This window comes from Xylanibacter brevis ATCC 19188 (assembly GCF_000621725.1).
GTDB classification, from domain to species: Bacteria; Bacteroidota; Bacteroidia; order Bacteroidales; family Bacteroidaceae; genus Prevotella; species Prevotella brevis.
Genome location: NZ_JHXM01000017.1, coordinates 57,672 through 104,046 on the forward strand (window position 1 = coordinate 57,672; position 46,375 = coordinate 104,046).

The following is a 46,375-nucleotide window of genomic DNA, read 5'->3' on the forward strand; positions in this document are numbered from 1 at the left end:
AGATGACCGAAGAGGCCAACCAGATCGTGGAACGACTGGAGAGTCAGGAGCACCAATCTGCCATCGTACTCTACGACGAGGGATGGAAGAAGGGCGTAGTAGGCATCGTAGCTTCGCGCCTCACTGAAATATACTACCGTCCCACGGTGGTTCTGTCGTGCAACGACGGAATGGCTACGGGCTCAGCACGCAGTGTGGCTGGCTATGACATCTATGATGCGATCAAGGAATGCCGTGACTTGCTGGAGAACTTCGGAGGTCATACCTATGCCGTAGGTCTCTCGCTGAAGGTGGAAAACATCCCTGAGTTCCGTCGCCGTTTCCAGTTGTACGTGAGCCAGCACATTCTGCCTGAACAAACCGAGGCTATGCTCGATGTAGAGGCTGAGATTGACTTCAAGGACATCACAAAGAAACTGCACAACGACCTAAAGAAGTTTGCACCTCACGGCCCCGAGAACCCCAAGCCCATCTTCTGCACACGCAACGTCTATGACTACGGCACATCAAAGGTGGTGGGCAAACAGCAGGAACACATCAAACTGGAACTGGTTGATTCGCGTTCAAGTAATGTGATGAACGGCATTGCCTTCGGACAGAGCGCAGCTGCACGCTATATCAAGTCTAAACGCTCGTTCGACATTGCATATACTATCGAGGAGAACATCTATAAGCGCAACGAGGTTCAGCTACAGATTGAGGATATCAAACCATCGGAAGAGTATTGATAGTTCTAGGCTATGGACTATGAACAGATTCTAAAGAAATACTGGGGCTACGATGATTTCCGTGGCATTCAGAAAGAAATCATTGAGTCAATAGGTAGCCAGAAAGACACACTGGGTCTGATGCCTACTGGTGGCGGTAAGTCTATCACGTTCCAGGTGCCTGCTTTGGCTCAGGAAGGCACGTGTATTGTCATTACGCCCCTCATTGCCCTGATGAAGGATCAGGTGCAGAATCTGCGCAAACGTGGCATACGTGCAGCTGCTATCCATTCTGACTTGTCGCACGATGACGTTATCAAGACTTTAGAAAATGCTGTTTTCGGCGCCATAAAACTACTCTACGTCTCTCCTGAGCGACTTTCCTCTGAACTCTTTTTACAGAAACTCAACCACATGAAGGTGAGTTTCATATGCATCGACGAGGCTCATTGCATTTGCCAATGGGGCTACGATTTCCGACCTTCTTATCTAGCTATCGGCAACATCCGTAAGATGTTACCTGATACACCTATACTGGCGCTCACTGCTACAGCTACGCCCGCTGTAGTGGATGATATCCAGGAGAAGTTGCTGTTCAAGCAGAAAAACGTGTTCCGCATGAGCTTTGAGCGCAAGAACCTGGCTTATGTAGTAAGAGAGACTGCCGACAAGGAAGCTCAACTCATTCATATCCTGAAACGCATCTCTGGTTCTGCTATCGTATATGCTCGCAGCCGTCAGCGTACCAAGGAGACAGCAGAACTGCTGTGCAAAAACGGCCTAGATGCGACTTTCTTTCATGCTGGATTGGATTATAACGAGAAAGATCAGCGACAGAAGGAATGGCAAGAAGGAAAGGTGCGTATCATCGTAGCTACAAACGCCTTTGGTATGGGTATCGACAAACCCGATGTGCGCGTTGTCATCCATATCGACTGTCCGGATAGTTTGGAGGCTTACTTCCAAGAGGCTGGACGTGCAGGACGCGACGGCAAGAAAGCCTACGCCGTACTGTTGTATAACGACAGCGATGCCATGAAACTTCACAAGCGCATCGTTGACACCTTCCCAGAGAAAGACTACATTCGCAAGGTGTACGACCACTTGGCTTATTTCTATCAGATAGGTATAGGATCTGGCTATAACGCGATGTTCGAATTCCCCATCGATAAGTTCTGCCACAACTTCAAGCACTTCCCCATCCGTGTGGATGCCGCCTTGAAGATATTGGATCGCGCTGGCTACATAGAATATCACGAGGAAGAGGAATGTAAGGCACGCGTGAGATTCGTGTTGGAACGCGACGATTTGTATCGCCTTCGCGGAAACAGCAAAGAGGAGGATGCACTCATCATCACGCTGCTGCGCAACTACAGCGGACTTTTCAATGGCTTTCAGTACATTGACGAGACCTTTCTGGCTCAGCAAACCGACTCAACGACACCCATGGTTTACCTTTTGCTGAAAGGACTGGCACAAAAGAATATCATTCAGTTTATACCACAGAAGAAGACGCCACTCATACGCTATCGTCAGCGTCGCGAGGAGTCGCAGTATCTTTCGTTCCCTCCAGCAGTCTATGAGACGCTGAAAGAACGCTTCAGCGAGCGCATAGAGCACATGATAAACTACGCTACGAGAGGTAATCAGTGCCGCAGTCAGCAACTGCTACGCTACTTTGGCGAAACCAAAAGTAAGCCTTGCGGACAATGCGACGTATGTCTTTCACACGGAAACAAAGCCGGATTCAAGGTTGAGACAAAAACTGCTACCGAGGCTATCAAAAACATCTTGGCCGACAAGAAGCCACACGAAGTAAAGGAACTGATGCAACTTCCATTTGATAGCGAAACCATCCAGAATGCGCTACGCAAGATGGCACTCGACGAAGCAATCACTATCGAAGGCACTACAGTCCGACTAGACTGTTAACGCTTATCGTCAAACTCCCAATCCTTATACTTTTCACGAGGGAATATAAACATATTATCATCTATCCCACCCGATTTAAAATTGCTTATCTTTATCTTTGCCCATATGAAAGCGACCTTAATTTTTAGACTAATAGGATGATAAGTGCCCTGAGTCACAGTTGCCTTCACCTCCTTAATTGTACCCTTTGCGCCTTTCTTTTGTTTCAGAGTCAGCAAAAGATTATTACCATGTTTCTCAACGCGATACGAAAAATCATCTAAGGAGAACTTAAACTTTCCAGAGTACTTATCCTTCTTATCAGACATTGCATCATGCACCTCCACCACACGACGCTTTCGATAGGCCATGAAAGCCGTCACACCATCATTCCAGGTATCCACACGCTCATCACTAAAGCGTTGTTTTTTGCCTTTGTACCAGATGGTGCCATGCGTCTTATAAATGCCAATGATATCTACATCGTAATGCAATGTGGCCCCTTGTGGACCAAACACTTGATTATAAGCCTTGTCGAATATCTGTCGCGCCTGTTGCTCGTTGGTAATCTTCTGTTTTCCCCACGCCCCAACTGCCAACAGCAGGAATAAGCACAGTATCAGTTTATGTTTCATCGTCACTGAATTATGGTAATATGCGTTGATAAGCCAACCGCTCATCGCCCGACAGCAGGTAGATTATACCACAATAGTCAAAGCCATACTTGAGCAGGTTGTGCTGCATAATATGATTGTCCCGATGGGTATCCACACGGATATTCTTGTCACGCTTCAGACAGAAGTCCATCACGCTGGCAAAGATGCCGTGAACTTCGGGTCTGCTGGCGATGCGGTGGATCACATGATAGGGCTGCACATCGTCGAGCCATGCGCCATTATATATTTTTAGATAGGTAGGATCGGGCGATGACAAGAAGGCAAAATAGCCCACCACTTGCCCCTCGTCCTCAACAACAAAAGCGCCATGCAGCTGCATATCCTGAGAGATTACGGCCTCAGAAGGATATCCATCACTCCACTGATGCATATTGCCCGACTGCCTCATGATACCCTTTGCGGCAGCCATCACTTGCATAATCTCTGGTATATCGGTCGGTTTAGCTTCTCTGATTATCCTTTCCATATCTTGGGTGCATACGCGAATCGCGTCGTCGTACGGTTTGCAAAGGTACTAATAATCTGCGACATTGACACATCTGCTTCTGCCAATTAACTTTTATTAGAGGCACACAGCGCCAATAAAAAGAAGAAAAGCAGTAACTTTGCAGCCGAAAACATCATCTGGGAATAAAAGAAACAACAAATGAAAAAAATTATTGCATGTTTGCTGGCTATGCTGGGACTTAACACTGCATGGGGACAGCAATTATTCGATGACACTGACGCAGAGGGGTTTGCCCAACTGATAGCCGACTCAACCGTAGTGGTTCTTGACGTAAGAACTGACAACGAATACGCAGAAGGACACATAAAAGGGGCCATCAACATAGACTTTAAGAAAAAAGACTTCATCGCGAAAGCAAAAGCGGCCCTACCCACCGACAAGACTATTGCCATCTATTGTCGCAGTGGCAGACGCTCTGCAGGTGCAGCAAACTTGCTGGCAAACGAGGGTTACAAGCTGGTAAACCTAAAGGGCGGCATCATCGCATGGACTGAAGCCCATAAGCCTATCGTCATCCCGACCGACGAGAAGTAAGCCTCATCCACAGAAATCGCTCAGAACAATCATTACCACAAACGAGCGGTAAAAAGACAGAAAAAGAACGCAACGCATTCCTGCAATTGCCGAAGTCCCCGAGGTGGAAAGCGTCAAAAACGACGAACACCACCACGGAGACATCCTATCTGGTCTGATTTAATTTTATATAACTACGGCAGTTCCACTGGTGGCAACCATCAGCATAGAACCATTGGCACCCACTGTCTCATAGTCAATATCAACACCAACGATGGCATTGGCACCAAGAACCTCGGCACGTTGCATCATCTCACGAATTGAGGTATCCTTGGCCTCGGCCAACACCTTCTCGTAGCTACCGGCTCGACCGCCTACTATATCACGGATGCCAGCAAAGAAGTCCTTGAACATATTGGCGCCAATAATTGTTTCACCTGTCACAATGCCTTTGTACTCACGAATGGTGTGACCTTCGATTTGCGGAGTGGTTGATAGTATCATAATCGTATGTTTTTAGATTGTTTACATCTATTAGACGTATAATTAATCCAAATTATTGCATTCAATTGCCAAATATTAACTATCTTTGCGTAAAAATTGGAGAAGTAGTATAATTTTATGGGATACATGAACCGCTTCAAGCAGTCGGACGAAGGACGTCGCGACGAGCTTATTCGCATCATTGAGCACTCTGTAGAGCAACTGACTTTGGCAGAGCTGGAAGCTCTATACTATGACATGACCACCAAATCGTTTATCAACGATAAGTAATGGTGGATAGGGTGCTAATATGAAACCATCTATCTTTCAGCGCCCAGTATGGGCAGCCTTTCTGGCTTTCATCGCTGCTTTCCTGTGGGGATGGGCTTATCCACTCATCAAGTTGGGCTTTGAGGAACTGCAGATCACGCCCGATATGACAGGCAGCAAGATGCTGTTTGCCGGCATTCGTTTTTCTATTTCTGGAGCCATCATCCTGTTGGTAGCCAAGATGACTAACAGGTCGTTTCGCCTGAAAGAGATCACCATGGGACATCGGGCCAGCACACACCTATTCCTACTGGTATTCGCGCTACTCAACACTACCCTCCACTATGCTGCTTTCTATATCGGTTTGTCCCACAGTCAAGGCAGTCGTGCAGCCATTCTCAATTCGCTAAGTGTCTTCACCCTCGTGCTGTTGGCGTGCGCATTTTTCAAAAGCGACAAACTGAACCTACAGAAGGTGATGGGCTGCACTATTGGTTTCAGCGGTATCCTTTCACTGAACCTTGGAGGCGAAGCCAGTGGGTCGTTCACACTGCTGGGCGACGGTATGATTATCCTCAATGCCCTTTGCAGTGCCTTTGCTGCCCTGATGACCAGAGGCGTGGCCAAGCGCATCGATGTGTTTGTAGGCACTGGCTTGAGTCTGGGCATTGGCGGAGCCTTGTTGGTGATACCAGGACTGCTGATGGGTGGCACACTGCCCCACACTACCCTGCTGGGACTGCTCTACTTACTGATGCTCATTGGCATATCTACCATTGGATTCACACTCTACAACAAGCTGCTGACGTGCAATCCCGTGGGCAAGATTGCCATTTGGAACTCGCTGATACCCGTGGTTGGCGCCGTCACATCGTGCCTTTGCCTCAACGAGGAATTCAAATGGAAATATGCGGTTGCAGCTACCCTGACCACAATAGGAATCTATTTGATAAACAAAGGAAAGAAATGAGTGTTTTCTTGGCATTTTCGTTTTTTATGCTTACCTTTGCACTCCACATAACCAAACTTCAAAATTAAACCTATGGCAACAGTTAAACCATTTCGTGGCATCCGTCCACCTAAAGAACTTGTAGAGCAAGTAGAAAGCCGCCCCTACGACGTACTGGATTCTGAAGAAGCACGCGCCGAGGCTGGCGACAACGAGAAGAGCCTCTACCATATCATCAAACCCGAGATTGACTTCCCCGCAGGTACCAGCGAGTACGATCCAAAAGTCTATGAAAAGGCTGCCGAGAACTTCCAAAAGTTCCAGGACAAAGGATGGCTGGTACAAGATGAACAGGAACATTATTATATTTATGCGCAAACCATGAATCCTGATTCTGCTAACAGCAAGACGCAGTACGGACTGGTGGTGTGCGCTCATACCGACGACTACATGGCTGGTCGCATCAAGAAGCACGAGCTGACTAGACGCGACAAAGAGGAAGACCGCATGAAGCACGTTCGCGTGAACAATGCCAACATCGAGCCTGTGTTCTTTGCATATCCCGACAATGCTGTGCTCAACGAGCTGATCATGCGCTATGCTGCCACCAAACCAGAATACGACTTCGTGGCTCCTATCGATGGTTTCCGCCATCAGTTCTGGGTGATTAGCGACAAGAAGGATATGCAGACCATCACCGACGAGTTTGCCAAGATGCCTTCTATGTATATTGCCGACGGTCACCATCGTTCAGCTGCAGCTGCCCTGGTTGGACAGGAGAAGCAGAAGCAGAACCCCAACCATCGTGGCGACGAGGAGTACAACTTCTTTATGGCTGTATGCTTCCAGGCTTCGCAGCTCACCATCCTTGACTACAACCGTGTGGTAAAGGATCTCAATGGTCTCACCAGCGAGCAGTTCCTCGCTGCGCTCCAGAAGAACTTTATCGTAGAAGACAAAGGCACAGACATCTACAAGCCCGCAGAAATCCATGAGTTCTCTCTCTATCTGGACGAACATTGGTACAGCCTGAAAGCTAAGGAGGGTACCTACGACAACAACGACCCCATCGGCGTGCTCGACGTAGATATCTCGAGCCGACTGATTCTCGACGAGATTTTGAACATTGGCGACCTACGCTCTTCACAGCGTATCGACTTTGTAGGTGGTCTGCGCGGACTGGGCGAACTGAAACGTCGCGTGGACTCTGGCGAGATGCGTGCAGCATTGGCCCTCTACCCCGTTTCTATGAAACAGATCATGGACATCGCCGACTCTGGCAAGATTATGCCTCCCAAGGCTACATGGTTCGAACCTAAGTTGCGCTCGGGTCTGGTCATCCACAAACTTTCTTAAGTTACTCTTAGATTGTCCTGTATTTCTATGACAGACGAATTCAAGACAATAAAAAATACGAGCGAGGGATTTTACTCTGAAAAGCGGAGCAAATTCCTCGCTTTTGCACATCACGTAGAATCTGTCGATGATGTCAAGGAACTAGTTGCACAATATCGCAAGAAATACTACGATGCTCGCCACGTCTGCTACGCCTACATGTTGGGCGCTGCCAGAGAGGTGTTTCGCGCCAACGACGACGGAGAGCCATCAAGCACTGCCGGAAAGCCTATCCTAGGACAGATAAACTCCAACGACTTGACCGACATCCTGATTGTGGTGGTCCGCTACTACGGTGGCGTCAATCTAGGCACCAGCGGACTCATTATTGCCTATCGCGAGGCTGCTGCCGATGCGCTTGCCCATGCCGAAGTGGAGACGAAACAGGTGGAAGAAATCATCACCTACGACTTCCCCTACGTCATGATGAACGATGTGATGCGCATCGTCAAAGACATGCAGCCGCGCATCATCTCGCAGACCTACGAGAACACCTGCCAGATTAAATTGTCCATCCGACAATCTGAGGCCAAACAGTTGCGACAGCGTCTTGCAAAACTTAGCTTCTCATAAACAACAAGAATTTATGGATAACAGTAAAGAACTGTTCCCGCTGGTCGACGAGAACGGAACAGTAATAGGAAAAGCCACCCGTGGCGAGTGCCATAGTGGGACAAAAATGTTGCACCCCGTGGTGCATCTGCATGTGTTCAACTCCAAAGGTGAACTTTACCTGCAGAAAAGACCTGCCTGGAAAGATATTCAACCCAACAAATGGGATACTGCCGTCGGAGGACATATAGACTACGGTGAGACACCAGAGCAGGCATTGAAGCGTGAAGTCAGCGAAGAACTGGGCATCAACGACTTTATTCCTAAGCGCATCGGACAGTATGTGTTCGAGAGCAGCCGAGAGCGCGAATTAGTATATGTGAACAGCACCACATACGATGGTCCCATCACCCCATCGGCATCCGAGCTAGATGGAGGACGTTTTTGGAGCATCGAAGAAATCGAGAAATCCATAGGAAAAGGCGTCTTAACCCCCAATTTCGAGAGCGAATTTACCCGTTTTCTAAAAAAAATAGCACTTTTTTGAAAAAAGTTCGGCAAAACATTTGGTAATGCCAAAAAAAGTGCTTACCTTTGCACCCGCAAATAAGGAACAGGGTTCCGTAGCTCAACTGAATAGAGCATCTGACTACGGATCAGAAGGTTGTGGGTTTGAATCCCGCCGGAATCACTTCTTTAGTTTTGCAGTAGTTCAATGGAACGTTGGTTCCGTAGCTCAACTGAATAGAGCATCTGACTACGGATCAGAAGGTTGTGGGTTTGAATCCCGCCGGAATCACAAAGAGAGGTATTTTAATACCTCTCTTTTTTTATTATTAAAAAATTATCATAAAAAGTTGTAGGATACGACAACTTTTTGTATCTTTGCACCCATGAAGCGTAAGATACTTACATATGGTGGCTATTTTGAGGCGTTCATGGCCACTCTGAAAGAGAAGGAGCAAGAGAAGGTCCAATATGGATTACTTCTCTTGAAAACTCAAGATAGGCTGTCGAAGAAGTTCGTTAAGCACATCAAAGACGGCGTCTATGAACTTCGCACGGAATATGGCGGTAATATCTACCGTGTATTTTTTATCTTCGATGATGGTCAGATAGTAGTACTGTTCAATGGCTTTCAAAAGAAAACCCAGAAAACGCCAGCAAATGAAATAGAAAAAGCAATAAAAATTAAGGAGGCATATTATGCAGACAAACAATCACAAAATCGTTGACTACGATCTCGTACTTGACGCCAAGTTTGGCAAGGAGGGTACACCTGAGCGTATTCAGGCAGAAGAAGCTGCTTATTCTTTCTATTCTGGTCAGATACTTCAGGATGCCAGAAAAGAGGCAAAGGTAACTCAGGAGGAGTTGGCGCGTCGTACTAACACTACAAAGTCGTACATCTCTAAGATTGAGAACGGAGTCATCGTTCCTAGTGTCGGAGTATTTTATCGAATTATCAATGCTCTTGGATTGAGGGTGGAAGTAGTGAAGCCCCTCTATTAATTCCCGCAATATCTCTCATGCCTATGTCACGTCTATCAAACATTATTGTAATCCTTTTCTTTGTCGCATTATCGGCGCATGCCCAGCTGACGGACTGGCGGAACATTTCGAGCAAGAACTTCGTGATGAAAATCATCCACGACCAGAACTTCCTTTATGTGGGCACAAAGGGTGGCATTGTGAAGATAGACAAGCAGAGTGGCGAGCAGACGGTGCTCAAACGTGCCGACGGAAGCATGACGGGTAATTCTATCACCGACATGGTGCTGCATGATGGCGAGTTGTGGGTTGGCACGGAGTACAACGGCTTGGCTAAGGTGACTGGCAACGACATAGAGAAATTCGATATGAAGAATGCCGGATTTCTGAGCAACCAACACTTATCTGGCTTCTATTTCAATACTGACGGAACTATGCTCGTTGGTGGCATAGCATATTTGTACGCCTTCGATGGAAAGAAGTGTACAGCCAGATATGATATCAACCCGCTTAGTCCTTACGCCTACGTCAAGAAGATTAGGACCGACAGGGACGGGCGTATATGGGTGGCGTGCTACGATGCATTGAACAGGTACAACCTCTGTGTATTCACGTCTAGTGATTTGGTGCCATACAGCATTCCATACGGGAAGGTAAATAACATTGAAACCGACAAAGACGGATACTTGTGGATAGCGACCAACAACGGGCTTGTCAAGTTCGATGGCAGCGATTTTACACACTTCATGCCCGACAATTCTGGTCTGTCTGAGACGAACATCACAGACTTGACGGCCGATGAGAATGGAAATCTGTGGATGTTTGGCGACCGCTTTATTACTAAGTATGATGGCACGAACTTTACGGCCTATCCCTATCAGCTGAATATTACAAACGATTACCTGTTGACCATCGACGCCGCCGACGGCAACAACGTCTATGTGGGCTCACGCTTCGAGGGCTTACTAAAACTCACAGACAATAGATTAACTGCTGTAGACCTCATTGACAATTTGTTATATGATAATTCGATGTCTTTGAGAAGCGGTTGTATTGACGCAGGCGGCAATTTCTACGTTGGCTCACTCTATGGCCTTCAGAAATACAATATAGATACGGACGATTATAGGTTTGAACCTATGTCGCAGACCGCACAGACCGAAACAGACCGTAATGGTAACGTATGGATACTCTGGCCTTGGTTCACTACCGACACCTGCCTCGTTGAACTAACCGAGACAGGAAATAAGGTCTACATGAGAACCGACTATCCCTTTAGCGAAGCCGATGCCGACCTCATCAAGTTCGACCGCAAAAATCGCCTCTGGATAGGCACAAACAAGGGCCTCTATATGCGTGACGGAGAGACGTGGACGGTCTACAACAAAAACAATTCCATCCTATCTAAGTCCGTTCTGAGCATGGCCTTCGATAGTAGCAATCGCCTATGGTGTGGCACTAGCGGCGGCGGACTGTTCTGCTTCGACGGCACTCAATGGAGCAACTACTCCACCTCCAACTCTTCTCTCCCGTCCGATTATGTGGGCTTGGTGACAATTGATAACAACAACGTCCTTTGGCTGAATTGTCGCGACCCTCGCTATCCCGACAAAATGATGTCAGAATATGGATTGGGACTGACCTGTTTCGACGGAAACACATGGACGACCTACAACCACAACAACTCGCCGCTGCCCAGCGACTGCTTTTGGGACGTGCAGGTGGATGCCGATAACCGCCTCTGGATAGCCACCGCTGGTGACGCCGGCCTCGTCTGCTACGACGAAACTTCATGGGTGACCTACGACACCGACAACTCTGGCATCGCCCTCAATGAGGTGACGAAAATCACCCTCGACCCAAAGCGTGACCTCATCTGGTTCACCCATTATCCAGGCCTAGGCCTCTCCGTCGCCCGTATGAACTGTAAGACATCGGGCATCCGTTCTATCTATTCCGCTAAACCCTCTGATATATTTTATGATCTATTAGGTCGGAGTCATAAGCAACCTACACATGGAGTGTTTGTTAGAAATGGGAAGAAAATTTTTAAGTGAATGTATTTAGCTCCAGATACAATTTTTTAGGTTCATAATTTGATGGTTTCAAAAATATTTTCTACCTTTGCATCGTTCAGTCCTGGTAGTCCCTGAAGCCATTCAAACTATCGGGTGTTTTTTTTGCCCATTTCCAAACTTCCCAAGTACATTTTTTTAGGTTCATAATTTGGTGGTAACAAAAATAATGCCTACCTTTGCAATGCAATCTAATCAATCAATCATTGAGAGGATTGGAGACAAAGAGATGTTTCGCTTCAACGTTAATATGAGTTAATTTTTGGTTTCATCAAGTGGTTGGCCTAAAAACCTGAAAATAGGGTTTTGATACACAGTCCAATTTGTATCAAAAATGCGACGTAACTTGCTGAAAATCAATATAGGGTCTAATTCCGCCGGAATCACAAAAAGCAAGGAATAGCGAGCAAAGTTTTACTTTAGCTCGTTATTTTTTTGCTTTTTGTAACTCTTGATAGCTCTAACGAGCTCCAACTCTTCATTAACAGTCATCTTGTTGTTCATAATTTATTCTTTAGTTTATTATTCCTGATTCTAAAACTGCTGGCAATTTATTCTCCTGGCAGTTTCTTCTTGACAAGTCATTTGAAGCCTTTCTGCTGGCTCATGATGAGCGTGATTCTGAGGAAACGGTGGCGAGGCAGAGTGGCCAGCACCTTCTGGCCGTTCAACTTCATGAGGCAGAGCGTCTTGGCCTCTGCTGCAGACAAGCCACGTGCAAATAGTCCATAGACCATGAGCAGCAGCATGTCCGATAGTTCAGCCCAACTGGTTGGTAATGTGATGTTGAATGTTTCTATGACGCAAAGGTATGGAAACAGTTCGTATGAGAAAAAGACAGCGAATAGCAAAATAAGTAAGAATTCGTCAAGGAATGCGAAAAAGTAATGCCAAAAGTGAAAATTTCCTTCCAAAAGTTTGGAAAAACAGAATCCTTTATTTACCTTTGCAAGGTTAGGTAAATAACTAATTATCAAATAATTATATAATAGTTTATGCAAAATATTAGTAATAATTTTATCGGATTATTGAATAAGATTCAAGAAAAGAAAAAGGGTGATAATATCCAGCAATATTTTGCTGAGGTGGCCGACTACCTCTTTAAGCATGTAGCTATTCAAGCAGGAGAAACGAAGTTTACTTTTGCTGAAATAGAATTCTATTATTATAAAGAGGGAGAATTTGAAGGCCCGTTATATAATTGTACCTATCCACGCACGCGAAAAGCGGGCAAGTTTTTCTGGCATTATAGCGGTATGGATATCTGCTTTGAAAGCAGTGAGAAAATGAAATACTTTGGTGGAATCCTAATTAGAAGCGTCAAAAGAGGAAGTGAAATCATCGCCGGGCCGATGCGCTGTTCAGATGAAATCATGAATAGCTGTGACGGAGAACTACCATATCTGGTGGATTGCGAAACAGCATGCGAGACTCCCGTTTCAACTATCCGATATGGGATTGAAGCAGATAAGAATCAAGACATGAAGTTTTGTTTCTATATTGAGCCCGAGACATGGAACAGGAAACGAGAAGGCGTATTAGTAGCTGATAAAGCAACTGGTCGATATAAGAACGTATCAAAAACAGACTACTATACAGCAGAACCCAAGAAAAGATAATAAAATGATGACAACCGATTTTCAGACCACCAAGGTGTATTTTTCATCTTGGCTTCCTACGACTTGCCCTAAACTTTGGGCGTCAATGCGTGGTGTGTTGCAGAAAGAAGGCATCAGCTATGCCCTTCTAAGAGATACTGCAGACATCTGGTGCAGAGATTATATGCCCATACAGACAAGTTCTAAGGAAATGGTGGTTTACAAGTATTCTCCTGACTACCTATCTTCTCCTAAGATGCAAAAGTATATCACAGATACGGAATTGATGAAGCTGCAGATTAAGGAAGAGTTTGGTGATGTAGATTTTAAGGAACTGGATTTGGTCATAGATGGTGGAAACGTCGTAAAATGTGACGATATGATTGTGATGACAGAGAAGGTCTTTAAAGAAAATCCCGATTGGCCAGAGTTTATGATCATCGACAAACTGGAGAATACCTTTGGCTGCGAAGTTCTTTTCCTTCCCTGGGACAGAACGGAAGAATATGGTCATAGTGATGGAATCATTCACTATGTGGGTAATAATCGCGTATTGTTAACCAATTATGACGACTTCTCTCCTGAATATTACAGAAATTTCAGAGAGAAACTGGAAAGAAAGTTTGAAGTAATACCGCTCTCTTATCCCATCAAGAATAAGAGTGAGCATAGTTGGGCGTATATTAACTACCTTCACGTAAGTAATCTGATTATGGTACCACATTTGGGAATCCCCGAAGATCAGTTGGCCATAGAGCAGATTCAGCGTGCTGTGCCAGAATCAATGCGAGTAGTCAGCATACCCGCGATGGAAGCTGTCAGTAATGGCGGTGCGCTGAACTGCGTTTCATGGAATATCGACGATAATATTTCTAAGCATCAAGCTCCAATTATTGAGATGATATCACCATTACAAAGAGGCGCATTTTGTGCTACTGTTATTTTCAAAGTACTGCAGCAGCGCCTTGATTTCCCTCTTTCAGAAGATATGTGGGAAGACATCAACGAGGCATTCAGTATCTATTGGGATGTAGAGATTGGCATGGGCAATTTGTTTGATATTGATAGTATGTTCATATCTATCAAACATCAGCTCATGAGAAGAGGCAGGCTGTTTCCAGATGAAAGACTATGGCGTGTTGTAAACGAGATTTATGACTTTATTAGTCAAATACCCGGTGTTGTTTTGCCGGCTGACTAATATGAATAGAGCGACAGCCCTCACAGACTGTCGCTCGCATCAACATTAATGTTATTCGGTGTATCTAGAAACCTAGCAAACTCAATGATGTCGTTCCAAACGATAAGTCACCAAAGCCTGCGCGTTTTCTAGCAAATAGATGCGTTTCTCAACGCTTTTTCATTGTACTTTCCCATTCTTGATGGAGTCTGTTCCATTTCTCGCTGTGGGCACCCAGAGCACCTATTTGGCGCGGGTGTGCCAATGGTAAAACATTGATGGCATGACCATCGATGGTGGCAGTAGTTGCTTTGCCATAACCATACAGTTCAACGTATTCCTGGAGTGATTTATATGGAACGTCTACCACAGAGTTTAAGAACTGCGCGATAGGTATATCACCAAGCAGTACCAGAAGTTTTGCTTGTGACTCTTTCAGTTCTTGAAGAATCTCTTCGCATCGCTTTGCATCACAGAATACAGTTGGGCGCTCAGGGATGGTCACTTCATTCAATCCATACTTTTCAATCAGCGGATTATAACGTTCGGTGATAACCTTGACTTGACCAGAGTTCAGTCGTGTTTCTGGAAGAAGGTCGCAAAGCCATGCATCTTTCCTTGTGTACCCTAGAGTACCAAGGATATGCTCGTCGAGGACTTTTGCGGATGGGCCATTGAGATGACTGCCTGCAGGTTCCAATGTGCCAACCTCCTTGGGAATGGAAATCTTACTGATGATTTCCTTTGCTTCCTCGATGTTGCCATCCCAGAAAATGCGTGGCTCACTTGCTACGGCAAGAGCTGTACAAACAGTTTTTCCGTCTTTCTTCCAGCGAGCATGAACGGCACTAGCGTAAACACCAAGAACGAAAACTTTTTTAGGGGACTTGTCCAACTGTACAAGTTGATTAACTTCTTGACCAAAGGGATATTTATATCTCATAAGCACAATATTTTGTTGCAAATATACAAAAAAATGAGTAAGAAAAGAAAAAATCAAATAATTTTGTAGAATCAAATATTATATATATCTTTGCAGAAGAAATTTTTAATCTAATAAGGAAAATGAATATGAAAAAATATCTATTAGCATTTATTTTAGTATTAGCGGGACTGTCAAGTAATGCTCAAATATATAAAAGCATCCAATACTATGATAAGTTTGATGATGAAATAAAGTTAGAACATCGTAAGACTTTAATATCGAAAACAGATTCTTCAACTTTCGTCATTGAAGAGAAAGGAAAGAAACCTGTTGAATACTACATTCTTAACTCTGTGGCCGATGGAACACGAGGTTCAAAAGATGAACCTGTCAATTTGGTCGCCAGTGTTTATGGCTATGAAGAGTCATGGTGTGTTGTACGAAGTGATATGTTAAACGATTATCTTGAGGCAGCTCGAGCTTATAGTCTTGATTCCTCAAAAGAGAAAATGGACAAGCTCATGCATTTTTGGCTTTATATCGTTCATAGGACTATTACAACTCAATATACCGGAACTTATCTTGATGAACTATTTTGGATTCAAGATGATCTGAGTGATGGAAAACTTGGAAAAGATATAAATAGGATAATTTATTTGAAACAATAATGAAAAGTCTTCTGCCTAAAACCAATAAGCAGAAGATTTTTTTGTGTTCTCGAAGATTTTTGGGGTAAAGAGTTCGGCGACTGGGGACGAATGCCAGGCGGGGAATACGTCTTTGTGCTCACGGATGATGGTGACCAAGTCGTAGTAGCATTGATTGTTTACTTGGATGTCAGAGAGTAGCAGGAGTTCGTAGGACTGCAGGGAGTGGATGATTTCAGTAATCTCTCTCATGCCTCGCCTCCTTCCTCTTTAGCGTCGATTTCAGATTTGAATTCTGCGAACTTGGTGTGGATGTAAATACTCACACCGAAAATGGAGCCAGCATAAATCAGACACTGCGCGAAGAACAGCAGCACAAAGTCAGATATTTCGCCTGTGGGCGGTACGACGAAGCCTGCGGTGGCCAGTGCAACACCAGCTAAGAGCATGGCGATGGCTGAATAGATTTGGACGTCGGTCCTTGTTTCTTTGGTCATGTTGTGTTGGTTTAAAAGTTGATGGTGCAAAGGTATTGTTGCTTTTGTATTTACTAAAAGACAATTATCTGCGATACAAAAAAAGCCGGCACGATGTGCCAGCTTTGGAATTTATATGTTGTGTCGGACTAATTGATGTAGAGAACAGAGCCTATTTCCAGAACAGAAAGTTTGCTCCCTGTTTTTTGAGCAGCTTTCTTTTCATTCTGTAGTGGTTCATCCCACGGGTGATTTGAAAGACAGAACTTCCCATGATGTACGGTGACGTACTGAAGAGCACCAAGGTCATCCATGACATTTGGAAGTTGTTCTGGTAATGTGTGGATCTGCGCCCAGGTTTTATCATATTGTCCGTTTTCCAATATCGCAAGATTCATCTTTGGGAAACGTTGTCCAATCTTTTTAAAATGAGGCGCATAGCCACTGTCTCCCCCCACAAAGATATGTTTACCATCAGGAGACTCTATAACGAATGACCCCCAAAGAGCCTGATTGCCTTTTAGCGCACGGCCAGAAAAATGGCGTGCTGGCATCTGGTGAAAGGTGAATCCGTCAGTGAAAGACTTGTGTTCATACCAGTCCAAGTCTGTGATATGTTCCTTTGGAAATCCCCAATACTCAAAGTGTTCTCCCACACCTAGGGGAACAACGACTTCTGCCACACGACTGCGGAGAGCCATTTGGGTATCATAGTCAAGATGGTCCCAATGATCATGTGATATCAGCATGTAGTCGATATCGGGCATATCCTCTGGCTTGTAGATATCGCTACCTTCGTATGGTTTATTAAACCAAGGTAACGGTGAAGCCGAAACGAGAACAGGATCAACGAGGATGCGTTTACCGCTCAGTTGCAGCAAATAAGAAGAATGGCCGAACCATATCATCCAGTCAACGTCCTTGGGCAGACTATTGATGTCGGTCTTAACAGATTTCACGGGCTTTTCCGGCCTCGTTCGAGGATGGCTGCCAAAGAGGTAGTCAAGGATGACGGCAACACCGTTTCCTGTCATCATCTTAGTTGGTACTTCGTTTTGCCATTCACCATTCTTATAGTGAGCAGACTTTTTGATGCGTTCTAAACGTTCGCCAGTTGGCAGTTTACCAAACTGTGGGCGGTTGAGAAACACCACGGCAAAAAAACTGATTGTAACTATTATGCCTAATACAATGTATAATACACTCATTTTCTTAATTTTCATTTTTTCTTTTTTATCGCTCAAATGTCTAATACGGCTGCAAAGATACGAAGAAATTAGCGGCAAGTGATGTTTAATATCACCTTTTTTGATTCACATTTTTCCGTATAGCGACATTTTGGACACAAAAACAGGATTGAAAGACATTAAGATATGAAAATTTTGTATAATTTTGCATGCAAAAGAGGAATTATGAGACATCAAGAGGAACTGACGATTCAGTCGCTGACCCAAAACGAAGACCTGAAGGTAGGCTATTCTGATAATGACATCGTGATTGTAGATAGCATTCAGACTTATACAGAAGAATGCCGTGCCCATATGACCATGAACTCTATTCTGCTCTGTACCAATGGCAGAATGAACGCAAAGATGAACGGTATGGAACTAGAGCTCAGCAGACATCAGTTGGCTGTCATTCCAGAGAATGTCATGATGACCGAAGTGATGGTGAGTCCAGATTTCAATATGAAGGCGATTTTTCTCACCAATGATATTCTCCAGTCATTCCTGCATGAGAAAATGAAAGTGTGGAATGATATGCTATATGTTCATAAGTCGCATATTATCACTATCGACGAAGAACGAGAAAAGATGTTCGGTCATTTTTACGATCTCTTACTTCATCATCTGAAGCATTATCAAGAGAATCCATACATGTTAGATGTCGTTCATTCGCTTATACGCTCGGAAATTCTCGCTCTTTGCGGCATGATGAAGCAGACGCTGCCAGCTGGCACAAAGAGTCATATCATCAAATCAGCGAATGGACATTTCCAGCAGTTCCTTGACCTGATACATTCAAGTAATGTGAAATATCGGTCTGTTGAAGACTATGCAGCAGAACTGTGTATCACACCCAAATACCTGTCAGCTATCTGTAAACGACAGTCAGGTAAAACAGCCAGTGAATGGATACGTGAGCAAGTGATAGCTGATATAAGATACCGTCTTCTACAGACAGATATGAGTATCAAGGAAATAAGTAACGTGATGAATTTCCCTAATCCATCTTTCTTTGGAAGATATGTGAAACTATATTTGGGTGTGACTCCTCAACAATACAGGAATAACAAAATTCTAAAGATGGATTAATCCCAAATCTTCATCATCTCGGCAACGACTGTAAATGATAACGTTAAACTATACCAAAAAATAATTCAAAAGTTAGTGCTGCAAAGATACAAAAAGTTTGTTATACATCACTTATTGCTGATATATTTTTTGTTTCGTTAGGATCAGACGGTACCTGTGCCTCCTACTCTGTGATGTAGCGCTAACAAATTTGCTATTATGAGTCACCTTAATTATTACGTAAAACTCTGCTCTACGTGATAATCCTTTCGATTTATATAGCGGTATCCTTTTCAGTTATTATCTACATGTTTGAGTCGCCTTGATATTGCATGATTGCTCCTATAAGTAGAAGGAGAATTTCGAGCCCTTACTGCCAATGCCTTCATGGTCAGCGAAGAGGGGGAACTGGCAACAGAGGTCGCTGGCCTGTTCGTCATCCAGTGCAATGGAAAGCTCTAGCTCGATGGCCATGCGTTGGTCGTTATATCTGAGGTCCCAGATACACACTCCGAGAACGGCGTTCACTACCGTCCTTATCTCGTCCTGCGTGCGCCAGATGGAGTCGAAGTCAGTCATGACTGTTTGATATCCTTTTTGAATACGGCAGGGTTGCCTGCCACCAATGTTCGTGCCGCTACATCCTTAGTTACCACAGAACCTGCAGCTATAACGGCACCATCGCCAATTGTTACTCCTGGTAAGATGGTGGAATGACCACCAATCCAAACATCGTTTCCTATGGTAATAGGGCTACCATAAACATCAAGAACGCGACCTTCCGGCTCCAGTCGGTGTCCTGCGGTAAAGATACCAACATCTGGGCCTATCAGACAGTTGTCTCCAATACGTATTTCCGCCAGGTCAAGCATTGTACAATTATAGTCGGCATGGAAGTTATCACCCACATGAATATTCTGTCCGAAATCACAATGGAAATTATCGCCCACAAAGGGAGCGCTTCCTACAGATCCAAATAGCTCACGAATGAGTGTTTCTTTATCTTTGAAGTCCGCCAGTGTCATGCTGTTCATCTGTTTGACTGTTGCCGAAGCCTTTGCCATTATCATCTGCACCTCCGGGCTTATGTCTGTGCGACTATACCATTTCTTTTCCATACTTTATCTGATAATTTTTGCTTTCTGAAGGTTATCGAAGTCGTCCCAGAAGTTCTCCTGTTCGGGAGTGGTGAAACCATCGTTCTCTATTTCCTTCAAGATGGCATCCAGCAACTGTGCTTTGGAGATGTTCAGGCTTGGGGCTACGTCGATGGGGTAAGTGAGGATGTCACCCAACGAGCCTACGTGGCAGTTCGTAACGGCAATGTCACCGTTTGCAACGTTTACCTGAATATGGCGGGTTGTGCCATATTCGGGTATCGTGTTACAGAGCTTCTGGTATAGTGGATTGTCGCTATACTGTTCAGAATCTACAGAGTTGATGAGTTCGCGGAGTGTCATAGCAGCCCTGATACGATATCACCATGACGATGCTCGTCATTCTTTACGCTTTCAACCTCGGGGAAGTCGGCAATCAGATGCTCATAGGCTACGGCTGCGTCGTATTCCCCTTTAGCGATGATTTTGTATAGTTGCTTCTTGCCCAACAGATAATAGAGTATGGGCATGATGCGGGCCATCGTCTTCTTTGGTTTCAATACCTGCTTTGTATAGGCATGGAACACGCTTGCGTGCCTGCCTTCTTCCTTTGCTAACTGCAGGAACGCCTCACGTTCCTTATCCGTCTTGACCACCTTAGCCAGACGCTGATACATCAGTACGGCATTAAGTTCGCCCTGCTGACTACGTAGTAATTCTTTTAATTGTTCTTGTGTCATTATTCTGTTATAACTCTAATTTCCAACCATTATCCCCGTGATAGATCATCTGGCGTGTCATTCCACCGTCGATGCAGCGGCCTATGCCCTGAGCACCTCCAGCCACAACGACTACCTTATTCGTGAAATATCCCATTGTATTTTATCCTCTAAATACTAAAGTATTGTAATTATCGCGACAAAGATACAAAATTATAGGGAATTTTGACTAACTTTGCAATAGCATTTAAGAAGAATTGTGATAGATATGTTAGAACACATCGCAGATTTTACGGCTTGGCCGATATTGACGGGAATATGTATTGGCTATGTTGCCAACCGCATTATGAGCGGTGAGGGCAAGGGATGCTGCATGAACTTCGTTGTAGGCATCGTAGGCAGTTATGCAGGTACTTTCATCAGTCATTTGCTGAACATCGAACTGTTTGGCAAGGGTTATCTTTCCAACTTTGTGTTCTGTGTGGCAGGGGCCGTAACTGTATTGTGGATTTGGAAGAAACTGTTTGATTGAGTATGCTGACGATTGATACAACCAACATGTGCTCACATCTGCAGAAGAAACTGTTTGAAGATGATGGCATCTATCATCCTCTGTGGATGGCCATGCAGGATGATGCAGAGCTGACAGCTGTAGTCCGCTCCCGACAGCTTCATATCTACCGCAATGGTAAGAAGGTGCTTGTGCTGGCAGGGAAGGCTACTCCAAAGATTATCAGAGAAGATAAACTCTGCGAAATGGCATTATAATATGGACTTTATCTTGAAACAAAACTTAAGTTATAAGAACATTCATATTGGCGCAATAGCTACTTTTTATATAATAGCCTTATTGGTGCGCTTGATATCATTGCATGTTGCCGACAAATGTCCTGCAATTGAAACGAACTATGCATTTCAAGTTTCTGCAGCGCTTGTCACGGGGCTTGGTCCCGCCCTTGGAGCATTGGTGGCTATGTTCCTTTTCAAACGTAAAACGGAATATACCCTCATAGGCAAGTCTGCCTGGAAATCCATTACGACTATAGTTATACCATGCATTGTTTTTGGCATTATTGGCGGATGGAACCTCGGCGTGACATGTTTTTGGGCATTTGCTTATGGGCTTTTGGAAGAATATGGTTGGCGAGGATTTTTGCAATATGAACTCAGGAATTTGCCTGTGTGGCAGTATGTACTGATCATCACGGTGATGTGGTTCCTGTGGCATCTGAATTTGAATCAGCGAAGTGTCTTGACATTCTTCCCACTTCTACTCTTCGCTTCATGGGGAATAGGAAAGGTGGCAACTGATACTCATTCGCTGCTTTTCTGTGCAGCTTTTCATGGCATCGTCAACTTCTCGAAACACGGGTTGCTTTCCGATACCCCCTATTTCGTAGCATTCATCGGCATCATAGCATTTTGGATTATTACATGGTATTTTGTTAATATTTCCCCTAAACAGCACTGATTCTATTAGCTCAAATAGCCCTTATATATTTCATCTATGCTTAGAGACTTCATCGCAATCGACTTTGAAACGGCCAATCAGGAGCCGTCGAGTGTCTGCTCAGTAGGAGTAATCATGGTGCGTGAAGGGCAGATAGTTGACTCGTTCTACAGTCTGATTCAGCCTGAGCCAAACTACTATAATTATTGGTGTCAGCGGGTGCATGGTATTTCACAAGACGACACAGACGATGCGCCAGTATTTTCCAAAGTATGGCAGCAGTTGGAGGAGCGTATTGTCGAAGTATATTATTCTGATCAAGAAATTGACGACATAAGATACCAGATTGCCACCATTCCTTTCGTGGCTCACAATGCCCGCTTCGATGAAGGTTGTCTGAAGGCTGTGTTCAAGATGTACCAGATGGACTATCCTGATTATCGTTTCTACGATACTCTGACTGCTTCCCGTAGACAATTTGGCCAATCACTGCCCAATCACCAGCTTCAAACCGTAGCATCTGCCTGTGGTTATGACCTACAGAACCATCACCATGCCTTGGCCGATGCAGAAGCCTGTGCCGCAATAGCATTATATCTATTGTAAAACACCAATGTTTAAAGGAGTTTAAGGAATTGTCAGCATAGTTTATCGTAGTTTAAAATTTGTGCCATACAGACCCGTTCCGAGTGCCAATCTGTCAATCGGCACGAAAGTTGTACTATGTCTGGTGAAAGCTAGAGCGAAAGCCGAGGCGATCAAGAACAAATAAGTTAAACTAAAAGTATAATTAGGAGGTATTGATTATGTTACCAGTAATGTTTCAGAACAGTTGGATGCCAACAGTATTTGAGGATTTCTTTAACAATGATTGGATGCCTCGTGCCAACAGTACAGCACCCGCAGTCAATGTCAAGGAGAACGACAAGAGTTACATCATGGAACTTGCTGCTCCAGGCATCAAGAAAGAATATTGCCGCGTAGGCATCAATGACGAGGGCAACCTCACCATCGCCATTGAGAACAAACAGGAACACAAGCATGAGGACAGTCACCGTCACTACTTGCGCCGTGAGTTCAGCTATTCTAACTACGAGCAGAACTACACACTGCCAGACGATGTGGTCCGCGACAAGATTTCTGCCAAGGTAGAGGACGGCATTCTGACCATCACGATGCCAAAGTCCGAACCGAAAGAGAAGGTTACCAAGGCCATTGATGTCTCGTAAACAGTTCATCTTGCTAAATAGTAAAACCCTGACTTGCTTTGCAGGCCAGGGCCTTTTGTATGTATATGTGAAGTAATAATCATCGATGAAGAGATCACGCGCATAAGCCTCGTAATCGAAGTACGAAGCCAGATGGCCCATCATATCATCCAGATTGTAGCACTCATCAATGATATGCTCAGCGAAATCCTTTTCAGATTCCCATTTACCCATGTAGCGCTCCTTGAAGCTTTCTATGCTTTCATTGCCGAAAGCATCTGAGAACGCTTCGAAGGCTTCCCTGTCATCATCATCCAAATCAGCAAACTCCATGATTTTATCAGATCTTTCTTCATCGATACCACTTTCTGAATATGTAAATAGTAATTGAAAAGTATACCATCATAATAATCGAAAAGGGTACCACGTAGACTAGAGTTTTACGTTATATATATGGTAGCTCGGAAGAGCGCTGTAATTGTTGTGTGGCTGAAGGTGCACCAATGAATAAGGGAGATTTCTTCAAGGAAGATTGAAACTAATAGAATAAGAAACGGCGGCCCACACGACCTGCCGTTTCTTACATTAGCTCCAACTCGATAGCCATGCGTCGGTCGTTATACCTGAGGTCCCAGATACATTCTTGCGTCCCTTCGGTAGCAAGCGGCGAAGCCGAGCGCACCCAGAGAACGGCGTTCACTACCGTTCGGATTTCGTCCTGTGAGCGCCAGATTGCGTCGTAGTCAGTCATAATATTCTATTTTCAGCAGCTCACTCACATTGAGATCGTCATGAAAACCATCGTCGTACTTGTAGACGATACGAAGGCCGCGATACGTCGATGGCACCTTCAGCGTATCCAACAGGTGCCACTTAGGACGTCCGAAGTCGTACGACTCTCTATCTAGGATAATGCGGTTTGATACAAAGTCGAAAGCGTAGTAGCCACCACCAATGCATTGGTCGCCTGGCTTCAGTAGGTGCTTGTGCTGGTCAACCATTCCCAGACGGAAAACGCCGTCCATTGTGATGATGAATTTGGGTAGTAGCATACTTTTAATCTGTTACCACTTCATTGAAATGTTCCTTGCCCCAAGCTATCAGAGCCGTAAGTGCTGGCATCAGCGATTTGCCAGTCTCTGTCAAGGAATACTCCACTCGAGGTGGAACCTCCGGATAGACCTTACGATGAACGAGATGGCTCTGCTCCAGATTCTTCAGCGTCTGCGAAAGCATCTTCTGAGAGCAGTCCGACATCAGACGACGGATCTCGTTAAAGCGCAATACACCAGTCTCGCTGGTGTGAAGCATGTAGAGCACCAGCATGGACCACTTGTCGCCGAAACGACTCACTACTTGCCTGATAGGACAGGCTAAATACTCAGCTTTGATATCTGCCATAATTCATGATTTTAATGCAAAAGTAACCAATAGTTACTGAATTACCAAATTACACTTAGTTAATCTAAGTTAACGCTACATTCACGGGAGTCCGATAACATCCTAATTCCTACTTTTTGGTAACTATGGTACCAAAAAGTGCCTTCTTGTGGAAGTGAAATTCTTGTCATACCTTTGCACTCGAAATCGAATAAATAACATTTTAAACGAATAAAAATTATGAAACAGATTGAGACAATTAAGAGTGGTAAGAATTACAGCGCAGTAAGTGTAGGTAAGATGAGTGAGATTATCGAGCACGTGCTTCCGATGGGCCCCAATGTAACCATTCAAGGTAAGGTGTTCGCAGGTCAGGCCGTAGGTGCTACAGGCAGCGAACTGAGTTTCCAGACACTCGTTCCTGGTCAGGACAGCGGTTTCCTGCACACCCACAAGACTCACGAGGAACTTTACATTATCCTGAAGGGCGAAGGCCAGTATCAGGTGGATGGTGAGATTTTCCCTGTCAGCGAGGGTACCATTATACGTGTGGCTCCCGATGGTAAGCGTGCGCTGAAGAACACAGGTAGCGAGAACCTGACTATGCTCTGCATCCAGTACAAGGCCAATGCCTTCACTGAGGCTGACAGCCCCATGACCGATGGAACTATCCTGCAGGAAGAACTGAAATGGTAATTGAGATGTTCGACAAAGCTATTCAGTTTCTGAAAGACCACAAAGAGATTGCCCTTGCAACCAGCGAGGGCAATCTGCCAAAGTTACGCATCTTTCAAATTATGAAGCAGGAAGGGCATGTGCTTTACTTTGCCACTTCTGCCAAGAAAGCCGTTTGGCACGAGTTACGCCAGAATACCAATGTTGAAATACTGGCCTATGAAGGTAATATCTCTGTTCGGTGTTCAGGGATGGTGAACTTTAATGTGGATGATGATGTAGAGCGGTGGATCTACGAGCATAACGATGTGCTTTCACGACTCTATACGAGCTATGACCAGATGGAATACTTTTGTCTGCCAATAGCAGAGATGGACTATTATGATTTGTCTCCAACACCACCGGTATTTCAGCATTTTGACCTCATTGCAGGCGAAGTTTGCGATTCAGCGAGAGAATTGCCAAACATGTTTGAGCAATCCCGAGCGTAAGCAAACTCGACCGAAGGTCAAGTTGGACAAGGCTTCGTTGGTGAAAGATTCCAGAAAAAATGATTAGCTTAAGGCTATGGGGTCATGAAAATTATCTGATAATCTTTGCTTTCTGAAGATCGTCGAAGCCATTCCAAAAGTCCTGCTGTTCTGGAGCGCTGAAACCGTCTGCTGATAGTTCCTTTAGGATAGCGTCTAGCAGTTGTGTCTTGGAGACGTTCAGGTTCGGGTCAACATCGATACTATAGGTGAGGATGTCGCCCAAAGAACCGACGTGAACACCCGAAACGATGATGTTCCCATCGGCCTCGGCCACCTGAATATGACGATTTGTGCCATATTCGGGCTTGGTCTGGCTGAGCTGCATGAATAGCGGGGAGTCGTTATATTGCTCAGTATTGGCGGATTGAAGTAAATCTTTTAGCGACATTAGCTTGTTATTTCGCTGCAAAAGTACGAAAAATCGGTCATAATTATGTGTTTTTGCCCCAGCAAGATTGTGGTAGAGGAACATTCTTGCGGTATCCCATGCCGGTGACATGACAGATGAGGACATCGTCCTGATTTGTCACGCAGACTTCTACAGAGGGAATCTTATGATGGTCAGACACAAAGACGGCTTCAGCACGGAGGACGTCGCCTTCGTGTGCAGAAGCTACAAACATGATTGAGTTGCTGATGCCAAAGGTAAGACGGCCGGAGGCATTCATCAATGCAGCAATGGCCAAGTCAGCCAACGTAAAGAGTGCCCCACCCTGGCACACATTCCCGCCATTGAGATGAGCATTGGTGACCGTCATCACGGCAACGGCATGCCTTTCGTTCACCTCTGTTATCTGGCAGCCAGTATTTGCAGCAAAACGATCTGTCTTATTCAATAATTCCTTGATTTCCATAATAAACAACAACTAGTTTCTAGTAATAATAGATTCATAATACCTTCGATTTTATGTTGTTACAGAACTGATTGCATGATTAGTCCCATGTCCAATGTTGGCGTAGCTCGTTGGTGATGGTGTCCCAGTCTGCCATGGTAAATACTCCAGGCCCCATCATCATGATAGTCATTTCAATGTCGTCGTAGGACTTGAAAAGATTTGTGTCACGGAAGCCGTTGCGTTGGTAGAAATGTTGGCGACGCCAACGCTGCTCTGGGTTTGGACACGGGTTTTGATAAGGACTTTCCATATCAAGGACACAGGTTTTGCCTTCATACTTCTGAATAAGATGCGTTAAAATCTGCTGGCCGATACCTTTGCCTCGGAGTTCTTCTTTCACAGCGAAGTACCAGAACCAGTTGACCTTTGCCCCTGGATATACGATATAGAAACCAATCAGTTCATCATCATCATAAAAGGCGGTAAAATCCAGATGCATCTCGTCAATGAGCCGCATGAGGTCTGGCCATGGAATACGCTCGTTTTCTGGGAAAGCAGTCTCGTAGAGCTGCTTGATCTGAATGATATCCTCTTGTGTAGAGGTTAACTTCATTTCTATCATCGCTTTAATCTATTTACTAACTTATAATGTTCATCATCAGTGAACCCATCTGAGGACTGCTCGTGAAGGATGATGTCCAACAGCCGTACTTTCGAGATAGCCGAATTACTTTATCCACGCGTTGACTACTTCACCAATATACATTGAGTGGATGCCGGCAGAAAAGTTGGCATACATCTTTTTCGGTACATCGCCCTTGAAATACTGAGGATTGAATGGTGCTGCATACATTATCTTGCACTCTATGACCATAGTGGCCTCGGTATAATAAGGAGTACCGTTAGCAGTATAGGCAGTATGAAGTCCAAGAGCTTTGGCCTTATCGCCATCGCGTCCACTCTTGGAACCCATGTAGTTCAGAACTTTACTCTGCTCAACATCAAATGCCATCACGGTAAAGTATTCAGCCTTGTCCATGAACTCCTTGGTATAACGCTTCTCGGCTACATAAACCGTCAGTGCCGTACGGCCCCAGAGTGTGCCGATGCCTCCCCAACCGATGGTCATGGCATTGCTTTTCTCCTTGTTGCCAGCAGCAAGCAGTTCGGCATCGTGGAACCACTGGAAGCCATTCTCCTTAAAGTCCTCCCTCACATTGATTTTCTTAAAACCATTCTCCTCCTGAGCTGTTGCAGAAGTGATTGACAGCATAAACATAGCTGCCAAAGCCGTGAATACTCTTTTCATATTGTCAAGTCTATAATTTAAATTTCCAACCATTATCTCCATGATAGATTATCTGACTGGGCATGCCTCCATCGACGCAGATACTCCCGCCTGTGATGAAACTGTTTGATTAGCTATCCTCGAATGAGATGGTTTGATAGCACCATACCACTCCAAACAGCCATGATACCCACAATAACACTGACTGAAACATAAAGAGCCATCTGCAGGGCATCTCCTGCCTTCATCATGCCATAGGATTCATTGGCAAAAGTGCTGAATGTGGTGAAACCACCACAGAAACCTGTAACAAGTAGCAGTTTCATATCAGGTGATAGCACGCCCTTACTCACGAAACCTACCAAAAGTCCTATCAGCAGAGAGCCAAGGATATTAACGGTGAAAGTACCCCAAGGGTATGAGGTGTTCAATGAAGAAATCAGGTATCTTATAACTGACCCGATGGCTCCACCTAACGCTACCAATAACAGATTTTTAATCATATTGAATTGCTATTTTGCTGCAAAAGTACAGAAATCCGGGCAGAATTATGTGTTTTTGATCCAACAATACTTATATTCAGCAAAGAGAATGTTCCCCCTCACACGTAGAACCTTTTCACTCGGAAACCAAAGATGTAAGAAGTTGTGCAACATTTTTTTTCTATGCAAACGCCCTAAGATTCTCCAAATATTACAATAATTTGATAATATCCGACCAGCGTGTGGTGGGGTTCGGACTATTGAAATCGTGCTTGATGGCGTTGGCGAAAACGTTAGCCTTTCCTTTGCCATCTTTTCGGGTGTATTGCTGGGCACCGATAACGATAGTCTCAGAGCCGTTTAGACGATTGATGCGGTCGATGACTTCGTCGAGGCGGCGCATCTTTTCGATTTGTTCAGCGTTGACGTCGAACAGGTCTTGCAGGATGGGGCTGTCAGGGCCAATGCCCATGACAATTACACCGGCTTTCTTGTATTGATAGCCTTGGCGGTAGATTTGCTGCAGTAAATCGCAAGCTGCACCTACGATGGGAATGGTGCTATTGGTGGGAGTAATGAGCCGAGTTTCTTTGAAGTTCCAGTATTGGGCAAGGTCTTCACGGAATGCGTTCGTATTTACGAAAACGCCAACAGTCGAAGCCACGGTGTTCTGAAGGCGCAACTTCTCAGCACAACGTGCGGCATAGTTTGAAACATGCGTGCACAGCGTGTCAAAGTCTGATATCATGCCGTTAAACGAGCGACTGGTGCAGATGGACTTTTTCTTAGCCAACTCCTCGTTGGGAACAGCATCCTCACCGTTGAGTTCCTTCCAGGTGCGCACGATGTTGATGTTGTTGAAGGTGAGCTGCACCCAGTCCTTGTGGTGCTGAGCAAAGTCGTAGGCGGTCTTGCAGCCAAGTGCCTGCAGCTTTGCCGCATAGCGTCGGCCGATACCCCAAACGTCCTCGACAGGAAACAGTTTCAGCGCCTTGATACGTTTCTCGTCTGTATCTATCATGCAGCAATGGTGGTAGCCTTCATACTTTTTGGCGAACTTCGAGGCAATCTTAGCCAGAGTCTTATTCGGAGCCAAACCGATACTGATAGGCATACCCACCTCGCGTTTTACCCGTTTATGCAGATGCTCGCCCCACTGTTGCAGATGATCGGATTCAATGCCATCAAGATACAGAAAGCACTCGTCGATGGAGTAACGGAAATAAGCGGGTGTCTCTTTACGGATAATGCTGATGACACGGGATGTCAGTTCACCGTACAGTTCGTAGTTGCTACTGAAGACTGCTATTTTGTTATTGGGGAATTGCTGCTCTAGTTGAAAGTACGGTGTGCCCTCCATCACGCCCATGGCCTTGGCCTCGTTGGATCGTGCCACGACGCAACCATCGTTGTTCGAGAGAACCACGACAGGAACGCCCTTTAGATCGGGTCTGAAGACACGCTCGCATGAGACGTAACAATTATCGAGGTCAGCAATGCCGTACATAGTGATGTAAGATGGAAGAAGGATGATGTCAGATGTTAGAACGTCTCGAATGTGCGGATCAGGTGGATAACGGTGCCCCAGACCTCGAAATTATCACCGGCTTCAACTTTGAATACGGGATAGTTGGGATTGGCAGGTCGGAGTTCGATGTAGCCATCAGACTTGTGGGTTAGGTCGAGATACTTCATTGTAAACTCGCCGTTCCAGAAGGCTACAACGATAGAGCCGTTGCGCGGCTCTACGGCCTTGTCGATGATGACACGGTCGCCATCAAAGATGCCAGCGTCCTTCATCGAGTCGCCCTCTACATCCCCATAGAATGATGCTTCGGGGTGGCGGATATAGTCGCGATTGAAGTCCAACGTCTCATGGATGTAGTCTTCTGCAGGCGAAGGAAATCCCGCCTTGACGCCTGCATGCTCTAGTTCTAACTTGGTGTCAAAAACGCCTCTTTTTATCTTGATGTTACCCATCTCAAAATATTAAATATTCTCAATTATTTGTGCAAAGTTACTCATAAATCATCATAAATCTTCAGAATTTCCTATTTTTGCAACAAAGTTTAATAATATAGACCGTAAAGAAGTAGTTTATATGCGAATAAAAAATGTAACTATGCTTTGCCTCGCCATGATGCTCGTGGCTTGTGGACAGCAGACAAAACAAAATGAAACGTCAATGGAGTTTACAGACCAAGTAAAAGAGGCTTTTGCCAACAATGGTTGCATAGCGTTGGATAGCCTTCAGTGGACAAGAAAGCCTAAGGCTTTTGAGGTGAAGAGTGATACTGTCATTATCACCACAACCCCCAAGACTGACCTATGGCAGCGCACCTACTATCATTTTCAGAATGACAATGCCCCTGTGCTACAGATGAAAACCCGCGAGAAGTTTTTCAGCTTTGTGGTCAAGACCGACTTTACGGAAAGTCATCATCGTTTTGATCAGTGCGGTGTCGTGATGTACCTTGACTCTGAAAACTGGCTGAAGGGCTCTGTGGAATATGAGAATGACGAGTACCAGCACTTGGGCAGCGTAGTAACCAATAAGGGGTACAGCGATTGGGCGACTCAGGCAATTCCTGCTGATGTGAAAACAATGTGGTATCGCTTTTCACGCCGTGAAGATGATTACTGCATCGAGTGTTCAACCGACGGTGTGACTTTCAGTCAGATGCGCATCTGCCACATGTATGCCGGTGCTGACGAAATCAGTTTCGGTGTTTATGCCTGCTCGCCAGAGGAGTCCTCGTTTACGGCAAAGTTCACCGACATGAAGATAACTGAGTGTGCATGGAAAGCCCACGATGGTCAGCAACCAGACAAGTAAGTTCCAAATTGGTGTGGAAGCATGAATATAGAAGACTATCGTGAATATTGCCTTTCATTAGGTCCTGATATAGAAGAAAAATTGCCTTTCAAGAGATTTAAAAACGGCGAAGGTGTACTGGTGTTTTACGTTATGGGACATATGTTCTCTTTCTTTGATTGTAATGATTTCTCGGTTATCTCATTGAAATGCCAGCCAGAGCGCATTGAAGACTTGAAGGCACAGTATGACTGCATTGGCAATCCACACAATGAATCGCCTAAGCATTGGATTGGCATCAATCCAAAAACTGCGCCCAACCATTTGCTGAAGGAGCTGACTCGCAACTCCTATGAGATTGTAAAAATGAAGTATATGAAAGTCAAGAAGTAATAGAATGACAGTTGACACAAGCAATATGTGTTCGCACTTGCAGCGGAAGCTGTTTGAGGAGGATGGTGTTTATCATCCGTTGTGGCTGGCCATGCAGGACGATGCTGAGGTGACAGCTACAGTTCGTTCACGTCAGCTTCATATCTATCGCAATGGTAAGAAAGTGTTGGTGCTGGCTGGCAAGGCGGCACCAAAAGTTATCAGAGATGATAATCTCTGCAAAATGCTTCAGCAATGACATTGACCTACGTTTTTCACAGTTGTTTCGTACTTGAAACGGAAAAATCCATCCTGATATTTGATTATTGGATGGATTTGAAAGGCATTGTCCCATCATTTCTGAAAAAAGACAAGCCCATCTATGTGTTCTCCAGTCATTTTCACGAAGACCACTTCAATTCTACAATCTTTGAATGGAGAAAGCAACATGAGGGCATCACCTATATACTATCCAAGGATATCTATAAGCATCGGAGAGCCCAAAAGGAAGATGCCGATGTATGGATGGCCAAGGGCGGCACCTGGTCAGACGGTACTTTGTCCGTATGGGCATTAGGCAGCACAGACAGCGGCGTGTCGTGGATTGTAGAGACAGACGGTAAACGCATCTTCCATGCTGGCGACCTAAACAATTGGTATGCGAGATTTCTGTCAGAAGCAAAACCAGGCGAAACCATCTACAGTGAGGAGTTTAACGAAGATATAGACCCGATTGCCCATGAGAAGCAATATCTTGGCGAACTGAAGGATATTCGCAAGATTGCGGATCGTTTCGACATAGTGATGTTCCCTGTTGACGGGCGTATCGGCAATGGCTATACCCTTGGTGGCCGACAATTTATTGACCGCTTCAAGGTTGGCCTTTTTGTACCCATGCACTTCGTGGCCAGTGGTTTTAAATCTGCTTGGCGTATGAAGGAGTTTACGGATGAAAAAGAAATACCATTCTGGGAAATCAGCAGAGAGGGTGATACAATTGAGGTCTGATCACTCGTCAAAGGCATAGTACACAAAGGATGTCTGCCACATCACCTACAAAGAATGAAATTAAGTCTAAGAGAACAATCTCTGAGGACGTTGAAACAGAAATAAGAAGAGAAATTTGTACAATAGAAAAAAGATGTATATATTTGCAAAGTATTACTATGATATAAGAAACAATATCTGCTTCACAGACGATGCAACGGAATAAATTACTACCTTTGCACACATCATCACGACACTTCAAGAAAAATGATAGAGATTGGACTTAAACATACAAGTGAAATGACGGTTACCGATGCCGTTACTGCTAGTTACATAGGATCTGGAGATATGCCTGTATTGGCAACTCCAGCTATGATGGCATTGATGGAAAATGCAGCTATGCTTGCAGTCGCTAAAGAACTAGCAGAAGGTAGCACCACTGTTGGCGGGCATATAGAATCGTCACACATTAGACCTTCGAAGATAGGCGACAAGATAACGGCAACAGCAGAAGTAACCAACATAGATGGAAAGAAGATATTCTTCAAAGTGAGCGCATACTTTGAAGACGTATTGCTAGGTGAAGGTACACACCTAAGATTTATCGTTGACAGAGGAAAATTCATGGCTAAACTTTAACAACATGGCAAAAGAGAAAAGTAAAGCCCAATACATACAGGCCAACAAGGATTGGCTGGAAGCAAAAGCCAAAGAGGATGGTGTAAAGGCGCTACCTAAGGGTATTTATTACAAGGTACTGAGTGAGGGTATCAAGGACAGTGCAAGACCAACGGTTCGCAGCATTATCACAGCACATTATACAGGCTGGACCATTGACGGCAAACAATTTGACAGCAGTCGTGGTAGTGTGCCATTAGCTTGCCGCTTGTGTGACCTGATCGAAGGTTGGATTATCGCCATGCAGCAGATGCACATTGGTGATAAATGGGAGATTTATATCCCTGCCGAGATGGGCTATGGCAAGTTTTCGCAGCCTGGTATTCCTGGCGGTTCCACACTTATCTTTGAAATTGAGCTCGTAGGCATTGCATGAATCTCCCTAAGTTCATTATGCCTACACCCCAAATTCTGAATAATATGAATAGAACATTAGTCGCTATTCAATCGTTAAATTCTAATTACCACCGCGCTGCCTTACCAACTCAATAGCCTCTTTACCTGTCAGGTGCTCAATGTCCATACGGATGGCCAGCATATGTGCAAGGCCGCTTTCCAGTTCTTTCTGCAAGGCGTCGTCATGGTTGGGATTAAAGCGATTACCCATCATATGCATGATGGTTCGTTTCTCGGCTTCATCCTCTACAATTTCAATTCTGCCAAAGGCTATCACACTACGAAAGTAGGTGGTGTACTTCTCTGGTCTCACATCGTCCTTTTCTATAACACAAAAAGAGGCTTTGTTGCATCTGCGGATGGCATCCACTTTATGGCCAGCCATAGCACTGTGGAAGTATAGTTTGCCGTTGTCATAGACATAGCTGATGGGCACGGCATAGGGATAGTCATTATCGCCCAACAAGGCTAATGTGCCAGAAGTAGCCTTCTGCAGAACGGCGATGCTGTCTGCGTCAGTCAGTTGCTGACGCTTTCGTCTCATTTCTCGGAACTCACTCATAACGTGGTGTTGTGATGGGTATTTATTATTACTAGAACCAAATTTCCGTGCAAAGGTAGTAAATATTATGCAGAATACCGTCGTTTACAATCAACAATCAATGGGGTATGACAAACTTTCAGCCAACGTTTAAGTGAGTTTAAAGAATTGTCAGCATAGTTTAAGCGAGTTTAAAATCCGTGCCAGTTTGGCAAGTATGCCAGCGTCTCTGCCCCGCCCTGCTACCACGGGCACATGCTTTGCACTATCACAGATGAAAGCCAAAGCGAAAGCCGAGGCGATCAAGAACAAATAAGTTAAACTAAAAGTATAATTAGGAGGTATTGATTATGTTACCAGTAATGTTTCAGAACAGTTGGATGCCAACAGTATTTGAGGATTTCTTGAACAATGATTGGATGCCTCGTGCCAACAGTACAGCACCCGCAGTCAATGTCAAGGAGAACGACAAGAGCTACATCATGGAACTTGCAGCTCCAGGCATAAAGAAAGAATATTGCCGTGTAGGGATCAACGATGAGGGCAACCTCACCATCGCTATTGAGGCCAAGCAGGAACACAAGCATGAAGACAGTCATCGCCACTATCTGCGTCGGGAGTTCAGCTACTCTAACTACGAACAGAGCTACACCCTGCCAGACGATGTGATGCGCGATAAGATTTCTGCTAAGGTAGAGGATGGCATTTTGACAATCACGATGCCGAAGACCGAACCAAAGGAGAAAGTGACTAAAGCCATTGAGGTTTCATAATGTTGATAGTTCCAAATTAATAATATATCCCTGACTTACATTATAAAAGTCAGGGATATTTTTTTTAGATAGCAACAATAATAGCAAAGGAACAGATAAGAAAATCCCAGACCTGCAGAAGTACAAGTCTGGGATTATTATATCGAGCGACTCACGCTGATAGAAACGGAATACTTGTTTCTTGCGTGATTACTTGTTTACCTGGAACTTTGTGTCGCCATCCTTGAAGAAAGCGTTGATCTGCTTAGCAGCAGCGATACCAGCATTGATGTTGGCCTCGGCCGTCTGTGCTCCCATTTTCTTAGGTGTCGAGAAGTAGCGACCCTCGAACTTCAGGAACTCATCGTTGGCATCGGGCATGATATCGGTAACAAACTTAAGGTCCTCACGCTCAGCCATCAACTTGATGAGCTCTGGCTCGTTGATCACCTCCTTGCGGGCCGTGTTAACCAGCACGCCGCCCTTCTTCATCTTGCCTACCAATGCTGCATTGATACTCTGCTTGGTCTCGGGGGTAGCAGGGATATGGAGTGAAACGACATCACAGGTCTCGAACAGAGCCTCCTGATTAGCTACGGCATGTACGCCAGCAGCCTCGATCACGTCAGCAGGACAGAAAGCATCGTAGGCATAGACCTCCATACCAAAGCCCTTGGCGATACGAGCCACATTGCGACCTACGTTGCCAAAAGCCAAGATACCCAACTTCTTGCCCAGCAGCTCGCTGCCACTCTTACCATTGTAGAAACCGCGTACAGCCATCACGAGGAGACCGAACACCAGCTCTGCAACAGCATTTGAGTTCTGACCAGGTGTATTCTCTGCCACTACATTGTGGGCAGTGGCTGCAGCCAGGTCGATGTTGTCGTAGCCAGCACCTGCACGAACTACAATCTTCAACTGCTTAGCAGCATCAAGCACCTCTGCATCTACCTTATCCGAACGGATAATCAGCGCATCGGCATCGGCTACTGCAGCCAGCAGCTGAGCCTTTTCTGTATATTTCTCGAGCAGCACCAGCTCATTGCCGGCTGCTTCAATCTCTGCCTTAATACCATTGACAGCAGCTGCTGCGAATGGTTTCTCTGTTGCAACTAAAACTTTCATTTTATTTCATTGAACATTGAACATTGACTATTGATTAATGGTTTGCTTCGAACTCCTTCATGCAAGCAACGAGGGCGTTGACACCTTCGATGGTCTGAGCATTGTAGCAAGAAGCGCGGAAACCACCAACATCACGGTGCCCCTTAACACCAACCATACCCTTAGATACTGCGAAGTCGAGGAAGTCTTTCTCTAGCTCCTTGTACTCAGGAGCCATCACGAAGCAGATGTTCATCAGTGAACGATCGGCCTCCTGAGCGGTGCCTACGAACATCTTGTTGCGGTCAATCTCGCCATAGACAATCTCTGCACGCTGCTGAGCCAGTTTATCCATAGCCTCTACACCACCCTGCTTCTTGATCCAACGCAGGTTCTCGAGTGCGCTGTAGATGGGCACTACAGGAGGTGTGTTGAACATTGAGCCCTTAGACACGTGTGTGCGATAGTCGAGCATAGTAGGGATCTGACGAGGAGCCTTACCCAGAGCATCGTCCTTCACGATCACGATAGTTACACCTGCCATAGCCAGGTTCTTCTGAGCACCGGCATAGATAGCATCGTACTTAGCTACGTCGATAGGACGGCTGAAAATGTCGGAAGACATATCGGCAATCAAGCGAACGGGCACGTCGAGATCCTTGCGAAGCTCAGTACCGTAGATAGTATTGTTGGTGGTGATGTGCAGATAGTCAGCATCTGCAGGCACTGTCCAATCCTTAGGAATGAAAGTGTAGTTTGCATCAGCAGAAGAAGCGACCTCAACTACCTCACCGAAAAGTTTTGCTTCCTTCATAGCCTTCTTTGCCCAAACACCAGTGTTCAGATAGGCGGCCTTCTTAATCAAGAAGTTATAAGGAATCATACAGAACTCAAGGGATGCGCCTCCACCAAGGAAGATTACGGAGTAACCCTCAGGAACCTGCAACAGCTCTTTAACAAGCGCTACAGCCTCGTCAACGACGGGCTGGAAATCCTTGGCACGATGGCTGATCTCCATCAGAGAAAGACCAGAACCATTGAAGTCTAAACACTGTTTAGCGGTGGCCTCAATGACTTCGCGAGGAAGCATCGAAGGGCCGGCATTAAAGTTGTACTTCTTCATAAAATTGTTTGATTAATTATTTAGTTTAATAACCTTTTTCTTAAAAACGTTGCGAAATTACAATTTTATTTTTAAACCAGCAAATATTTTGGCATAAATTAATGCAAAACCGCACTTTTCCTATCATATTGTCAACTCAACGTATCAAATCTTTAATAATTTGCATTTCTAGCGCACAGGTTCCAGGATTGTGCGCACGCCTTTTATTTTCTCGCCGCGCGTCATCCTGATGACCTGCTGCAGCTTCTCGCGCTTCACAGCGACATAGGCATAGCGCTCGGCCACGTCTATACGCCCGATTTCGGAGGTCTGCAGCCCTCCCTTCTTGCAAAGGAAGCCCACGATGTCGCCCTTCGATATCTTGTCTTTCTTGCCTTTACCGATATAGAGCGTTGTCATGCGTGGTGCCGAAGGCTTCTCGTTGGTAACCTCCACCTCATAGCTCTCCACACCAGCTTCCACAAATTCGGGCAGGTGTTCTTCGGGACCTATCAGGAAGAACGTCTTTCCCGAGGCATCCCAGCGGGCGGTGCGCCCCACGCGATGCACGAGTGCTTCCTCGTTGAGGGGCAAGTGATAATGAATGATATTATCGATTTGCGGAATGTCGAGACCACGAGAGGCCAGATCAGTAGATACCAGCACCGTAGCTGACCCGTTTGAGAACTTATACAGAGCATCCTCGCGCTGTCGTTGTTCTAAGCCGCCATGAAAAGCACTTGTCACAAACCCTTGCTGGCGCAAGTACTCATCCGTGCGCACCACCGAGTCGCGGTAGTTCAGAAACACGATGCTCTGGCTCTCGCCCAAAGAGAGAAGCAAGCGTGCCAACGTGCCAAGTTTATCTTTCTCAGGACTATCCACCTGATACACCTGCACGCGGTCGTTGACGGGCTCGTCTTCTACCAGATAGTCGAGACGATCCGTGCGCCGCATCTCTACGAACTGAGGTATCTGTTCGGCATCGGTAGCCGAAAGCAGGATGCGACGTTCGAGCGAGGGCAAACTATCTATCAACTTAGACATCTCGTTTTGGAAGCCCATCTCTAGGCACTTATCAAACTCGTCTATTATTATATATTTAATATGGTGTGCGTCAATATTACCCTTGTCCAGATGGTCATTCAGTCGACCAGGCGTACCAAACACCAGTTGCGGACGGTTCTGCTTCAAGACTCTGTGTTCATCCATCGTCGCACGGCCACCATAACAGCTCTGTGAACGCAGTCCTGAGCCCATCGACTTCAAGACCGCATCCGACTGCATGGCCAATTCGCGACTAGGCAGCACCACCAGCGCCTGAACCTCGCTGCTGGAAGCGTCGAGCAACTGGATGAGCGGCAAAAGATAAGCCAGCGTCTTGCCCGAACCCGTGGGAGAAAGTATCACGACATCATGACGCCCACGCAGGATATGCTCTTCAGCCTCCTGCTGCATCATGCTCAGTTGGTCAATCCCCAACTTTCTCAGTACTTTATTAAGTAATTCATTCCTCATAGCGTTTGCAAAGATACGAAATAATTTATTATCACTATTCCTTAAATCAAGTTTTTTTTCTACCTTTGCACCTATAATTATTTCAGACACGATGCATACAAACACCTCCGACGAACAAACCCTGCAACAGGCCGGCATCAGAGTGACAGCCGTGCGCCTGCTCGTATGGCATTACATACGCCACAACTATACGGATGCCTTCAGTCTTAACGACCTGGAAATGGGCCTTAAGACGGTTGACAAATCAACCCTTTTCCGCACACTGACCCTTCTGAACGAAGCGCACCTGCTTCACGAGATTGACGACGGGTCGGGATCACAGAAATACTGCGTGTGCCATCACGACGACACCCGCCACTGCACGGGTCACGTACACCTGTCGTGTCGCTTGTGCCATCGCACTTACTGCCTGCCCAACGTCAGAATTCCCTCGGTGCCGCTACCCGAGGGCTTCGAGGTGGAAGAAACCGAATATGTGGTGAAAGGCATCTGCGCCAACTGCGCAGGAAAGGAGGGTCACAGATGATCTATGAACTATTGAAGCGCCATTATGGCTACGACACCTTTCGTCCGCAGCAAGAGGCTATCATCCGCAACGTACTCAACGGCAAAGACACGCTGGTGCTGATGCCCACGGGCGGCGGTAAGAGCCTCTGCTATCAGATTCCCGCCCTGGCACTGCCCGGCACAGCCATTGTTGTGTCGCCACTGATCAGCCTGATGAAAGACCAGGTGGAGACGCTGAAGAGCAACGGTATTGAGGCGGAAGCCCTCAATTCGAACAACGACTCGACCACCGATACCATCATCCGTCGCAAGTGCGCGATGGGGCAACTGAAGCTACTCTACATCTCGCCTGAAAGACTCTTGGCTGAGATGGATTTTCTTTTGAAACAAATAAACATTTCACTCTTTGCCATCGACGAGGCACATTGCATCAGTCAGTGGGGACACGATTTCCGACCGGAATATACGCAATTGGGAAAACTGCGCGAACAGTTTCCGCGCACGCCCATCATGGCGCTGACGGCCACAGCTGACAAAATTACGCGTCGCGACATTCTGAAACAACTGAAGATGGAAGGCTGCAACGAGTTCATCAGTAGCTTTGATCGTCCAAACCTAAGCCTCTCGGTTAAAAGAGGTTATAAAGAGAAGGAAAAACTTTCTTTTATCCAGAACTTCATCAAGGCGAGACCACTGGATGCAGGCATCATCTATTGCCTCAGCAGGAAGAGCACGGAGAAGGTGGCAGAGCAATTGCGCCGTCTCGGCATACAAGCACTGCCCTACCACGCAGCACTCTCTCCGCAAGAGCGAAGCCACACCCAAGAGCTGTTCAAAAACGACCAAGTGCAGGTGGTTTGTGCCACCGTAGCATTTGGCATGGGAATTGACAAAAGCAACGTTAGATGGGTGATTCATTTCAACATGCCGAAGAGCATTGAAAGCTTCTATCAGGAGATTGGCCGTGCGGGGCGCGATGGAGCCAGTGCCGACACGGTGCTGTTCTATTCGCTTAGCGACATTGTGCAACTGTCGGAGTTTGCCAAGCAAAGCGGACAGCAAGACATCAACATGGACAAGTTACACCGTATGCAAGAGTATGCTGAGTCGAGCATTTGCCGAAGACGCATCCTGCTAAACTACTTTGGCGAACAGATGGATCACGACTGCTGCAACTGCGACATCTGTCAGAATCCGCCCCAGCGCTTCGATGGTACCAAGCTCTGCCAGATGGCACTCAGCGCCATCAAACGCACCAACGAGCAAATACGCATATCAACAACAGTAGAGATAGTAAAAGGCATGCATTCGCCCGAGGTCAAAAAGATGGGCTACGACCAGCTGAAGACCTTTAGTGTGGGCAAAGACCACACCATCAACGACTGGCAGGACTACCTGTTGCAGATGCTGCAGTTGGGACTCATCGAGATAGCCTACGACGAGAAGCAACACGCCAAGATCACCCCACTGGGCGAAGAGGTACTTTACGGACGCAAGCAGATAGACCTGTGCGTGATAGATCGCAGCACGAAAGAGGCCACCACCCGCCGCACGAAGCACAAGTTGCAACTGCAGATACCCGCTATCACCATTCCCGGATTGGCTGCCACCACGGGCACAGAAGACCCTAAACTGTTTGAAGCCCTCAGACAGTTGCGAATGCTCTGCGCCCAGGAAGAGAACATGCCACCCTATATCGTGTTCAGCGACAAAGTGCTCCACTCGCTGGCCACCATCAAGCCCACCAGCATCGAGCAGTTTGGCTTCATTTCGGGCATCGGTGAGTTCAAGAAAGTGAAGTACGGACAACGCTTCGTCAGTCTCATCCAAAAGTTTGTGTAAGGATTGTCACTCCCTATGTAATTAGAGAAAATTAGTATAATATTTTGCTTTTTGCCTAATTATTATTAATTTTGCACGCGAATAAGGAAATAGACGATGAACGATATAAAGAAAATAGTCCTCACGGGCGGACCATGCGCAGGCAAAACGACCGCATTGGTGCGCATCATTGAACATTTCTCTAATTTAGGATATAAAGTATTTACTATCCCAGAAGTACCCACCCTCTTCACACAAGCCGGTATGAACTACCTGACGAAGAACAAGGGTTTCTTCTATGAAGGCGAGAAAGCAACACTCGAGATTCAGTTGGCACTTGAGGACAAATTTATGCGTATGGCACAGGAATGCACCGAGCAACCTTGCCTCATTGTCTGCGACCGCGGCACTATGGATATCTCTGCCTACATGAATCCCGAAACATGGGCAGACATCACACGTGCCGTGGGCACCACATCTCCCGAACTGCGCAATCGCTATGACGCCATCCTTCACTTGGTGTCGGCAGCCGATGGAGCTGAGCAATACTACACCACAGCCAACAACGCCCAGCGCAACGAGCCGATGACGGAAGAAGGCCTGAAGATAGCACGCTCACTGGACAAGAAGGTGATTCGTGCCTGGAACGGTCATCCCCACTTGCGCGTCATCAACAACCACGACGACTTTGAAGCAAAGATGCGCCGAGTGCTGAAAGAGATCAGCAGCGTGCTAGGCCTGCCCCAACCCATTGAGGAGGAGCGCAAATACATCGTGGAAGTGACGGGACAACTGCCCGAAGACTGCATAGAAAGCGACATCACACAGACATACCTACAGGGAGAACCCGGGACAGAGATACGTCTTCGCAAGCGTGCATGGGACGGCAAGTATGTGTATGTGCACACCACCAAGAAGCAGCAGTCGGCAACAGAAGAGCTAGTCGTAGAACGCCAAATCAACAACAGCCTCTACGAGATGTTGCTAGGCCTAGCCGACCCCAGCAGAAAGACCATTCGCAAGCATCGCCACAGTTTCATCTGGCAGGGACAATTCTTTGAGGTGGACACCTTTCAGGATCAACTGCATGGTCTTATCATTCTCGAGACGAAAGGCATTGCCCAGGGCGAACCCGTGAAGTTCCCACCATTTCTGAAAGCCATCAAGGACATCACCGGTGACAAGGAATACTACAACTTTAACTTAGCAAAGAAATAGACATTTAGGAAATACATACATAAACAATCATGATAGTAGATAAGATCAATCAACTCCTTCAGCAGGTCGACGAGCTGAAGGCGAAGAATGCAGAGGAAGTGGAGCAGCTGCGACTGAAGTACCTGAGCAAAAAGGGTGAAATCACAGAGCTGATGAACGACTTCCGCAACGTGCCCGCAGAGCAGAAGAAAGAAGTGGGTATGAAAATCAACGAGTTGAAGCAGCGCATCACAGAGCGCATCAACCAACTGCGAGAGGCTACTGCGACTCAGGAGACAGGCAACGAGCAAATAGACCTGACAAGAACACCCTATCCCATAGCGCTGGGCACACGTCATCCGCTGACCATTGTCACCAACGAGATTATTGATATATTCAGCCGCATGGGCTTCGTCTTGGCCGACGGCCCCGAGGTGGAGGACGACCTGCACGTGTTCACCAAGATGAACTTTGCTGCCGATCATCCTGCACGCGATATGCAAGATACATTCTTCGTGAGTCAACATCCCAACGATGTGACAAAAAACATCCTGCTGCGTTCGCACACCTCTTCGGTGCAGGCACGCATCATGGAGCAGATGCACACCGAGGACGGCAAGCTGACGGCTCCTATCCGCGTGATTTGCCCAGGACGCGTCTATCGCAACGAGGCCATCACGGCTCGTGCCCACTGCTTCTTCCACCAAGTGGAAGGTCTGTATATCGACAAGAACGTGTCGTTTACCGACCTGAAGCAGGTGCTGCTGTCGTTTGCACGCGAGATGTTTGGCGCCGACACCAAGATTCGCTTACGTCCTTCCTACTTCCCATTCACCGAGCCTTCTGCCGAAATGGACATCTCATGCTTCATCTGCGGTGGCGAGGGTTGCGGCTTCTGCAAGCACACCGGATGGGTTGAGATTCTGGGATGCGGCATGGTGGACCCCAACGTGCTGGAGCAGTGCGGCATTGACTCTAAGGAATATTCGGGCTATGCCTTTGGCATGGGCGTAGAGCGCATCACTAACCTGAAGTATCGCGTCAGCGACCTGCGCATGTTCTCTGAGAACGACACCCGCTTCCTCGAGGAGTTTCAGGCAGCAGAGTAAACAAGGAAAAAAAGTAATACGATTAACCGAGCACGATGGCTCTTTCCTACAGAGCCTAACGCTCAGGAAAATAAAGAAGGTTGGCACTTACATATGAGTGCCAACCTTTATTTTATGCGCGCTAACGCCTATTTGACGCATTAACGCTGTGAGCGTCGTTATTTCCACACAAGCTGACGACCAATCTGATCGTAGATAAATGTATAGTGTGCGCGGCTCTCGGCATCGGCAGCCGAAGCTGCAGCCACCTTAGCTTTCTTCTGCAGCTGCTGCAGCGTGTAGAGCACTGCTGGGCGTACCACCCTATTATTTGAATTATTAAAGGCTATCAAGCTAGAGAGCATGCTCTTCTGCAGCGCCATACGATAGGGAGAAACCTTTCGGCCGGCATTAAGCTCGGTGAACACCAGTTTGCTCAGATCCGTTAGATACTGCTGAGCAGTATAAAGCTCGTTCAACTCATACACACGATTCATCATCATCAACATGACGGATTCGCCGATAGAGGTAGACAAATGCTGAGGATCGGTAACCAGACGCTTGGCATAGGCCACATTGCGTAGCCACATGGGCTCGTGCAGCACCTGCTCGTCGAGGAACTTCAGTGCAGCCTTCTGCTTGGCCACGGGCTGTGGCTCAAACATATTACCCTCCATGCCCTGCGTTTTGGGCTCAACTAGATAACCACCGATATTACGAGCCACGTGGCCACAATAGCGATAGAACTGATTTATGATCTGGTTATACATCGTTGACAGGTCGTTACCGTAGATATCCTTCTCGTCGTCCTTCGTATATTCAGGGAGATTCTGAGCAAGACGCTTCAGGTTGAGAATGCCATAATAGCTAGCTTTCACGGCATCATCGCCCAGGTCCTCTGTCTGACGGCGAGGGTCTCTGTGTTCACCTTCGCCATCGCCCCACCACAAACGGCGGTTCTTCAGCGACTCCAGAACCAGTGGTTCCAGCATCTTGTGATCCTCCAGCTCGTCCTTAGCTTCGAGCATGGGTTTATAACCCCATGCGATGGCCCACATATCATAGTCGCCAATACGGGGGAAGATGCCCTCACGGCTGATGCCGTCCTCGGGCTGTGCTACGTAGTTGAAGCGGGCATAATCCATGATACTGGGTGTGTGGCCGTGAGCCTCTACCCACGACTTATTGCGCAGGTTCTCTACAGGCACAGTGCTTGAACTGCCGAAGTTATGACGAAGACCCAGCGTGTGGCCCACTTCGTGAGAGCTGACGAAACGAATCAGCTGACCCATCAGTTCCTCGTCGTAGTTCATCTTCTGGGCAGCCTCGTCGATAGAGCTGGCTTGAATCATATACCAGTCGTGCACCAGCGACATCACGTTGTGATACCAGCAAATGTGACTCTCCAGTATCTCACCCGTGCGAGGGTCGTGTACGTTAGGACCATAAGCGTTGGCAATGGGGCTAGCCAGATAGCGAATACAGCTGTAGCGAGCGTCCTCCATACTCATGGTGCTATCGTTCTCGGGCCATTCGCGAGCCTGTATGGCATTCTTGAAGCCGGCCTTCTCGAAAGCTTTCTGCCAGTCTTCTACACCCATGATCAGATACTTGCGCCACTGCTTAGGCGTTGCGGGGTCGATGTAATAGACAATGGGCTTCACGGGTTCTACGAGCTCGCCATTTTTCATCTTCTCCACATCCTCAGGACGGGGCTCCAGGCGCCAGCGTGTGACAAACGTCTTGCTTTCTACGCGCTGCTGATTGTCGTCATAACTATTGAAGCGATCGGTGAAGTAGCCCACACGAGGGTCAAAGTAGCGTCGCATCATGGGCTTCTCGGGCAGCAGCACAAAGCTGATGTTCAATCCGAAGGTGACCTTACCGGTGCTGGCTGCTGAGGGCAGTGCCCTGCCCATAGAGGCATAGGTCTTCACCGTGCGCACCTCAGTGTTCATGGGGAACGACTTGATGTCCTCAATGTAGCTCATATCGCCCAGCATAGCCTGCAACTCAAATTGTTTTTTGACATACTGAGGCAGGGCCATCGCCACATTGTCTTGATTAAAGAACTGTGTGACCTTGATCTTGTACATGCCGTTCTTATGGCTTTCAATTCTGAACGAGCCAATGATGGGGTTCTCGTTACTGATAGTGATAGCACGGCTGATCTTATCTACGCTATCGGCCACATTTATAATAAGGTTGGCACGCAGCAGCAACTGGTTGTCTACTCCCTTCTGGAAATAGACGGTCTGCTCGTTGACCTGTTCACCACCGAAGATGCCGCTAGATGCCGGCGTACTGGTGTAGCGCGTGGTGGTCAGGAACTGACGTCCGATCAGGCTGTCGGGAATCTGGAAGAACCAGTCGTTCTTCTCCTTCGTTACGTGAAAGAGGCCCTTACGATCAACCTGTGGTCTCTCTACCCTCACCGAATCCTTTCGCTGAGGCACCTCTTTCTTTTTCTTTTTAAACAAGCTGAAAGACGTTTTCTTGGCCTTCTTACCGACCTTTTGTTCGGTCTTTGCCTTTTCCTTCTTTTCTTTCTTATCTTTAGCCACAGCAGGCGACGACACCAGCAAGGCTGCAGCCAACAAGACACTGAAATAATTAATGGACATTGTTAAATAAATAATATAGATTGATTAATAAAATATAACATCGCAAGATTGGTTTCTTATCACCATTTTTAGCTACAGCATTTGTAATTAATTAAAAACCGTTTAGTCTTCATTTTTCAGTGTGTAAAGTTACAAAATAAAAACAACACACAGGCCACTCTGCATGTTTTTATTAATAATCTTATCGATTTTTAATATAAATTAAGTTGTTGCAAATAAATCAAGGTTTAGAAAGCATTCAACCCTACCTAAGAAAGGCATACTGCTATTGCTAACGTGTCTTTCCCTGTATAGTGTTGACTCCCTCAGAGCCTTGATTTGTTACTGTTTTGTTAATTACTGTTTATTATACTGATTTTGTTGACTTATCTCTCTGATTAGGTTGTCTGCTTTCCTGTTTCTGTTGTCTCTTTTCCCGGGTTAGTGGACTTCGTACTGGAAACGTTGACCTTTTCATCTGAGAATATGACTTCATACTGGATTCGTTGACTCGCCTTGGCGAAGCCCACGCCATGAAAAACACTCAGGGGGTGCCCAGCGGCAGGGGGCAG

Annotated in this window: 58 protein-coding genes, 2 tRNA genes and 3 pseudogenes (1 of these 63 running past the window's edge); 35 read left to right on the top strand and 28 right to left on the bottom strand. The window is 46.1% G+C overall.

Features of this window, described 5'->3' with window-relative positions; all coding sequences use genetic code 11:
• Positions 1–728: the 3' portion of a single-stranded-DNA-specific exonuclease RecJ gene (gene recJ, locus T433_RS0109585; RefSeq protein ID WP_027455648.1), read on the top strand. It extends 997 nt beyond the left edge of the window; 728 of the gene's 1,725 nt are visible here — the last part of the coding sequence; its start codon lies beyond the left edge, outside the window; its stop codon occupies positions 726–728.
• A 12-nt stretch (positions 729–740) separates the two neighbouring features.
• The gene (locus T433_RS0109590) at positions 741–2,639 is read left to right on the top strand and encodes a RecQ family ATP-dependent DNA helicase (protein WP_027455649.1); all 1,899 of its coding nucleotides are present in this window, start codon (positions 741–743) and stop codon (positions 2,637–2,639) included.
• Here the strand turns inward: T433_RS0109590 and T433_RS0109595 are convergent.
• Positions 2,636–3,253 (bottom strand): LolA-like protein, encoded by a 618-nt coding sequence (locus T433_RS0109595; protein ID WP_155808457.1) that lies wholly within the window; start codon positions 3,251–3,253, stop codon positions 2,636–2,638. The genes T433_RS0109590 and T433_RS0109595 overlap by 4 nt on opposite strands.
• A 10-nt stretch (positions 3,254–3,263) precedes the next feature.
• Positions 3,264–3,761, bottom strand: a complete 498-nt coding sequence (locus T433_RS0109600; RefSeq protein WP_044109639.1) for a GNAT family N-acetyltransferase — start codon at positions 3,759–3,761, stop codon at positions 3,264–3,266.
• Positions 3,762–3,941: 180 nt separating this feature from the next.
• Here T433_RS0109600 and T433_RS0109605 point away from each other — a divergent pair, with 180 nt between their 5' ends.
• On the top strand, positions 3,942–4,337 hold the full coding sequence (locus tag T433_RS0109605) for a rhodanese-like domain-containing protein (RefSeq protein ID WP_027455652.1): 396 nt from the start codon (positions 3,942–3,944) through the stop codon (positions 4,335–4,337).
• A gap of 165 nt (positions 4,338–4,502) precedes the next feature.
• Here the strand turns inward: T433_RS0109605 and T433_RS0109610 are convergent, their stop codons facing one another.
• Positions 4,503–4,820 carry a heavy metal-binding domain-containing protein gene (locus T433_RS0109610; protein WP_027449832.1) on the bottom strand — a complete coding sequence of 106 codons (318 nt, stop codon included), beginning with the start codon at positions 4,818–4,820 and terminating at the stop codon, positions 4,503–4,505.
• Positions 4,821–4,937: 117 nt separating this feature from the next.
• Here T433_RS0109610 and T433_RS16520 point away from each other — a divergent pair, with 117 nt between their 5' ends.
• From T433_RS16520 to T433_RS0109660, 10 genes are all read left to right on the top strand, one after another.
• Entirely contained in the window at positions 4,938–5,090 is a 153-nt protein-coding gene (locus T433_RS16520; RefSeq protein ID WP_155808458.1) for a hypothetical protein, read from the top strand.
• Between the two features lie 19 nt (positions 5,091–5,109).
• Positions 5,110–6,039 carry a DMT family transporter gene (locus T433_RS0109620; protein ID WP_027449831.1) on the top strand — a complete coding sequence of 310 codons (930 nt, stop codon included), beginning with the start codon at positions 5,110–5,112 and terminating at the stop codon, positions 6,037–6,039.
• Positions 6,040–6,111: 72 nt separating this feature from the next.
• Complete coding sequence (locus T433_RS0109625; protein WP_027455653.1) at positions 6,112–7,374, top strand: DUF1015 domain-containing protein; 1,263 nt, start codon at positions 6,112–6,114, stop codon at positions 7,372–7,374.
• A 27-nt stretch (positions 7,375–7,401) separates the two neighbouring features.
• The gene (locus T433_RS0109630) at positions 7,402–7,986 is read left to right on the top strand and encodes a YigZ family protein (RefSeq protein WP_027455654.1); all 585 of its coding nucleotides are present in this window, start codon (positions 7,402–7,404) and stop codon (positions 7,984–7,986) included.
• Positions 7,987–7,999: 13 nt separating this feature from the next.
• Positions 8,000–8,512, top strand: coding sequence for an NUDIX hydrolase (locus tag T433_RS0109635; RefSeq protein ID WP_027455655.1), 513 nt, complete (start codon positions 8,000–8,002; stop codon positions 8,510–8,512).
• A 70-nt stretch (positions 8,513–8,582) separates the two neighbouring features.
• Positions 8,583–8,656 (top strand) — tRNA-Arg (locus T433_RS0109640).
• 34 nt (positions 8,657–8,690) lie between these two features.
• Positions 8,691–8,764: transfer RNA gene (locus tag T433_RS0109645), tRNA-Arg, on the top strand.
• Between the two features lie 94 nt (positions 8,765–8,858).
• Entirely contained in the window at positions 8,859–9,200 is a 342-nt protein-coding gene (locus tag T433_RS0109650; RefSeq protein ID WP_027455656.1) for a type II toxin-antitoxin system RelE/ParE family toxin, read from the top strand.
• Positions 9,172–9,477, top strand: a complete 306-nt coding sequence (locus T433_RS0109655) for a helix-turn-helix domain-containing protein (RefSeq protein WP_027455657.1) — start codon at positions 9,172–9,174, stop codon at positions 9,475–9,477. Before T433_RS0109650 ends, T433_RS0109655 begins: the two co-directional genes overlap by 29 nt.
• A 23-nt stretch (positions 9,478–9,500) precedes the next feature.
• Positions 9,501–11,513, top strand: a complete 2,013-nt coding sequence (locus tag T433_RS0109660) for a two-component regulator propeller domain-containing protein (RefSeq protein ID WP_162164193.1) — start codon at positions 9,501–9,503, stop codon at positions 11,511–11,513.
• Positions 11,514–12,112: 599 nt separating this feature from the next.
• On the opposite strand, the gene T433_RS16525 is transcribed toward T433_RS0109660, so the two are convergent.
• Positions 12,113–12,382, bottom strand: coding sequence for a hypothetical protein (locus tag T433_RS16525; protein ID WP_155808460.1), 270 nt, complete (start codon positions 12,380–12,382; stop codon positions 12,113–12,115).
• 144 nt (positions 12,383–12,526) lie between these two features.
• Between T433_RS16525 and T433_RS0109675 the strand changes: the two genes are divergently transcribed.
• Positions 12,527–13,150 (top strand): hypothetical protein, encoded by a 624-nt coding sequence (locus T433_RS0109675; RefSeq protein ID WP_155808461.1) that lies wholly within the window; start codon positions 12,527–12,529, stop codon positions 13,148–13,150.
• Positions 13,151–13,154: 4 nt separating this feature from the next.
• A complete protein-coding gene (locus T433_RS15110) occupies positions 13,155–14,330 on the top strand; it encodes an agmatine deiminase family protein (protein WP_081778441.1) in 1,176 nt (391 codons plus the stop codon).
• 148 nt (positions 14,331–14,478) lie between these two features.
• Here T433_RS15110 and T433_RS16755 read toward each other — a convergent pair whose 3' ends face one another.
• A complete protein-coding gene (locus tag T433_RS16755) occupies positions 14,479–15,327 on the bottom strand; it encodes a hypothetical protein (protein ID WP_211249749.1) in 849 nt (282 codons plus the stop codon).
• Positions 15,328–15,380: 53 nt separating this feature from the next.
• Between T433_RS16755 and T433_RS0109690 the strand changes: the two genes are divergently transcribed.
• On the top strand, positions 15,381–15,902 hold the full coding sequence (locus T433_RS0109690; RefSeq protein WP_155808462.1) for a hypothetical protein: 522 nt from the start codon (positions 15,381–15,383) through the stop codon (positions 15,900–15,902).
• Positions 15,903–16,129: 227 nt separating this feature from the next.
• Here the strand turns inward: T433_RS0109690 and T433_RS15120 are convergent, their stop codons facing one another.
• Both T433_RS15120 and T433_RS0109705 read right to left on the bottom strand, forming a co-directional pair.
• Entirely contained in the window at positions 16,130–16,378 is a 249-nt protein-coding gene (locus T433_RS15120; protein ID WP_044109641.1) for a hypothetical protein, read from the bottom strand.
• A 128-nt stretch (positions 16,379–16,506) separates the two neighbouring features.
• Complete coding sequence (locus T433_RS0109705) at positions 16,507–17,580, bottom strand: MBL fold metallo-hydrolase (protein WP_027455662.1); 1,074 nt, start codon at positions 17,578–17,580, stop codon at positions 16,507–16,509.
• Between the two features lie 189 nt (positions 17,581–17,769).
• On the opposite strand from T433_RS0109705, the gene T433_RS0109710 reads away from it, so the two are divergent.
• Positions 17,770–18,672 (top strand): helix-turn-helix domain-containing protein, encoded by a 903-nt coding sequence (locus T433_RS0109710; RefSeq protein ID WP_027455663.1) that lies wholly within the window; start codon positions 17,770–17,772, stop codon positions 18,670–18,672.
• A gap of 321 nt (positions 18,673–18,993) precedes the next feature.
• Here T433_RS0109710 and T433_RS0109715 read toward each other — a convergent pair whose 3' ends face one another.
• The 6 genes and pseudogenes from T433_RS0109715 to T433_RS16925 all read right to left on the bottom strand — a co-directional run bounded on the left by T433_RS0109715 (position 18,994) and on the right by T433_RS16925 (position 20,624).
• Complete coding sequence (locus T433_RS0109715) at positions 18,994–19,230, bottom strand: hypothetical protein (RefSeq protein WP_027455664.1); 237 nt, start codon at positions 19,228–19,230, stop codon at positions 18,994–18,996.
• A gap of 26 nt (positions 19,231–19,256) precedes the next feature.
• Positions 19,257–19,400 (bottom strand): annotated as a pseudogene (locus T433_RS17035) (DapH/DapD/GlmU-related protein); the annotation flags it as partial.
• A gap of 60 nt (positions 19,401–19,460) precedes the next feature.
• Positions 19,461–19,769: pseudogene (locus T433_RS17040) on the bottom strand (LbetaH domain-containing protein); the annotation flags it as partial.
• Between the two features lie 3 nt (positions 19,770–19,772).
• Positions 19,773–20,111: a hypothetical protein gene (locus tag T433_RS0109725; RefSeq protein WP_027449821.1), complete on the bottom strand. Its 339-nt coding sequence runs from the start codon at positions 20,109–20,111 to the stop codon at positions 19,773–19,775.
• Positions 20,108–20,488, bottom strand: coding sequence for a ferritin family protein (locus tag T433_RS0109730; RefSeq protein WP_044109644.1), 381 nt, complete (start codon positions 20,486–20,488; stop codon positions 20,108–20,110). The genes T433_RS0109725 and T433_RS0109730 overlap by 4 nt, the downstream gene beginning before the upstream one ends.
• 7 nt (positions 20,489–20,495) lie before the next feature.
• Entirely contained in the window at positions 20,496–20,624 is a 129-nt protein-coding gene (locus T433_RS16925) for a hypothetical protein (protein WP_262499090.1), read from the bottom strand.
• Positions 20,625–20,735: 111 nt separating this feature from the next.
• Between T433_RS16925 and T433_RS0109735 the strand changes: the two genes are divergently transcribed.
• The 5 genes from T433_RS0109735 (at position 20,736) to T433_RS0109755 (ending at position 23,146) form a co-directional block, all read left to right on the top strand.
• Complete coding sequence (locus T433_RS0109735) at positions 20,736–20,999, top strand: GlsB/YeaQ/YmgE family stress response membrane protein (protein WP_027449819.1); 264 nt, start codon at positions 20,736–20,738, stop codon at positions 20,997–20,999.
• Between the two features lie 5 nt (positions 21,000–21,004).
• Positions 21,005–21,235: a CBS domain-containing protein gene (locus tag T433_RS0109740; RefSeq protein WP_027449818.1), complete on the top strand. Its 231-nt coding sequence runs from the start codon at positions 21,005–21,007 to the stop codon at positions 21,233–21,235.
• Between the two features lies 1 nt (position 21,236).
• Positions 21,237–21,938, top strand: coding sequence for a CPBP family intramembrane glutamic endopeptidase (locus T433_RS15130; protein WP_052357074.1), 702 nt, complete (start codon positions 21,237–21,239; stop codon positions 21,936–21,938).
• 36 nt (positions 21,939–21,974) lie between these two features.
• Positions 21,975–22,523, top strand: a complete 549-nt coding sequence (locus tag T433_RS0109750) for an exonuclease domain-containing protein (RefSeq protein ID WP_044109646.1) — start codon at positions 21,975–21,977, stop codon at positions 22,521–22,523.
• A gap of 230 nt (positions 22,524–22,753) precedes the next feature.
• Positions 22,754–23,146 carry an Hsp20/alpha crystallin family protein gene (locus T433_RS0109755; RefSeq protein ID WP_237823997.1) on the top strand — a complete coding sequence of 131 codons (393 nt, stop codon included), beginning with the start codon at positions 22,754–22,756 and terminating at the stop codon, positions 23,144–23,146.
• A gap of 123 nt (positions 23,147–23,269) precedes the next feature.
• Here T433_RS0109755 and T433_RS17045 read toward each other — a convergent pair.
• The 3 genes and pseudogenes from T433_RS17045 to T433_RS0109775 form a co-directional block, all read right to left on the bottom strand.
• A pseudogene (locus T433_RS17045) lies at positions 23,270–23,458 on the bottom strand (antirestriction protein ArdA); the annotation flags it as partial.
• A gap of 410 nt (positions 23,459–23,868) precedes the next feature.
• Complete coding sequence (locus tag T433_RS15135) at positions 23,869–24,177, bottom strand: hypothetical protein (protein WP_044109648.1); 309 nt, start codon at positions 24,175–24,177, stop codon at positions 23,869–23,871.
• A gap of 4 nt (positions 24,178–24,181) precedes the next feature.
• Positions 24,182–24,526 (bottom strand): winged helix-turn-helix transcriptional regulator, encoded by a 345-nt coding sequence (locus T433_RS0109775; RefSeq protein WP_027455668.1) that lies wholly within the window; start codon positions 24,524–24,526, stop codon positions 24,182–24,184.
• Between the two features lie 219 nt (positions 24,527–24,745).
• On the opposite strand from T433_RS0109775, the gene T433_RS0109780 reads away from it, so the two are divergent.
• Together T433_RS0109780 and T433_RS15140 are read left to right on the top strand one after the other, a co-directional pair.
• Positions 24,746–25,201, top strand: coding sequence for a cupin domain-containing protein (locus T433_RS0109780; protein ID WP_027449814.1), 456 nt, complete (start codon positions 24,746–24,748; stop codon positions 25,199–25,201).
• A complete protein-coding gene (locus tag T433_RS15140) occupies positions 25,195–25,671 on the top strand; it encodes a pyridoxamine 5'-phosphate oxidase family protein (protein ID WP_044109650.1) in 477 nt (158 codons plus the stop codon). Before T433_RS0109780 ends, T433_RS15140 begins: the two co-directional genes overlap by 7 nt.
• Positions 25,672–25,762: 91 nt before the next feature.
• On the opposite strand, the gene T433_RS0109790 is transcribed toward T433_RS15140, so the two are convergent.
• The 7 genes from T433_RS0109790 to T433_RS0109820 form a co-directional block, all read right to left on the bottom strand.
• The gene (locus tag T433_RS0109790) at positions 25,763–26,101 is read right to left on the bottom strand and encodes a hypothetical protein (protein ID WP_027455669.1); all 339 of its coding nucleotides are present in this window, start codon (positions 26,099–26,101) and stop codon (positions 25,763–25,765) included.
• Positions 26,102–26,144: 43 nt separating this feature from the next.
• Positions 26,145–26,567, bottom strand: a complete 423-nt coding sequence (locus tag T433_RS0109795; protein ID WP_027455670.1) for a PaaI family thioesterase — start codon at positions 26,565–26,567, stop codon at positions 26,145–26,147.
• 79 nt (positions 26,568–26,646) lie between these two features.
• Positions 26,647–27,171, bottom strand: a complete 525-nt coding sequence (locus T433_RS0109800; RefSeq protein ID WP_027455671.1) for a GNAT family N-acetyltransferase — start codon at positions 27,169–27,171, stop codon at positions 26,647–26,649.
• Positions 27,172–27,276: 105 nt separating this feature from the next.
• Positions 27,277–27,858 carry a flavin reductase family protein gene (locus T433_RS15145; RefSeq protein WP_162164194.1) on the bottom strand — a complete coding sequence of 194 codons (582 nt, stop codon included), beginning with the start codon at positions 27,856–27,858 and terminating at the stop codon, positions 27,277–27,279.
• Positions 27,859–27,971: 113 nt separating this feature from the next.
• Positions 27,972–28,340: a fluoride efflux transporter CrcB gene (crcB, locus tag T433_RS0109810; RefSeq protein WP_211249750.1), complete on the bottom strand. Its 369-nt coding sequence runs from the start codon at positions 28,338–28,340 to the stop codon at positions 27,972–27,974.
• 190 nt (positions 28,341–28,530) lie between these two features.
• Positions 28,531–29,826 carry a Y-family DNA polymerase gene (locus tag T433_RS0109815; protein WP_027455673.1) on the bottom strand — a complete coding sequence of 432 codons (1,296 nt, stop codon included), beginning with the start codon at positions 29,824–29,826 and terminating at the stop codon, positions 28,531–28,533.
• 35 nt (positions 29,827–29,861) lie between these two features.
• The gene (locus T433_RS0109820) at positions 29,862–30,299 is read right to left on the bottom strand and encodes a LexA family protein (protein ID WP_027455674.1); all 438 of its coding nucleotides are present in this window, start codon (positions 30,297–30,299) and stop codon (positions 29,862–29,864) included.
• Positions 30,300–30,420: 121 nt separating this feature from the next.
• Here T433_RS0109820 and T433_RS0109825 point away from each other — a divergent pair, with 121 nt between their 5' ends.
• The 6 genes from T433_RS0109825 (at position 30,421) to bamJ (ending at position 33,547) form a co-directional block, all read left to right on the top strand.
• A complete protein-coding gene (locus T433_RS0109825; protein ID WP_231478008.1) occupies positions 30,421–31,155 on the top strand; it encodes a DUF1349 domain-containing protein in 735 nt (244 codons plus the stop codon).
• A 21-nt stretch (positions 31,156–31,176) separates the two neighbouring features.
• A complete protein-coding gene (locus T433_RS0109830) occupies positions 31,177–31,527 on the top strand; it encodes an MmcQ/YjbR family DNA-binding protein (RefSeq protein WP_027455675.1) in 351 nt (116 codons plus the stop codon).
• A 4-nt stretch (positions 31,528–31,531) separates the two neighbouring features.
• Positions 31,532–31,765 (top strand): hypothetical protein, encoded by a 234-nt coding sequence (locus tag T433_RS0109835; RefSeq protein ID WP_027455676.1) that lies wholly within the window; start codon positions 31,532–31,534, stop codon positions 31,763–31,765.
• Positions 31,762–32,514 (top strand): MBL fold metallo-hydrolase, encoded by a 753-nt coding sequence (locus tag T433_RS0109840; protein WP_027455677.1) that lies wholly within the window; start codon positions 31,762–31,764, stop codon positions 32,512–32,514. The genes T433_RS0109835 and T433_RS0109840 overlap by 4 nt, the downstream gene beginning before the upstream one ends.
• A gap of 246 nt (positions 32,515–32,760) precedes the next feature.
• Positions 32,761–33,132: a thioesterase family protein gene (locus T433_RS0109845; RefSeq protein ID WP_027449805.1), complete on the top strand. Its 372-nt coding sequence runs from the start codon at positions 32,761–32,763 to the stop codon at positions 33,130–33,132.
• 4 nt (positions 33,133–33,136) lie between these two features.
• Positions 33,137–33,547 carry a BamJ family beta-barrel-assembly machinery protein gene (bamJ, locus tag T433_RS0109850; RefSeq protein WP_027455678.1) on the top strand — a complete coding sequence of 137 codons (411 nt, stop codon included), beginning with the start codon at positions 33,137–33,139 and terminating at the stop codon, positions 33,545–33,547.
• A gap of 81 nt (positions 33,548–33,628) precedes the next feature.
• Here bamJ and T433_RS0109855 read toward each other — a convergent pair whose 3' ends face one another.
• Positions 33,629–34,129, bottom strand: coding sequence for a NimIJ family nitroimidazole resistance protein (locus T433_RS0109855; protein ID WP_027455679.1), 501 nt, complete (start codon positions 34,127–34,129; stop codon positions 33,629–33,631).
• Positions 34,130–34,488: 359 nt separating this feature from the next.
• Between T433_RS0109855 and T433_RS0109860 the strand changes: the two genes are divergently transcribed.
• A complete protein-coding gene (locus tag T433_RS0109860) occupies positions 34,489–34,881 on the top strand; it encodes an Hsp20/alpha crystallin family protein (RefSeq protein ID WP_248616510.1) in 393 nt (130 codons plus the stop codon).
• Positions 34,882–35,070: 189 nt separating this feature from the next.
• Here the strand turns inward: T433_RS0109860 and T433_RS0109865 are convergent, their stop codons facing one another.
• The 3 genes from T433_RS0109865 to T433_RS0109875 all read right to left on the bottom strand — a co-directional run bounded on the left by T433_RS0109865 (position 35,071) and on the right by T433_RS0109875 (position 38,587).
• A complete protein-coding gene (locus tag T433_RS0109865; RefSeq protein WP_027449801.1) occupies positions 35,071–35,988 on the bottom strand; it encodes an NAD(P)-dependent oxidoreductase in 918 nt (305 codons plus the stop codon).
• 34 nt (positions 35,989–36,022) lie between these two features.
• Positions 36,023–37,090 carry a 3-phosphoserine/phosphohydroxythreonine transaminase gene (gene serC / locus T433_RS0109870; protein ID WP_027449800.1) on the bottom strand — a complete coding sequence of 356 codons (1,068 nt, stop codon included), beginning with the start codon at positions 37,088–37,090 and terminating at the stop codon, positions 36,023–36,025.
• Between the two features lie 168 nt (positions 37,091–37,258).
• Positions 37,259–38,587 carry a DEAD/DEAH box helicase gene (locus tag T433_RS0109875; protein ID WP_027449799.1) on the bottom strand — a complete coding sequence of 443 codons (1,329 nt, stop codon included), beginning with the start codon at positions 38,585–38,587 and terminating at the stop codon, positions 37,259–37,261.
• 91 nt (positions 38,588–38,678) lie between these two features.
• Here T433_RS0109875 and T433_RS0109880 point away from each other — a divergent pair, with 91 nt between their 5' ends.
• The 4 genes from T433_RS0109880 to pheS all read left to right on the top strand — a co-directional run bounded on the left by T433_RS0109880 (position 38,679) and on the right by pheS (position 43,221).
• Entirely contained in the window at positions 38,679–39,113 is a 435-nt protein-coding gene (locus T433_RS0109880) for a Fur family transcriptional regulator (protein ID WP_027455681.1), read from the top strand.
• Positions 39,113–40,936 carry a DNA helicase RecQ gene (gene recQ, locus T433_RS0109885; RefSeq protein WP_027455682.1) on the top strand — a complete coding sequence of 608 codons (1,824 nt, stop codon included), beginning with the start codon at positions 39,113–39,115 and terminating at the stop codon, positions 40,934–40,936. Before T433_RS0109880 ends, recQ begins: the two co-directional genes overlap by 1 nt.
• A gap of 96 nt (positions 40,937–41,032) precedes the next feature.
• On the top strand, positions 41,033–42,133 hold the full coding sequence (locus tag T433_RS0109890; RefSeq protein ID WP_027449796.1) for an AAA family ATPase: 1,101 nt from the start codon (positions 41,033–41,035) through the stop codon (positions 42,131–42,133).
• 29 nt (positions 42,134–42,162) lie between these two features.
• On the top strand, positions 42,163–43,221 hold the full coding sequence (pheS, locus tag T433_RS0109895) for a phenylalanine--tRNA ligase subunit alpha (RefSeq protein WP_027449795.1): 1,059 nt from the start codon (positions 42,163–42,165) through the stop codon (positions 43,219–43,221).
• 158 nt (positions 43,222–43,379) lie between these two features.
• On the opposite strand, the gene T433_RS0109900 is transcribed toward pheS, so the two are convergent.
• Positions 43,380–45,824, bottom strand: a complete 2,445-nt coding sequence (locus T433_RS0109900) for a zinc-dependent metalloprotease (RefSeq protein ID WP_027455683.1) — start codon at positions 45,822–45,824, stop codon at positions 43,380–43,382.
• Positions 45,825–46,375 lie beyond the last annotated feature (551 nt).

Coding starts and splice junctions, on each gene's coding strand:
- T433_RS0109590 (WP_027455649.1), top strand. CDS start 741: ATGGACTATGAACAGATTCTAAAGAAATACTGGGGCTACGATGATTTC.
- T433_RS0109595 (WP_155808457.1), bottom strand. CDS start 3,253: ATGAAACATAAACTGATACTGTGCTTATTCCTGCTGTTGGCAGTTGGG.
- T433_RS0109600 (WP_044109639.1), bottom strand. CDS start 3,761: ATGGAAAGGATAATCAGAGAAGCTAAACCGACCGATATACCAGAGATT.
- T433_RS0109605 (WP_027455652.1), top strand. CDS start 3,942: ATGAAAAAAATTATTGCATGTTTGCTGGCTATGCTGGGACTTAACACT.
- T433_RS0109610 (WP_027449832.1), bottom strand. CDS start 4,820: ATGATACTATCAACCACTCCGCAAATCGAAGGTCACACCATTCGTGAG.
- T433_RS16520 (WP_155808458.1), top strand. CDS start 4,938: ATGGGATACATGAACCGCTTCAAGCAGTCGGACGAAGGACGTCGCGAC.
- T433_RS0109620 (WP_027449831.1), top strand. CDS start 5,110: ATGAAACCATCTATCTTTCAGCGCCCAGTATGGGCAGCCTTTCTGGCT.
- T433_RS0109625 (WP_027455653.1), top strand. CDS start 6,112: ATGGCAACAGTTAAACCATTTCGTGGCATCCGTCCACCTAAAGAACTT.
- T433_RS0109630 (WP_027455654.1), top strand. CDS start 7,402: ATGACAGACGAATTCAAGACAATAAAAAATACGAGCGAGGGATTTTAC.
- T433_RS0109635 (WP_027455655.1), top strand. CDS start 8,000: ATGGATAACAGTAAAGAACTGTTCCCGCTGGTCGACGAGAACGGAACA.
- T433_RS0109650 (WP_027455656.1), top strand. CDS start 8,859: ATGAAGCGTAAGATACTTACATATGGTGGCTATTTTGAGGCGTTCATG.
- T433_RS0109655 (WP_027455657.1), top strand. CDS start 9,172: ATGCAGACAAACAATCACAAAATCGTTGACTACGATCTCGTACTTGAC.
- T433_RS0109660 (WP_162164193.1), top strand. CDS start 9,501: ATGTCACGTCTATCAAACATTATTGTAATCCTTTTCTTTGTCGCATTA.
- T433_RS0109675 (WP_155808461.1), top strand. CDS start 12,527: ATGCAAAATATTAGTAATAATTTTATCGGATTATTGAATAAGATTCAA.
- T433_RS15110 (WP_081778441.1), top strand. CDS start 13,155: ATGATGACAACCGATTTTCAGACCACCAAGGTGTATTTTTCATCTTGG.
- T433_RS0109690 (WP_155808462.1), top strand. CDS start 15,381: ATGAAAAAATATCTATTAGCATTTATTTTAGTATTAGCGGGACTGTCA.
- T433_RS15120 (WP_044109641.1), bottom strand. CDS start 16,378: ATGACCAAAGAAACAAGGACCGACGTCCAAATCTATTCAGCCATCGCC.
- T433_RS0109705 (WP_027455662.1), bottom strand. CDS start 17,580: ATGAAAATTAAGAAAATGAGTGTATTATACATTGTATTAGGCATAATA.
- T433_RS0109710 (WP_027455663.1), top strand. CDS start 17,770: ATGAGACATCAAGAGGAACTGACGATTCAGTCGCTGACCCAAAACGAA.
- T433_RS0109715 (WP_027455664.1), bottom strand. CDS start 19,230: ATGACTGACTTCGACTCCATCTGGCGCACGCAGGACGAGATAAGGACG.
- T433_RS0109725 (WP_027449821.1), bottom strand. CDS start 20,111: ATGACACTCCGCGAACTCATCAACTCTGTAGATTCTGAACAGTATAGC.
- T433_RS0109730 (WP_044109644.1), bottom strand. CDS start 20,488: ATGACACAAGAACAATTAAAAGAATTACTACGTAGTCAGCAGGGCGAA.
- T433_RS16925 (WP_262499090.1), bottom strand. CDS start 20,624: ATGGGATATTTCACGAATAAGGTAGTCGTTGTGGCTGGAGGTGCTCAG.
- T433_RS0109735 (WP_027449819.1), top strand. CDS start 20,736: ATGTTAGAACACATCGCAGATTTTACGGCTTGGCCGATATTGACGGGA.
- T433_RS15130 (WP_052357074.1), top strand. CDS start 21,237: ATGGACTTTATCTTGAAACAAAACTTAAGTTATAAGAACATTCATATT.
- T433_RS0109750 (WP_044109646.1), top strand. CDS start 21,975: ATGCTTAGAGACTTCATCGCAATCGACTTTGAAACGGCCAATCAGGAG.
- T433_RS0109755 (WP_237823997.1), top strand. CDS start 22,754: ATGCCAACAGTATTTGAGGATTTCTTTAACAATGATTGGATGCCTCGT.
- T433_RS15135 (WP_044109648.1), bottom strand. CDS start 24,177: ATGCTACTACCCAAATTCATCATCACAATGGACGGCGTTTTCCGTCTG.
- T433_RS0109775 (WP_027455668.1), bottom strand. CDS start 24,526: ATGGCAGATATCAAAGCTGAGTATTTAGCCTGTCCTATCAGGCAAGTA.
- T433_RS0109780 (WP_027449814.1), top strand. CDS start 24,746: ATGAAACAGATTGAGACAATTAAGAGTGGTAAGAATTACAGCGCAGTA.
- T433_RS15140 (WP_044109650.1), top strand. CDS start 25,195: ATGGTAATTGAGATGTTCGACAAAGCTATTCAGTTTCTGAAAGACCAC.
- T433_RS0109790 (WP_027455669.1), bottom strand. CDS start 26,101: ATGTCGCTAAAAGATTTACTTCAATCCGCCAATACTGAGCAATATAAC.
- T433_RS0109795 (WP_027455670.1), bottom strand. CDS start 26,567: ATGGAAATCAAGGAATTATTGAATAAGACAGATCGTTTTGCTGCAAAT.
- T433_RS0109800 (WP_027455671.1), bottom strand. CDS start 27,171: ATGATAGAAATGAAGTTAACCTCTACACAAGAGGATATCATTCAGATC.
- T433_RS15145 (WP_162164194.1), bottom strand. CDS start 27,858: ATGAAAAGAGTATTCACGGCTTTGGCAGCTATGTTTATGCTGTCAATC.
- crcB (WP_211249750.1), bottom strand. CDS start 28,340: ATGATTAAAAATCTGTTATTGGTAGCGTTAGGTGGAGCCATCGGGTCA.
- T433_RS0109815 (WP_027455673.1), bottom strand. CDS start 29,826: ATGTACGGCATTGCTGACCTCGATAATTGTTACGTCTCATGCGAGCGT.
- T433_RS0109820 (WP_027455674.1), bottom strand. CDS start 30,299: ATGGGTAACATCAAGATAAAAAGAGGCGTTTTTGACACCAAGTTAGAA.
- T433_RS0109825 (WP_231478008.1), top strand. CDS start 30,421: ATGCGAATAAAAAATGTAACTATGCTTTGCCTCGCCATGATGCTCGTG.
- T433_RS0109830 (WP_027455675.1), top strand. CDS start 31,177: ATGAATATAGAAGACTATCGTGAATATTGCCTTTCATTAGGTCCTGAT.
- T433_RS0109835 (WP_027455676.1), top strand. CDS start 31,532: ATGACAGTTGACACAAGCAATATGTGTTCGCACTTGCAGCGGAAGCTG.
- T433_RS0109840 (WP_027455677.1), top strand. CDS start 31,762: ATGACATTGACCTACGTTTTTCACAGTTGTTTCGTACTTGAAACGGAA.
- T433_RS0109845 (WP_027449805.1), top strand. CDS start 32,761: ATGATAGAGATTGGACTTAAACATACAAGTGAAATGACGGTTACCGAT.
- bamJ (WP_027455678.1), top strand. CDS start 33,137: ATGGCAAAAGAGAAAAGTAAAGCCCAATACATACAGGCCAACAAGGAT.
- T433_RS0109855 (WP_027455679.1), bottom strand. CDS start 34,129: ATGAGTGAGTTCCGAGAAATGAGACGAAAGCGTCAGCAACTGACTGAC.
- T433_RS0109860 (WP_248616510.1), top strand. CDS start 34,489: ATGCCAACAGTATTTGAGGATTTCTTGAACAATGATTGGATGCCTCGT.
- T433_RS0109865 (WP_027449801.1), bottom strand. CDS start 35,988: ATGAAAGTTTTAGTTGCAACAGAGAAACCATTCGCAGCAGCTGCTGTC.
- serC (WP_027449800.1), bottom strand. CDS start 37,090: ATGAAGAAGTACAACTTTAATGCCGGCCCTTCGATGCTTCCTCGCGAA.
- T433_RS0109875 (WP_027449799.1), bottom strand. CDS start 38,587: ATGAGGAATGAATTACTTAATAAAGTACTGAGAAAGTTGGGGATTGAC.
- T433_RS0109880 (WP_027455681.1), top strand. CDS start 38,679: ATGCATACAAACACCTCCGACGAACAAACCCTGCAACAGGCCGGCATC.
- T433_RS0109890 (WP_027449796.1), top strand. CDS start 41,033: ATGAACGATATAAAGAAAATAGTCCTCACGGGCGGACCATGCGCAGGC.
- pheS (WP_027449795.1), top strand. CDS start 42,163: ATGATAGTAGATAAGATCAATCAACTCCTTCAGCAGGTCGACGAGCTG.
- T433_RS0109900 (WP_027455683.1), bottom strand. CDS start 45,824: ATGTCCATTAATTATTTCAGTGTCTTGTTGGCTGCAGCCTTGCTGGTG.